50 protein-coding genes and 2 pseudogenes (1 of these 52 cut by a window edge) are annotated in these 56200 nt (G+C 71.5%); 34 read left to right on the forward strand and 18 right to left on the reverse strand.

Features of this window, described 5'->3' with window-relative positions:
• The 4 genes and pseudogenes from MTDSW087_RS10915 to MTDSW087_RS10930 form a co-directional block, all read left to right on the forward strand.
• Nucleotides 1-235 (forward strand): annotated as a pseudogene (locus tag MTDSW087_RS10915) (hypothetical protein); the annotation flags it as partial.
• A gap of 22 nt (nt 236-257) precedes the next feature.
• Nucleotides 258-911 carry an HAD-IA family hydrolase gene (locus MTDSW087_RS10920; protein ID WP_144763709.1) on the forward strand — a complete coding sequence of 218 codons (654 nt, stop codon included), beginning with the start codon at nt 258-260 and terminating at the stop codon, nt 909-911.
• A gap of 70 nt (nt 912-981) precedes the next feature.
• Nucleotides 982-1770, forward strand: a complete 789-nt coding sequence (locus MTDSW087_RS10925) for an ATP12 family chaperone protein (RefSeq protein WP_144763903.1) — start codon at nt 982-984, stop codon at nt 1768-1770.
• A gap of 166 nt (nt 1771-1936) precedes the next feature.
• Nucleotides 1937-3469 carry an acyl-CoA carboxylase subunit beta gene (locus MTDSW087_RS10930; RefSeq protein ID WP_144763712.1) on the forward strand — a complete coding sequence of 511 codons (1533 nt, stop codon included), beginning with the start codon at nt 1937-1939 and terminating at the stop codon, nt 3467-3469.
• A 45-nt stretch (nt 3470-3514) separates the two neighbouring features.
• Here MTDSW087_RS10930 and MTDSW087_RS10935 read toward each other — a convergent pair whose 3' ends face one another.
• On the reverse strand, nt 3515-4582 hold the full coding sequence (locus MTDSW087_RS10935) for a GSCFA domain-containing protein (RefSeq protein WP_144763714.1): 1068 nt from the start codon (nt 4580-4582) through the stop codon (nt 3515-3517).
• A 79-nt stretch (nt 4583-4661) separates the two neighbouring features.
• Between MTDSW087_RS10935 and MTDSW087_RS10940 the strand changes: the two genes are divergently transcribed.
• Nucleotides 4662-5690, forward strand: coding sequence for a WcbI family polysaccharide biosynthesis putative acetyltransferase (locus MTDSW087_RS10940; protein ID WP_144763716.1), 1029 nt, complete (start codon nt 4662-4664; stop codon nt 5688-5690).
• Between the two features lie 9 nt (nt 5691-5699).
• On the opposite strand, the pseudogene MTDSW087_RS10945 reads toward MTDSW087_RS10940, so the two are convergent.
• Nucleotides 5700-6094 (reverse strand): annotated as a pseudogene (locus MTDSW087_RS10945) (response regulator).
• Between the two features lie 408 nt (nt 6095-6502).
• Here MTDSW087_RS10945 and pal point away from each other — a divergent pair.
• The 5 genes from pal to glmM all read left to right on the forward strand — a co-directional run bounded on the left by pal (nt 6503) and on the right by glmM (nt 12700).
• On the forward strand, nt 6503-7012 hold the full coding sequence (gene pal / locus MTDSW087_RS10950) for a peptidoglycan-associated lipoprotein Pal (RefSeq protein ID WP_144763718.1): 510 nt from the start codon (nt 6503-6505) through the stop codon (nt 7010-7012).
• A 155-nt stretch (nt 7013-7167) separates the two neighbouring features.
• Nucleotides 7168-8139, forward strand: coding sequence for a tol-pal system protein YbgF (gene ybgF, locus MTDSW087_RS10955; protein ID WP_144763720.1), 972 nt, complete (start codon nt 7168-7170; stop codon nt 8137-8139).
• Nucleotides 8136-9164 carry a tRNA lysidine(34) synthetase TilS gene (gene tilS, locus MTDSW087_RS10960; RefSeq protein ID WP_144763722.1) on the forward strand — a complete coding sequence of 343 codons (1029 nt, stop codon included), beginning with the start codon at nt 8136-8138 and terminating at the stop codon, nt 9162-9164. The genes ybgF and tilS overlap by 4 nt, the downstream gene beginning before the upstream one ends.
• A gap of 81 nt (nt 9165-9245) precedes the next feature.
• Nucleotides 9246-11168 carry an ATP-dependent zinc metalloprotease FtsH gene (gene ftsH, locus MTDSW087_RS10965; protein WP_144763724.1) on the forward strand — a complete coding sequence of 641 codons (1923 nt, stop codon included), beginning with the start codon at nt 9246-9248 and terminating at the stop codon, nt 11166-11168.
• Nucleotides 11169-11359: 191 nt separating this feature from the next.
• On the forward strand, nt 11360-12700 hold the full coding sequence (gene glmM / locus MTDSW087_RS10970) for a phosphoglucosamine mutase (protein ID WP_144763726.1): 1341 nt from the start codon (nt 11360-11362) through the stop codon (nt 12698-12700).
• 10 nt (nt 12701-12710) lie between these two features.
• On the opposite strand, the gene MTDSW087_RS10975 is transcribed toward glmM, so the two are convergent.
• Nucleotides 12711-13961 carry a NupC/NupG family nucleoside CNT transporter gene (locus MTDSW087_RS10975; protein ID WP_144763728.1) on the reverse strand — a complete coding sequence of 417 codons (1251 nt, stop codon included), beginning with the start codon at nt 13959-13961 and terminating at the stop codon, nt 12711-12713.
• 312 nt (nt 13962-14273) lie between these two features.
• On the opposite strand from MTDSW087_RS10975, the gene MTDSW087_RS10980 reads away from it, so the two are divergent.
• From MTDSW087_RS10980 to MTDSW087_RS10990, 3 genes are read left to right on the forward strand one after another with little or no spacing between them, the layout of a single operon-like run.
• Nucleotides 14274-15125 carry an SDR family NAD(P)-dependent oxidoreductase gene (locus tag MTDSW087_RS10980; protein ID WP_144763732.1) on the forward strand — a complete coding sequence of 284 codons (852 nt, stop codon included), beginning with the start codon at nt 14274-14276 and terminating at the stop codon, nt 15123-15125.
• Nucleotides 15126-15128: 3 nt separating this feature from the next.
• Complete coding sequence (locus MTDSW087_RS10985) at nt 15129-16016, forward strand: alpha/beta hydrolase (protein WP_144763733.1); 888 nt, start codon at nt 15129-15131, stop codon at nt 16014-16016.
• Nucleotides 16013-17491, forward strand: coding sequence for a flavin-containing monooxygenase (locus MTDSW087_RS10990; RefSeq protein WP_144763735.1), 1479 nt, complete (start codon nt 16013-16015; stop codon nt 17489-17491). The genes MTDSW087_RS10985 and MTDSW087_RS10990 overlap by 4 nt, the downstream gene beginning before the upstream one ends.
• 10 nt (nt 17492-17501) lie before the next feature.
• On the opposite strand, the gene MTDSW087_RS10995 is transcribed toward MTDSW087_RS10990, so the two are convergent.
• From MTDSW087_RS10995 to MTDSW087_RS11010, 4 genes are all read right to left on the reverse strand, one after another.
• Nucleotides 17502-18371 (reverse strand): polysaccharide deacetylase family protein, encoded by an 870-nt coding sequence (locus tag MTDSW087_RS10995; RefSeq protein ID WP_144763905.1) that lies wholly within the window; start codon nt 18369-18371, stop codon nt 17502-17504.
• 22 nt (nt 18372-18393) lie between these two features.
• Nucleotides 18394-20862 carry a branched-chain amino acid ABC transporter ATP-binding protein/permease gene (locus MTDSW087_RS11000; protein WP_144763737.1) on the reverse strand — a complete coding sequence of 823 codons (2469 nt, stop codon included), beginning with the start codon at nt 20860-20862 and terminating at the stop codon, nt 18394-18396.
• Between the two features lie 5 nt (nt 20863-20867).
• Nucleotides 20868-21737 carry a branched-chain amino acid ABC transporter permease gene (locus tag MTDSW087_RS11005; protein WP_144763739.1) on the reverse strand — a complete coding sequence of 290 codons (870 nt, stop codon included), beginning with the start codon at nt 21735-21737 and terminating at the stop codon, nt 20868-20870.
• A gap of 61 nt (nt 21738-21798) precedes the next feature.
• The gene (locus MTDSW087_RS11010) at nt 21799-22974 is read right to left on the reverse strand and encodes an ABC transporter substrate-binding protein (RefSeq protein ID WP_144763740.1); all 1176 of its coding nucleotides are present in this window, start codon (nt 22972-22974) and stop codon (nt 21799-21801) included.
• 194 nt (nt 22975-23168) lie between these two features.
• Between MTDSW087_RS11010 and MTDSW087_RS11015 the strand changes: the two genes are divergently transcribed.
• On the forward strand, nt 23169-23582 hold the full coding sequence (locus MTDSW087_RS11015; protein WP_144763742.1) for a nuclear transport factor 2 family protein: 414 nt from the start codon (nt 23169-23171) through the stop codon (nt 23580-23582).
• Nucleotides 23583-23847: 265 nt separating this feature from the next.
• Here the strand turns inward: MTDSW087_RS11015 and MTDSW087_RS11020 are convergent, their stop codons facing one another.
• From MTDSW087_RS11020 to MTDSW087_RS11045, 6 genes are all read right to left on the reverse strand, one after another.
• The gene (locus MTDSW087_RS11020) at nt 23848-24567 is read right to left on the reverse strand and encodes a GntR family transcriptional regulator (protein ID WP_144763743.1); all 720 of its coding nucleotides are present in this window, start codon (nt 24565-24567) and stop codon (nt 23848-23850) included.
• Between the two features lie 83 nt (nt 24568-24650).
• Nucleotides 24651-25283 (reverse strand): TPM domain-containing protein, encoded by a 633-nt coding sequence (locus MTDSW087_RS11025; protein WP_144763745.1) that lies wholly within the window; start codon nt 25281-25283, stop codon nt 24651-24653.
• Nucleotides 25273-26052, reverse strand: a complete 780-nt coding sequence (locus tag MTDSW087_RS11030) for a TPM domain-containing protein (RefSeq protein WP_238178985.1) — start codon at nt 26050-26052, stop codon at nt 25273-25275. Before MTDSW087_RS11030 ends, MTDSW087_RS11025 begins: the two co-directional genes overlap by 11 nt.
• Before the next feature lie 13 nt (nt 26053-26065).
• On the reverse strand, nt 26066-26704 hold the full coding sequence (locus MTDSW087_RS11035) for a LemA family protein (RefSeq protein ID WP_144763748.1): 639 nt from the start codon (nt 26702-26704) through the stop codon (nt 26066-26068).
• A 200-nt stretch (nt 26705-26904) separates the two neighbouring features.
• Nucleotides 26905-27441, reverse strand: a complete 537-nt coding sequence (locus tag MTDSW087_RS11040) for a GcrA family cell cycle regulator (protein ID WP_144763750.1) — start codon at nt 27439-27441, stop codon at nt 26905-26907.
• 386 nt (nt 27442-27827) lie between these two features.
• Complete coding sequence (locus MTDSW087_RS11045) at nt 27828-28262, reverse strand: hypothetical protein (protein WP_238178988.1); 435 nt, start codon at nt 28260-28262, stop codon at nt 27828-27830.
• 261 nt (nt 28263-28523) lie between these two features.
• On the opposite strand from MTDSW087_RS11045, the gene MTDSW087_RS11050 reads away from it, so the two are divergent.
• The 3 genes from MTDSW087_RS11050 (at nt 28524) to MTDSW087_RS11060 (ending at nt 32697) form a co-directional block, all read left to right on the forward strand.
• A complete protein-coding gene (locus MTDSW087_RS11050) occupies nt 28524-29276 on the forward strand; it encodes a PRC-barrel domain-containing protein (protein WP_238178990.1) in 753 nt (250 codons plus the stop codon).
• Nucleotides 29273-30643: an MFS transporter gene (locus MTDSW087_RS11055; RefSeq protein ID WP_144763752.1), complete on the forward strand. Its 1371-nt coding sequence runs from the start codon at nt 29273-29275 to the stop codon at nt 30641-30643. Before MTDSW087_RS11050 ends, MTDSW087_RS11055 begins: the two co-directional genes overlap by 4 nt.
• Nucleotides 30644-30933: 290 nt before the next feature.
• The gene (locus MTDSW087_RS11060; protein WP_144763917.1) at nt 30934-32697 is read left to right on the forward strand and encodes an ABC transporter ATP-binding protein; all 1764 of its coding nucleotides are present in this window, start codon (nt 30934-30936) and stop codon (nt 32695-32697) included.
• 129 nt (nt 32698-32826) lie between these two features.
• On the opposite strand, the gene MTDSW087_RS11065 is transcribed toward MTDSW087_RS11060, so the two are convergent.
• Nucleotides 32827-33222, reverse strand: coding sequence for a response regulator (locus MTDSW087_RS11065; protein ID WP_144763754.1), 396 nt, complete (start codon nt 33220-33222; stop codon nt 32827-32829).
• 394 nt (nt 33223-33616) lie between these two features.
• Here MTDSW087_RS11065 and MTDSW087_RS11070 point away from each other — a divergent pair, with 394 nt between their 5' ends.
• From MTDSW087_RS11070 to MTDSW087_RS30100, 3 genes are all read left to right on the forward strand, one after another.
• The gene (locus tag MTDSW087_RS11070; protein ID WP_144763756.1) at nt 33617-34408 is read left to right on the forward strand and encodes a class II glutamine amidotransferase; all 792 of its coding nucleotides are present in this window, start codon (nt 33617-33619) and stop codon (nt 34406-34408) included.
• A gap of 245 nt (nt 34409-34653) precedes the next feature.
• Nucleotides 34654-36096: an NAD-dependent succinate-semialdehyde dehydrogenase gene (locus MTDSW087_RS11075; RefSeq protein WP_144763758.1), complete on the forward strand. Its 1443-nt coding sequence runs from the start codon at nt 34654-34656 to the stop codon at nt 36094-36096.
• Nucleotides 36097-36154: 58 nt separating this feature from the next.
• Complete coding sequence (locus MTDSW087_RS30100) at nt 36155-36319, forward strand: hypothetical protein (protein WP_186383816.1); 165 nt, start codon at nt 36155-36157, stop codon at nt 36317-36319.
• Nucleotides 36320-36453: 134 nt separating this feature from the next.
• On the opposite strand, the gene MTDSW087_RS11080 is transcribed toward MTDSW087_RS30100, so the two are convergent.
• The gene (locus tag MTDSW087_RS11080; protein WP_144763760.1) at nt 36454-37464 is read right to left on the reverse strand and encodes a 1-aminocyclopropane-1-carboxylate deaminase; all 1011 of its coding nucleotides are present in this window, start codon (nt 37462-37464) and stop codon (nt 36454-36456) included.
• A gap of 128 nt (nt 37465-37592) precedes the next feature.
• Between MTDSW087_RS11080 and MTDSW087_RS11085 the strand changes: the two genes are divergently transcribed.
• A complete protein-coding gene (locus MTDSW087_RS11085) occupies nt 37593-38081 on the forward strand; it encodes an Lrp/AsnC family transcriptional regulator (RefSeq protein WP_144763762.1) in 489 nt (162 codons plus the stop codon).
• 92 nt (nt 38082-38173) lie between these two features.
• On the opposite strand, the gene MTDSW087_RS11090 is transcribed toward MTDSW087_RS11085, so the two are convergent.
• Nucleotides 38174-39592, reverse strand: coding sequence for a DEAD/DEAH box helicase family protein (locus MTDSW087_RS11090; protein ID WP_144763764.1), 1419 nt, complete (start codon nt 39590-39592; stop codon nt 38174-38176).
• Between the two features lie 23 nt (nt 39593-39615).
• Complete coding sequence (locus MTDSW087_RS11095; protein ID WP_144763765.1) at nt 39616-40482, reverse strand: NAD(P)-dependent oxidoreductase; 867 nt, start codon at nt 40480-40482, stop codon at nt 39616-39618.
• A gap of 225 nt (nt 40483-40707) precedes the next feature.
• Here MTDSW087_RS11095 and MTDSW087_RS11100 point away from each other — a divergent pair, with 225 nt between their 5' ends.
• The 7 genes from MTDSW087_RS11100 to MTDSW087_RS11135 all read left to right on the forward strand — a co-directional run bounded on the left by MTDSW087_RS11100 (nt 40708) and on the right by MTDSW087_RS11135 (nt 49981).
• On the forward strand, nt 40708-42765 hold the full coding sequence (locus MTDSW087_RS11100; RefSeq protein WP_144763767.1) for a carbon starvation CstA family protein: 2058 nt from the start codon (nt 40708-40710) through the stop codon (nt 42763-42765).
• A gap of 5 nt (nt 42766-42770) precedes the next feature.
• Complete coding sequence (locus MTDSW087_RS11105) at nt 42771-42992, forward strand: YbdD/YjiX family protein (protein WP_144763769.1); 222 nt, start codon at nt 42771-42773, stop codon at nt 42990-42992.
• A gap of 98 nt (nt 42993-43090) precedes the next feature.
• Nucleotides 43091-43291, forward strand: coding sequence for a DUF3606 domain-containing protein (locus MTDSW087_RS11110; protein ID WP_144763770.1), 201 nt, complete (start codon nt 43091-43093; stop codon nt 43289-43291).
• Nucleotides 43292-43402: 111 nt separating this feature from the next.
• A complete protein-coding gene (locus MTDSW087_RS11115) occupies nt 43403-43837 on the forward strand; it encodes a tellurite resistance TerB family protein (RefSeq protein WP_144763772.1) in 435 nt (144 codons plus the stop codon).
• Nucleotides 43838-43863: 26 nt separating this feature from the next.
• Nucleotides 43864-45135 (forward strand): DUF898 family protein, encoded by a 1272-nt coding sequence (locus tag MTDSW087_RS11120; RefSeq protein WP_144763774.1) that lies wholly within the window; start codon nt 43864-43866, stop codon nt 45133-45135.
• Nucleotides 45135-46265 (forward strand): M48 family metallopeptidase, encoded by a 1131-nt coding sequence (locus MTDSW087_RS11125; protein WP_144763776.1) that lies wholly within the window; start codon nt 45135-45137, stop codon nt 46263-46265. The genes MTDSW087_RS11120 and MTDSW087_RS11125 overlap by 1 nt, the downstream gene beginning before the upstream one ends.
• Nucleotides 46266-46732: 467 nt before the next feature.
• On the forward strand, nt 46733-49981 hold the full coding sequence (locus MTDSW087_RS11135) for an efflux RND transporter permease subunit (protein WP_144763778.1): 3249 nt from the start codon (nt 46733-46735) through the stop codon (nt 49979-49981).
• A gap of 37 nt (nt 49982-50018) precedes the next feature.
• Here the strand turns inward: MTDSW087_RS11135 and MTDSW087_RS11140 are convergent, their stop codons facing one another.
• The gene (locus tag MTDSW087_RS11140) at nt 50019-50708 is read right to left on the reverse strand and encodes an HAD family hydrolase (protein ID WP_144763780.1); all 690 of its coding nucleotides are present in this window, start codon (nt 50706-50708) and stop codon (nt 50019-50021) included.
• 187 nt (nt 50709-50895) lie between these two features.
• Here MTDSW087_RS11140 and MTDSW087_RS11145 point away from each other — a divergent pair, with 187 nt between their 5' ends.
• The 6 genes from MTDSW087_RS11145 to gor form a co-directional block, all read left to right on the forward strand.
• On the forward strand, nt 50896-52851 hold the full coding sequence (locus tag MTDSW087_RS11145; protein WP_144763782.1) for a putative bifunctional diguanylate cyclase/phosphodiesterase: 1956 nt from the start codon (nt 50896-50898) through the stop codon (nt 52849-52851).
• Between the two features lie 74 nt (nt 52852-52925).
• Nucleotides 52926-53390, forward strand: a complete 465-nt coding sequence (locus MTDSW087_RS11150; protein ID WP_144763784.1) for a hypothetical protein — start codon at nt 52926-52928, stop codon at nt 53388-53390.
• Between the two features lie 169 nt (nt 53391-53559).
• On the forward strand, nt 53560-54288 hold the full coding sequence (gene rpiA / locus MTDSW087_RS11155; RefSeq protein ID WP_144763786.1) for a ribose-5-phosphate isomerase RpiA: 729 nt from the start codon (nt 53560-53562) through the stop codon (nt 54286-54288).
• 44 nt (nt 54289-54332) lie between these two features.
• Nucleotides 54333-54866, forward strand: coding sequence for a DUF2059 domain-containing protein (locus tag MTDSW087_RS11160; protein WP_144763787.1), 534 nt, complete (start codon nt 54333-54335; stop codon nt 54864-54866).
• 24 nt (nt 54867-54890) lie between these two features.
• Nucleotides 54891-56096: an O-antigen ligase family protein gene (locus MTDSW087_RS11165; protein ID WP_144763789.1), complete on the forward strand. Its 1206-nt coding sequence runs from the start codon at nt 54891-54893 to the stop codon at nt 56094-56096.
• Nucleotides 56093-56200, forward strand: the 5' end (the start) of a protein-coding gene (gene gor, locus MTDSW087_RS11170; RefSeq protein ID WP_144763791.1) for a glutathione-disulfide reductase. The gene runs 1278 nt beyond the window's last position; only the first 108 of its 1386 coding nucleotides appear in the window; the start codon lies at nt 56093-56095; its stop codon lies off the right edge, out of view. Before MTDSW087_RS11165 ends, gor begins: the two co-directional genes overlap by 4 nt.

Genomic DNA, 56200 nt, shown 5'->3' on the forward strand with positions numbered 1-56200 from the left:
GGCGCCCTCCGCCGCCGTCGGCCGCGCGGGCCAGGCCGGGACCCGGGCCGAGCGCCGCCGCCGCTCCTACGCCGCTTGCAACCGCGCCTCGCACCAGCGCGGCCTGAGCGGCGGGCGCCGCCGCCGCTTCCTGATCCGCTGCCGCCTCGGCTACGAGCGCCCGCGCCAGCCCCCGGCGACGCAGGCGGCGCCTCCGGCACCGGCGCAGCAGCCCGCCCAGGGAGCGCGGCCGTGAGGCGGCCCGCCCGCGCCCGGCCGTGAAGCTCGTCGTCTTCGACGTCGACGGCACCCTGGTCGACAGCCAGCACCTCATCGTCGCGGCGCAGGGGATGGCCTTCGCCGAGCACGGCATCCCGGCGCCCGGCCGCACCGAGGCGCTCTCCGTGGTCGGGCTCTCGCTGCCGCAGGCCTTCCGCCGCCTCGTGGGCGATGACGGGCCGATCATGGAGCTTGCCGAGAGCTACAAGCGCGCCTTCCAGGCCTTGCGCCTCGATCCAAACTACGAGGAGCCGCTGTTCCCCGGCATGGCCGAGCTCGTCGCCCGGCTCCATGCCCGCGCCGACGTGCAGCTCGGCATCGCCACCGGCAAGTCGCGCCGCGGGGTCGACCACCTGATCCGCGCGCATGGCTGGGACGGCTGGTTCGTCACCACGCAGACCGCGGACGACGCGCCCTCGAAGCCCGATCCAGCCATGCTGCAGATGGCGATGGCGGAGGCCGGCCTTGGGCCCGAATCGACGGTGATGGTCGGCGACACCACCTACGACATGGCGATGGCGGTGAATGCCGGCGCCGCGGCGGTGGGCGTGCGCTGGGGCTACCACGAGGCCGGCGCCCTCTACGCGGCCGGCGCGGTCACCGTGGTGGACGATGCCGCGGCCCTCGAGGCGCTCTTCGGCAAGGCCGATTGAGGCCCGATCATCGGCAATCCGGCGATCCGCGGCCCTCGCACCCGGGCCGGCGATGGCCTATCTGGCCCTCATGAGCGACGACACCAGGAGGGACCGGCCCGGCGACGGGCCGGAGGCAGCCCTCGACCCGCTGAAGGCGGTGCGCAACCAGACCCGGCCGGCCCTGCCGAAGCGCTTCTACAAGGAGGCCGGCTTCGCGGCGGGTGAGGGCGGCTACCGGCTGACCCCCGACGGCCGCCCGGCCAACACGCCGGCGCGCAGCCCGCTCAGCGTTCCGAGCGCGGATCTCGCCGCGCTGCTCGCTGCCGAATGGGGCGCGCAGGGCGAGGAGATCGACCCGGCCACGATGCCGGTCACCCGCCTCGTCAACACCACGCTCGACGGCGTCGCGCCGCGCCGGGACGCGGTGGTCGACGACCTCGCGGCCTATGCCGGCACCGATCTCCTCGCCTACCGGGCCGAGGGCCCCGACCGCCTCGTCTCGGCCCAGGCGGCGGCCTGGGACCCGGTGCTCGACTGGGCGCGCGAGGCGCTCGGCGCCCGCTCGATCCTCAGCGAGGGCGTGATGCACGTGACCCAGCCCGAGGAATCGGTGGCGGCCCTGCGCCGGGCGATCGAGGCCGTGGACAGCCCCTTCAAGCTCGCCGCGCTCCACACCATGACGACGCTCACGGGCTCGCTCATCCTCGCGCTCGCCGTGCTGCACGGCCACCTCGATCCCGCCGCGGCCTGGGCGGCGGCGCATGTGGACGAGACCTATCAGGCCGACGCCTGGGGCCGCGACGCGGAGGCCGAGGAGCGCCTCGCCAAGCGCCGTGCCGAGTTCGAGGCCGCGGCGCAGGTGGCGGCGCTGGCCTGAGGGCCCGGCCTCCTCGCTCGGCGGCCTTGGCGCACTTTGGTCCAAGGCCCGTTTTCGCCGGTGAAACCTTCGTGCTAAGGGGCCCCACAGCCCGACCGCCAAGCTCGCCGTGGAGAGCGGCTGCCGGCCGGGCCCACAACGCCAATCCAGCCCTGAGGCCCACCCCATGAAGGACATTCTCGAGAAGCTCGAGCAGCGCCGCTCCCAGGCCCGGCTCGGTGGCGGCGAGAAGCGGGTGGAAGCCCAGCACAAGCGCGGCAAGCTGACGGCGCGCGAGCGCATCGAACTCCTGCTCGACCACGGGTCGTTCGAGGAATTCGACATGTTCGTGCAGCACCGCTCCACCGATTTCGGGATGGAGAGCCAGAAGGTGCCGGGCGACGGCGTCATCACCGGCTGGGGCACGGTGAACGGCCGCACGGTCTTCCTGTTCTCGAAGGACTTCACGGTGTTCGGCGGCTCGCTCTCTGAGACGCACGCCGCCAAGATCGTGAAGGTGCAGGACATGGCGCTGAAGATGCGCGCCCCGATCATCGGCATCTTCGATGCCGGCGGCGCGCGCATCCAGGAGGGCGTGGCCGCGCTCGGCGGCTACGGCGAGGTCTTCCGCCGCAACGTCATGGCCTCGGGCGTCATCCCGCAGATCTCGGTGATCATGGGCCCCTGCGCGGGCGGCGACGTCTACTCGCCGGCCATGACCGACTTCATCTTCATGGTGCGCGACACGAGCTACATGTTCGTGACCGGCCCGGACGTGGTGAAGACGGTGACGAACGAGGTCGTCACGGCCGAGGAACTCGGCGGCGCCAAGATCCACACCTCGAAATCCTCGATCGCCGACGGCGCCTTCGAGAACGACGTCGAGGCGATCCTGCAGATCCGCCGCCTGCTCGACTTCCTGCCCGCCAACAACATCGACGGCGTGCCGCAGATCGAGAGCTTCGACGATCCGCTCCGCCTCGACACCGCCCTCGACACGCTGATCCCGGACAACCCGAACAAGCCCTACGACATGGGCGAGCTGATCCGCCGCGTGGTCGACGAGGGCGACTTCTTCGAGATCCAGGCGGCCTATGCCCGCAACATCATCACGGGCTTCGGGCGCATCGAGGGCCGCACGGTCGGCTTCGTGGCGAACCAGCCGCTGGTGCTCGCGGGCGTGCTCGATTCGGATGCCTCGCGGAAGGCCGCCCGCTTCGTGCGCTACTGCGACGCCTTCTCGATCCCGATCGTCACCTTCGTGGACGTGCCGGGCTTCCTGCCGGGCACGGCGCAGGAATACGGCGGCCTGATCAAGCACGGCGCCAAGCTGCTCTTCGCCTACAGCCAGGCGACGGTGCCGCTGGTCACGGTGATCACCCGGAAGGCCTTCGGCGGCGCCTACGACGTCATGGCCTCGAAGCATGTCGGCGCCGACGTGAACTACGCCTGGCCCACCGCCCAGATCGCGGTGATGGGCGCCAAGGGCGCGGTCGAGATCATCTTCCGCGCCGAGATCGGCGACGAGGCCAAGATCGCCGAGCGCACCAAGGAATACGAGGACCGCTTCCTCTCGCCCTTCGTCGCAGCCGAGCGCGGCTATATCGACGAGGTGATCATGCCCCACTCCACCCGCAAGCGGATCGCCCGGGCGCTCAGCATGCTGCGCACCAAGGAGATGGAGCAGCCCTGGAAGAAGCACGACAACATCCCGCTCTGAGCGGGTGCCATCCCTCCCCGCGGAAGCGGGGAGGGAGACGCAGCGTCACGCCACGCTGCGCTCGATCTGCTCCTCGTCGCAGATCACGCCGGCCGAGCCCTCGTACTCCGCCGTGATGTCCGCGGCCGCCGAGGCCGGGGCGGGCGTGGCGCGGTCCTTGGCGAAGGTGGAGAGGAACAGCCGCATCACGTGGCGCACGCCCGCATCGTTGATGGTGCGCTGGTCCTCGTTGTAGTAGCGGCCCGCATTCACGTTGCTGGTGACGATGTCGTAGGCCGGGAAGTACACGGCCCGCGGATCGCCCGAGGCGCAGACCTCGCCGGCCGCCACGCGCAGCACGGATTTGGAGTAGCTGTTCGACTCCATCACGTGCCGGTCCATGTAGGTCGCGATCATCGGCACGGGCGAGACCGTGAAGATCACCCGCGCCTTCGGGTTCACGCTCCAGAGCCGCTCCAGGAAGCCCTGCAGGTCGCCGAGCACCTCCGCGGCGCCCGCGTTCACGCACTCGTAGAGGTCCGGGTCGAAAGTGCCGCCGGCGACGCCCGGGGCCAGCGGCAGGGCCGCCCCGTCGGCGCGCCAGCGCCAGCCCTCGGTGAGCCCCAGCGTCAGCACGAACACGTCGAGGGTCTCGAAGAGGTGGCGCACGGCGGCGAGGTGCGCGTCGCGGGCGGCCACCACCTCGGCCTCGCTGGCGAAGCCCGCGGGCTCCACGGTCGGGCGGAACGGGTCGACATAGCGCCCGTCGTCGCGCAGCCACGCCGTCAGCTCGGGCTCGTAGCGGCCATAGGCCCGGTCGAAGAGCTGCACGAACTGGCGCGTGTAGTAGAGGTTGCCGTAGCGGGCGGAGAAGGTGCCGAACTGGCGCTCATAGGCCTCGGCCGCGCTCATGTTCCCGGGCGCCGATTCGGTCAGGTAGTAGTTGAAGCCGGCCTCGCGCAGGGCCTCGGCGACGCGCTGGGCGAAGCAGGAGCCGCCGGTGGCGACCCGGTCGCCGCGGCCGATGGCGAAGGTCTCCTTCGGGTGCGGGTTCACGGCGAAGGGGGGCACGTTGGTCACGACCTTGCGCCAGAATCGCTCGGCCGGTAGACCCGTATACGGATTTGCACCCATTCCCGATCCTCAGAGTTCGACACGTCCGGACGGTCGCGATAACCCGACCTCCCGGCTTTCGCGAGACCCGGCGCGCACCTTGGCCCTGCACGACCTGCCCCGACGCGCCCGCAGCGCGTTCACCTTGTCGGCACCATCCTGGGCAACACCGTGGCGCGCCAAGGCCGCCGAGGCGCCCCGCACCGGCCCGAGCGTGGCCGTGCTCGGCAATTGCCAGGCCCGCGGCGTGGCGCAGGCCCTGCGGCTCCTCGCGCCGGATGCCCGCGTCACCTACTTCTCGATGGGCACGCTGAAGCGCGACCACGGCGACATCGACGGGCTGGCGCGCACCTTCGCCGGCTTCGACCACGTCTTCTCGCAGGCCTTCCCCGGCGGCCTGCTGCCGGGCGGCGACATCGGCACGCTGCATGCGCGCGAGCCTCGGCTGAAGCAGTTCCCGACGATCGTGTTCTCGGCCTTCCACCCGGACATGGTCTATGCCGGGCGCACCCAGAGCCTCGCCGACCAAAAGCTCGCCCCGTCGCCGCTCGGCCAGTACCACTCGGCCATCGCGCTCTGCGCCCACCGCCTCGGCCTCGACGTGGCGCAGACGGCGAGCCTGTTCCGCGAGGACGTGTTCCAGCGCCTCGGCTATCTCGACCATTGGGACCCGGCGGTGCGGGAGCTCGTGGCGAACGCGGCCTCGATGAATTTCGGCCTGGAGCGCGAGGTCGCCCGCTGGAGCCGCCGCGGCGCCTTCATGCACGTGATCAACCACCCGAAGGCCTACGTGATCGGCGACATCGCCCGCAGGCTGCTGGTGGAGAGCGGGTTCACGCCCCAGCCCGTCGAGATGGAGGATTACCTCGGCGACGAGCTGGTCCGCGACGTGGTCTGGCCGGTCTATCCGCCGATTGCCGAGCTGTTCGGCCTGACGGGCTCCTACCTGTTCAAGCCGAAGCCCCAGGGCGAGGCCTTCCCCCACCTCTACGACCTGCACGGCTTCCTGGCGAAGAGCTTCGCGATCTACGACACGCTGAAGCCCGAGGAGCTGGCCTGCGCGCGCGTCGACACCTGGGCGGATGCGCCCTGGATCGCCGAGATCTTCCTCGCCGCGAAGACGCGGTGAGGCGGGGCCTCAGCTCGCCGCGCGCAGGTCCGTATCCGAGACGCCCTCGCTCATCATCCGGACCAGCGCGTTGACCTCGCGGATCTGGAAGGGCTTGCGCAGGTAGAGGCTGCCCGGCACGGCGCGCGGATTCGGGCCCTTGGCCGTCGAGGTGTAGACCACCGGGCGGTCGGGATGCAGCGCGCGGAAGGCCTCGGCCACGGTCCAGCCGTCGATCAGCCCCGGCAGGTTGATATCGGTGAACAGCCAGTCGATCTCCGGCCCGCGCTCGCGCAGCACGGTCAGCGCCGCCTCGCCGCTCGATGCCTCATCACCCGGGTCCCTTGCGAGGCGCAGAGCTGCGCGACGATGTCGAGCAGGATGTAGCTGTCCTCGACCACGAGGACGTTCTGTACGGGACGCATAGGCCGATCCGTTGTGCCGTTCGGTCTAGATCGGGGCCAAGGTGGTTGAAACACGGTTAATTCGATCGCGCACGATTGGTCGAGATCTCTATTGGCCGGCCCACCGCGCCCTGTTGCGCTGCCGCAACGCTTGAGATCCGCGTAGCCGGCGCTGCCGGGCCGCCCCCGCCGCGCCGCATTCCGCGCGCGTGTGGGGGCGGCCGGATCTCCGGCACGGACCCGTCCGAGGAGGTGCGCGGACGCACGGCACAGCGCCCGCGGGCCTGCTCGAAAGCGCCCGTCAAGGTTGACGGAACCTTCGCTTAACTCGGCCAGCCTATGACGGCCTCAGAGTGAAGCGGCACCGGTAACGGCTGCCCCCAGCATCCGGCGGACGGCCCGCGGTCCGCCTCGAGGAGCTTGAGAACCATGAGCCATCCCCCGCGTCTGCGCGCCGTCTCCATCGGCCTCGCGCTCTGCGCGGCCCTGAGCCTCGCCGCCTGCTCGAAGGATTCGGATCTCGCCGACGCCTCCGGCCTCGCCGGCGCCGGCGGCCGCGGCGGCGCCCCGGGCAGCGCGCAGGACTTCGTCGTGAATACCGGCGACCGCGTCTTCTTCGAATCGGATTCGACGGACCTGACGCCCACCGCCACCGCCACCCTCGACAAGCAGGCCGCCTGGCTGCAGCGCTACCCGCGCTACACCTTCCTCATCGAGGGCCATGCCGACGAGCGCGGCACCCGCGAGTACAACTTCTCCCTCGGCGCCCGCCGCGCCCAGGCGGTGAACGACTACCTCGCCTCTCGCGGCATCGCCTCGGGCCGCATGCGCACGGTCTCCTACGGCAAGGAGCGCCCGGTGGCGGTGTGCAACGACATCTCCTGCTGGTCGCAGAACCGCCGCGCCGTCACCGTGCTCGACGGCGGCGCCGGCTCCTGACCGCGAGCGGCGCCGCATTTTTGCCGCGGCGCCGCGCATCTGCTACCCGGGGCCGCCGCGGCGCAGCAGCGCCGCCGCCCCGGGGGCATTCTCCGCCGAAGCGGGTTCCGACCGGCGCGAGAGAGTGCCCCGTCCGCTTCGACGTGCCGCCAGCCATGCTCCGCGCAACCCTGCTCTCGACCTGCCTCGTCCTCACGGCCTGCCTGCCCGCCGGCGCCCAGGACGCGGCCGAATTCGTGGTGCGCCTCAACCGCCTGGAGAACCAGTCGCGGATGATGGCGGGCCAGATCGAGACCCTCCAGTACGAGAACCGGCAGCTCAAGGAGCAGCTGCGCAAGTTCCAGGAGGACGTCGAGTACCGCCTCCAGGAGGGCAAGGGCGGCGGCAAGCCGGCCCCCGCGCCCGCCAATCCCGGCAAGGTCGACGGCGGCAATCCCGGCTCCGGCAACCCGGCGGCCAAGCCGCACAAGCGCAGCGATGCCTTCGATCCGGAGCAGAATCCCGGCCAGCCCGGCGCGCCGCAGCAGTTCGGCTCGACCACGCCCTCCGTGCCGCTCGCCGCGGCGGCGCCCGCCCAGCCGCGGCCCCTGCCGCGCGGCGCCATCGAGCCGGCCGACGAGACCGAGACCGCGACGCCCGGCTACGACGAGCCCGTGGACCTGCGGCCGCCGTCGCGCGTCGGCACCACCGGCGCCCTGCCGGACCGGCCGAGCGGCAGCGTCGCCGCCACCGCGACGGGCGACGCCGTCTCCGACTACGAGACCGCGATAGGCCACATCCAGGCCCGCCGCTACGAGCAGGCCGAGATGGACCTGCGCCAGTTCATCCAGTCCCATCCCCGCGACGGGCGCGTGCCCGCCGCCACCTTCTGGCTCGGCGAGAGCTACCTTCAGCGCAACCGCAACCGCGAGGCGGCCGAGCAGTTCCTGAAGGTCTCCACCGACTATGCCCGCTCGGCCCAGGCCCCCGAGGCCATGCTGAAGCTCGGCGTCTCGCTCAACGCGCTCGGCGCCCGCGAGCAGGCCTGCGCGACCCTGGCCGAGCTCGAGCGCAAGTTCCCGAGCGCGGGCTCGAACGTCCGCCAGGGCGTGGTGCGGGAGCAGAAGCGCGCCCGCTGCGCCGCTTGAGCGGCGGCGACACCGCCGCACGCCCGGCCGCACCGACGGCCGAACGCCTGGAAGCCGCGCTCGCGCCCTATCTGCGAGCCGGCTGCCTGCTCGCCGTCTCGGGCGGGCCCGATTCGACCGCGCTGATGCATGCCGCCGCCGCCGCGCCGCATGCGGGTTTGGCCGTGGCGACCGTCGATCATGGCCTGCGCCCCGAGGCGCGGGCGGAGGCCGAGACGGTGGCGCGGCAGGCGGACACCCTCGGCTTGCCCCACCGCATCCTCGCCTGGGCGGGTCCGCATCCCCGATCGGGCATCCAGGCGGCGGCCCGCGCCGCGCGTTACCGCCTGCTGGCGGAGCACGCCGCGGAGATCGGCGCCGCCTTCCTCCTCACCGCGCATACCCTGGACGACCAGGCCGAGACGGTGCTGATGCGGCTCGCCCGCGGCAGCGGCCCAGCGGGGCTCGCCGGGATGCGGCCCGAGCGGAACCTCGGCCCCGGCCTCGTCCTCGCCCGTCCGCTCCTCGCCTTCCCGAAGGCCGATCTGGTGGCTTGGTGTGAGGGGCGGGGAATTGCCTATCTGCGCGACCCCTCCAACGCCGACGAGCGCTTCGCCCGCGCGCGTCTACGCAGGCTGCGCCCGCTCCTCGAAGGGGAGGGGCTCACCGCGGAGCGCCTCGCCCGCCTCGCCGAGCGCGCGGCGCGCGACGACGATGCCTTGCGGGAGATTGCGCAGGACGCGCTCGGGCGCCTCGCCGCGGAGGATGCGCGCCGCCTCGACGGCCGCGCCCTGGCGCGGCTCCCCGCGGCCGTCGCCCTGCGGGTGCTCGACCTCGCCCTTACGCAGGCTGGCGGCGGCGAGGGACGCCTGGAACGCCTGGAGCGGCTCCTCGCAGAGATCCTGCCGGCGCTCGCCGCGGGAGCGCGCCTGCGGCGCACCTTTCGCGGCCTTCTGGTCGCCGTGGATGCGGGCGGCACGATCCGCCTCGCGCCGGCGCCTCCGCGCCGCGCCGCAGGGCCGCCCGAATTACTTGGCAAGGGATAGGCCACTGCCTACATTGGGCAGGCGTGCAGGATCGACCGGCGGAGCCGGCCGAGGGGGGCGGCACGCCTCAAGGATCGGTAGATGAACCCGAATTTTCGCAATTTTGCCTTGTGGGTCGTCATCTTCCTGCTCGTGCTCGCCCTTGTGACCCTGTTCCAGAACCCGGGTCATCGCGGCAGCGGCAGCGAGATCGCTTACAGCCAGCTTCTGAACGACGCCGATGCCGGCAAGATCCAGTCGGTGGTGATCTCCGGGCAGGATGTCAGCGGCACCTATGTGGGCGGCGGCAACTTCACCAGCTACGCGCCGAACGACCCGAGCCTGGTCTCCAAGCTCCAGGGCAAGGGCGTCCAGATCACGGCGCGCCCGCCTTCGGACAACACCCCCTGGTTCATCCAGCTTCTCGTGAGCTGGCTCCCGATCCTCGTCTTCATCGGCGCCTGGATCTTCCTGTCGCGCCAGATGCAGTCCGGCGCCGGCCGCGCCATGGGCTTCGGCAAGTCGAAGGCCAAGCTCCTGAACGAGGCGCATGGCCGCGTCAGCTTCGACGACGTCGCCGGTGTCGAGGAGGCCAAGGAAGACCTTCAGGAGATCGTCGAGTTCCTGCGCGACCCGCAGAAGTTCCAGCGCCTCGGCGGCCGGATCCCGCGCGGCGTGCTGCTCGTCGGCCCGCCCGGCACCGGCAAGACCCTGATCGCCCGCGCCGTCGCGGGTGAAGCGAACGTGCCGTTCTTCACCATCTCGGGCTCCGACTTCGTCGAGATGTTCGTCGGCGTCGGCGCGAGCCGCGTGCGCGACATGTTCGAGCAGGCCAAGAAGAACGCGCCCTGCATCATCTTCATCGACGAGATCGACGCGGTCGGCCGTCACCGCGGCGCCGGCCTCGGCGGCGGCAACGACGAGCGCGAGCAGACCCTCAACCAGCTCCTCGTGGAGATGGACGGCTTCGAGGCCAACGAGGGCGTCATCATCATCGCGGCGACCAACCGCCCCGACGTGCTCGACCCGGCGCTGCTGCGTCCCGGCCGCTTCGACCGCCAGATCATGGTGCCGAACCCGGACGTGACCGGTCGCGAGCGCATCCTGCGCGTCCACGTGCGCAAGGTGCCGCTGGCCCCCGACGTCGACCTGAAGACCATCGCCCGCGGCACCCCCGGCTTCTCGGGCGCGGACCTGATGAACCTCGTCAACGAGTCGGCGCTTCTGGCGGCGCGGCGCGGCAAGCGCATCGTCACCATGCACGAGTTCGAGGACGCCAAGGACAAGGTGATGATGGGCGCCGAGCGGCGCACCCTCGTCATGACCGAGGACGAGAAGCGGCTCACCGCCTATCACGAGGGCGGCCACGCCATCGTCGCCCTCAACGTGCCGGCCACCGATCCCGTCCACAAGGCGACGATCATCCCGCGCGGCCGGGCGCTCGGCATGGTCATGCAGCTCCCTGAGCGCGACAAGCTCTCGATGAGCTACGAGCAGATGACCTCGCGCCTCGCCATCATGATGGGCGGCCGCATCGCCGAGGAGATGATCTTCGGTCCTGAGAAGGTCACCTCGGGCGCGCAGTCGGACATCGAGCAGGCGACGCGGCTCGCCAAGATGATGGTCACGCGCTGGGGCTTCTCACCCGAGCTCGGCACCGTCGCCTACGGCGACAACAACGACGAGGTCTTCCTCGGCATGTCGATGGGCCGGCAGCAATCGGTCTCGGAGGCGACGGCCCAGAAGATCGACGCCGAGGTCCGCCGCCTCGTCGAGGCCGGCCTGGAAGAGGCGCGCCGCATCCTCGGCCTGCACAAGGACGACCTGGAGGCGCTGGCCCAGGGGCTGCTCGAATACGAGACCCTGACCGGCGAGGAGATCCGAAACCTGATCAAGGGGCAGCCCCCGGTCCGCGACGGCGGCGACGTGCCGCCGACCCCGGCCCGCGGCTCCTCCGTCCCCACCGCCGGCCGCGGTCGGCCGAAGGAGAATGACGGCGGGCTGGAGCCGCAGCCGCAGGGCTGAGCCTCGACACTGGAGACGACGGAACGGCGGGGCATGCCCCCGCCGTTTCGCGTTTTTGCGCTCCGTCAGAAGTGCGGGCGCCTGACAGGTTAAGCCTGTCTCAAGCCGACACCATCGATTCGCCACGCTTCGATACCAGCGGGTGAGGCAGGTGCGGTATAAGTGCCCCGAGAGAACCGGGATCGACGGCAGTGAGAAAGTATTTCGGAACCGACGGCATCCGCGGCCGGGCGAACGGCGTCATCACGCCGGAGCTGGCGCTCAAGGTCGGCCAGGCGGCGGGCCTCGTCTTCCAGCGCGGCGAGCATCGCCACCGCGTCGTCATCGGCAAGGATACCCGGCTCTCGGGCTACATGATCGAGACGGCGCTGGTCGCGGGCTTCACCTCGGTCGGCATGGACGTGCTGCTGCTCGGCCCGGTGCCGACGCCGGCTGTGGCCATGCTGACGCGCTCCATGCGCGCCGATCTCGGCGTGATGATCTCCGCCTCGCACAACCCCTACGAGGATAACGGCATCAAGCTGTTCGGTCCCGACGGGTTCAAGCTCAACGACGCGATCGAGCGCGAGATCGAGGCGCTGATCGATGTCGAGCTGCACAAGCGGCTCGCCGGCTCGCACGATCTCGGCCGGGCCAAGCGCATCGAGAGCGTGCATGCCCGCTACGTGGAGTTCGCCAAGCGCACGCTCGGCCGCTCCGTCACCCTCGACGGCCTGCGGGTAGTGGTCGATTGCGCCAACGGCGCTGCCTACCGCGTCGCGCCGGAGACCCTGTGGGAGCTCGGCGCCGAGGTCATCGCCATCGGCACCGAGCCCGACGGCTTCAACATCAACCGTGACGTCGGCTCGACGGCGCCGGCCGCCCTCGTCGCCAAGGTGCGCGAGCGCCGCGCCGATATCGGCATCGCCCTCGACGGCGACGCCGACCGCGTGCTGATCGTCGACGAGAAGGGCCATGTGGTCGACGGCGACCAGCTCATGGCGGTGGTCGCCCGCTCCTGGAAGGAGGACGAGCGCCTCGCCCAGCCCGGCATCGTCGCCACCATCATGTCGAATCTCGGCCTGGAGCGCTTCCTCGGCGGGATCGGACTCGGCCTCGCCCGCACCGCGGTCGGCGACCGCTACGTGCTGGAGCACATGCGCGAGCACGGCTACAACCTCGGCGGCGAGCAGTCCGGCCACATCATCATGTCCGACTACACCACCACCGGCGACGGGCTGGTGGCCGCGCTCCAGCTCCTCAGCGTGGTGCAGCGGCAGAACCGGCCGGTGAGCGAGGTCTGCCACTGCTTCGATCCGCTGCCGCAGATCCTCAAGAACGTGCGCTACCGCTCGGGCGAGCCCCTGCGCCACGACAGCGTGGTGACCGCCATCGAGCAGGCCCGCGAGCGGCTCGGCGAGTCCGGCCGCCTCGTGATCCGGCCCTCCGGCACCGAGCCGGTCATCCGCGTGATGGCCGAGGGCGATGACCGCGGCCTCGTCACCGAGGTGGTGGACGAGGTGGTCGACGCCGTGACCCGCGCCGCGGCCTGAGCCGCGCGCCTTAGGCGCCGATGAACAGGCCGGCGATGGCCGCGCTCGTCAGGTTCGAGAGCGTGCCCGCCAGGATCGCGCGCAGGCCGTAGCGGGCGACCTCCGCCCGCCGCTCCGGCACGAGGCTCGCGAAGCTTGCGAGCTGGATCGCGATCGAGGCGAAGTTAGCGAAGCCGCACAGCGCGAAGCAGACGATGGCCGTGCTGCGCGGATCGAGGCTGCCGGCCTTCAGGGTCGGCGAGAGATTGGCGTAGGCCAGGAACTCGTTGAAGGCGATCTTCTGGCCGATCGCGCCGCCGACCAGCGTCGCCTGGTCCCAGGGCACCCCGAGGAGCCAGGCGAGCGGGCTCAGCGCGAGCCCGAGCACGCCCTCGATGGAGGCCTGCGGATAGCCGGCGAGCGCGCCAAGCGAGCCGAGCACGCCGTTGGCGAGCGCGATCAGGCCGACGAAGGCGATCAGCATGGCGCCCACCGCGACCGCCACCGCGAGGCCCTTCTGGGTGCCGTCGGCGGCCGCCTCGATCAGGTTCGCGGCCCGGGTCTCGCCGAAGGTCACCTTCGTGGTGAGGATGCGCGTCGGCTCGGTCGAGGGCATCAGGATCTTCGCGTAGAGGAGCCCGCCCGGGATCGCCATCACCGAGGCCGCGAGCAGGTAGGTCATCGGCACGCCGAGCGCGGCGTAGCCGGCCAGGATCGAGCCCGCGGTGGAGGACGCCCCGCTCGACATCACGGCGAAGAGCTCGGCCCCGGTCAGCAGCGGCAGGAAAGGGCGCAGCGCCACCGCGATCTCGCTCTGGCCGATGGCGATGGTGACGACCGCCGAGAAGGATTCGATCGGCGAGGTGCCGAGCAGCCTGCGCAGGCCCGTGCCGAGCCCCCGCGCCAGCACCTGCATGATGCCGAGATGGTAGAGTACGCCGATCAGGGCCGAGACGTAGAGGATCTGCGGCAGCACCCGCAGCGCCAGGATGAATCCCGAGCCGCCGAACAGCTCGAACATCTTCGGCTCGACGAGGCCGCCGAACAGGAAGGCGGTGCCGCGGTCGCCATAGGCGAGCACCGTCTGCACCACGTCGGCCGCGGCCCGCAGGCCGTCGCGCCCCGGATCCCAGAACAGGACGAGGGCGCCGAGCGCGACCTGCAGCGCCAGCGCCGGGAGCACCACCCGCGGACGGATCGCCCGCCGGTTCGTGGAGAACAGCACGGCGACCGCTAGGAGAAGCGCGATGCTGAGGGCGGCGTGGATCAGGCGGTCGGTCATGGTCTCGCGCGGGCGTGCGGGGTCTCTGGGGGCTCGGGTTCGATGGAAGCTTCGGGCCAGTCCGCTGCGGCGGCGGCGTTCGGGGCCCCGGGTGCGACTCCGGGGGCACACCGGGCCGGACCGGGATGGGGTAATGGCCCCGGAGCGCTCCCTGCCGGAGCGGATGCCGGTTCGGCCGGGGGGCACGTCGAACCAGGGACCTGGAGCCTTTGCCGATTGCAAGGCGATCGGGAATGCCTCTAGACGGTTGCGTCCGGCGTCGCTGTCGCGCCGGCGCCGCAGGTCGCTCGGGAACGGCGCTGGGAATTGGCCTTGGTTCAGAACTTTCGGTTTCGCGGGTCCGTGGCGCTGGTCACCGGCGCGGCCAGCGGCATCGGCGCCGCGCTCGTCATCGCGCTCACCGCCCGGGGCTGCGCCGTCGCGATGGTGGACCGCGACGCGGCCGGCCTCGACGCGGTGGCGGGGATCGTCGAGCCGCACGGCGTCCCCGTCTCGAAGCACGTCGCCGACCTCACCGACGCCGAGGCGATCCGCGCACTTCCGCGGGCAGTGGAGGCGGAGTTCGGCCGGCTCAACCTCCTCGTGAACAATGCGGGCGTGGCGCTGGGCGGGCGCTTCGCCGACGTCCATCCCGACGACGTGGACTGGCTCCTCGACATCAACCTGCGCGCCGTGATGCGGGTGACGCACGCCTTCCTGCCCATGCTGGCGCGCGAGCCCCTGGCCCATGTCGTCAACATGTCGAGCCTGTTCGGGCTGATCGCGCCGCCCGGCCAGGCGGCCTATGCGGCGAGCAAGTTCGCGGTCCGCGGCTTCTCCGAGGCGTTGCGCCACGAGTACGCCGGCACCGGCCTCGGCGTCACCGTGGTGCATCCGGGCGGCGTCGACACGCCGATCGCCCGCAGCGCGCGCGGTCCGCGGCCCGAGGGCGACGCGGCATTGGTGGAGGCGACGCGCCTCGCCTTCGAGAAAGCGCGATCCGACTTCCAGTCCTTCCTGAAGCTCTCGCCGGACTTCACGGCGCGCAAGGTCCTCGATGCCGTGGAGCAGCGGGAGGCCCGGGTGGTGATCGGCAAGGACGCGCGCTACGCCTCGCTCATCCAGCGCGTGCTGCCGGCCGATTACTGGAAGCTCATCCAGCGCCTGTCGCGGGCGGCGAACTGAGCCATGGCGAGCCTGCGCGCCTATATCGGAGCCTGGATGGTCAGACGGAACGTCCGCGCGCGCCTCGGCGCGATGGACGACATCGCGCAGGTGCGGCGGACCTTCAACGGCGCCACCTTCCCGGACCCGCCGGCCGCCACCTACGAGGCCGGCAGCCTCGGTGGCGTCGCAGGCGAGTGGGTTCGGCCCCGGTCGGAAGGGAATCTCCGCCTGTTCTACATCCATGGCGGCGGCTTCGTGGCCTGCTCGCCGAAGACCCATCGGCCGGTGACCGGGGGCTTCGCCACGCGCGGCTTCACCGTGTTCGCGCCGGACTACCGCCTCGCCCCCGAGCACCCGTTCCCCGCCGGCCGCGACGACGCGCTGGCGGCCTGGTGCGCCTTCGCGGAGGGTGGTCCCGCCTGCATCGCGGGCGATTCGGCGGGCGGCAACCTCGCCCTCGCGGTGATGCTCGCCGCCCGCGACCGCGGCCTGCCGATGCCGCAGGCCGCTGCCCTGTTCTCCCCGGTGACGGACCTCGCTGCCACCACCGGCTCACGGGTCTCGAATGCGCTTCGCGACGCGATGTTCAACCCGCAATCGCTCGCCAAACTCGGGCCGATGTATCTCGCCGGGCACGATGCGCGGGACCCGGAGGCCTCGCCGATCTACGCCGACCCGACCGGCTTGCCGCCGCTGCTGTTCCATGTTGGCGAGCGCGAGATCCTGCGCGATGATTCCGTGCGGATGGCGGAGAAGGCGCGGGCCCATGGCGTCGACGCCACCGCCGAGGTCTTCCCCGTGGTCAACCACGTCTGGCAATTCGCCGACCACCGCCTGCCGGAGGCGCGCCGCTCCCTCGACACCGCCGCCGCCTTCATGAAACGGCACGCCGGCGCGGGCCGGGCATGAGCGGCGAGCCGGCCCTGCCGCGGGAGGTGCTCGGCCTCCTCGTCGTCGGGGCGGGCTTCTCGGGGATCGCCATGGCGATCCGCGCCCGCGCGGCCGGGATCGGTCCGCTCCTCGTCATCGAGAAGGCCGAGGCCGTCGGCGGTACCTGGCGCGAGAACACCTATCCGGGCGCGGCCTGCGACGTGCCCTCGCATCTCTACTCGCTCTCCTTCGCGCCGAAGGCCGACTGGACGCGCTCTTATGCCCGCCAGCCCGAGATCGCCGCCTATATGCGCGACGTGGTCGCGCGGGAGGGGCTCGGGCCGTACCTGCATCTCTCGACCGCCTTCCTCGGCGCGGCCTGGGACGAGGCCGAGGGCCTGTGGCGGGTCGAGACCAGCCGCGGAATGCTGCGGGCCCGCGCCATCGCCTCGGGGATGGGCTTCCTGCACCATCCGGGCTTCCCGCCGATCCCGGGACGCGAGAGCTTCGCCGGCACGCAATTCCACTCCGCGACCTGGGACCATGGCTGCGACCTCAAGGCCAAGCGCATCGGGGTGATCGGCACGGGGGCGAGCGCCATCCAGTTCGTGCCGCAGATCGCGCCGCTCGCGAGCCATCTCACCCTGTTCCAGCGCAGCCCGCCCTGGATCGTGCCGCGCGGCGACCGGCCGGTGGCGGCCTGGCGGCGGGCGCTCTACCGGCACCTGCCCGCCGCGCGCCGCCTGGAGCGGGCGCGGCTGTTCTGGCTGAACGAGGTGCGGGCGCTCGCCGGCTTCACCCGCGTCTCGACGCTTACCGGCCTGGCGGAGAAGCTCGCCCGCCATCACCTGTTCAAGTCGGTGCCGGACCGGGCCCTGCGCACCAAGCTGCGGCCGAACTACCGCCTCGGCTGCAAGCGGGTACTGATCTCCGACGACTATTACCCGACCCTGCAGCGCGCGAACGTCGCGGTGGAGACGGTGCCCATCCGCGCCATCACGCCGACCGGCGTCGTGATGGAGGACGGCACCGGGCACGCCCTCGACGTGCTGATCTTCGCGACCGGCTTCGACGTGGCGGCGAGCCTGCCCCGCGCCGCCATCGTCGGGCGCGACGGTCTCTCACTTGCCGAGGCCTGGGCGGACGGGGCGGGAGCGCACCAGGGCATCAGCGTGGCGGGCTTCCCGAACCTGTTCCTGCTGCTCGGGCCGAACACCGCGCTCGGGCACAACTCGATGCTGCTGATGCTCGAGGCGCAGGTCCAGCACGTGCTCGATTGCCTGGCTGCCCTGGGCGCGGCCGGGGCGCGGGCGATCGAGGTCCGGCCGGAGGCGCAGGCGCGCTTCCTCGACGGGATCCGGGCGCGGCTCGATACCAGCATCTGGCAGCAGGGCGGCTGCACGAGCTGGTACCTCGACGCGGACGGGCGCAACAGCGTGAACTGGCCGGGCTCGGTGCTCGCCTATCTCCGCAGCGCCCGCCGGGCGCGGCCGGAGGATTACAGCCTGCGCTGAGCCGGTTCGATCACGCCTGCGCGGCCGCGTGCTCGGCGATGGCGCCGGCCGTGGTGATCCAGATGCCGTCCCGGTGCCGGGCGATGTGGGCGAGCGCCTGCCGCAGGGGGCGCAGGCGGTTCGGCTGGCCGACGATGTAGGGGTGGAGCGCGATTCCCATCACCAGGGGCGCTGCCTTGGACTGCTCCAGCATCTCGTCGAAGGCGTCGACGATCGCCTCCGCGAACTGGCGACCGGTATCCTTGCGGGCGACGATGGCCGGGATGTCGTTGAGCTCCTGCGGGTAGGGCACCGCGAGGATGCGCCCGCCGTCGCGGGTGGCGAACCAGGTCGGCTGGTCGTCGTGGCACCAGTCGAGCAGGTAGCGGTAGCCGGCCTCGGCCAGCAGGTCGGGCGTGACGCGCGACTGCGAGATCCAGGGGCCGAGCCAGCCGGCCGGCGCCTTGCCCTCCTCGCGGGTCAGGATCCCGGTCGCCTCGGCGATGAGCGCGCGCTCCTCCGTCTCGTCGAGGATGCCCTGGCGCTCGGAATTGCTACGGCCATGGCCGACGATCTCGTCGCCGCGGGCGCGGAAGGCCTCGATCAGGCCCGGGCAGTCCCGGTAGATCCGGCTGTTGACGAGGACGCTCGCGGGCATCTGCAGGGCGTCGAGCATGTCGCGGATGCGCCAGGCGCCGACCCGGTTGCCCCAGTCGCGCCAGGCATAGTTCAGCACGTCCGGCTGCGGGCCGCCGGGCGCCAGCTCGGCGCCGAGGCCGGCGCCGAAATCGAAGGTCTCGAGGTTCAGCGCGAGGTAGACCGCGAGACGCTTGGCGCCGGGCCAGTCGTAGACCGGGCGGCCGGGGAGCGGGCTGTAGGGGTAGCGGCCGTGGTCGGTCATGGTCATCGCGTCTCGAATCGTGTCACGCCGCACCGAGATAGGCCGCTTCGAGGCCCTTGTCCGCGGCGAGTTCCGCGGCGCTGCCGGCGGTGACCACGCGGCCCTGCTCCAGCACGTAGCCGCGGTCGGCCACCGTCAGGGCGAGCGCCGCCATCTGGTCGACGATCAGGATGGTGACGCCCTGGTCGCGCAACTCCGCCACCGTCGCGTAGAGGGCGTTGATCATCGCCGGCGCGAGGCCGAGGGAGGGCTCGTCGAGGAGGAGGATGCGCGGGCGCGCCATCAGCCCGCGGGCGATGGCGAGCATCTGCTGCTCGCCGCCGGAGAGCAGGCCGGCGCGGCTCTGGGCGCGCTCGCGCAAGCGCGGGAAGCGGTCGAGCAGCGCCTCGACCTCGGCCGGATCGATCCGGCCGCCGCGGCCATGGGCGCCGAGGCGGATGTTCTCGACCACGGTCAGCTCGGGGAAGACCTGGCGCCCCTCTGGCACCAGGGCGAGGCCAGCCCGCGCGATGCGGTGGGCGGGCAGTCCTGCGATCGGCCTGTCCTCGAGGATGACCGAGCCCTCGATCGGGCGCAGCAGGCCGGCGAGCGCCCGCATGGCGGTGGACTTGCCGGCGCCGTTGGCGCCGAGCAGGGCCACGGTCTCGCCGGGGCGTACGTCGAGGTCGAGCCCGTCCAGCACCGGCGCCGCGCCGTAGCCGGCGGTGAGCCGCAGCGCCGAGAGCACCGCGTCGGCGGGGCCCTGCCAGGGCGCGGCACGCGGGCGGGCCGGGGTGTCGGCGCCGCCGAGATAGGCGCGCAGCACGGCCGGATCGCGCCGCACCGTGGCCGGGCTGCCCGCTGCGATCGGGCGGCCGGCATCCATGACGAGGATGTGGTCGGACAGGCCCATGACGAGGGGCATGTCGTGCTCGACCAGCACCACGGCGACACCGCGGGCGGCGATCTTGCGCAGGAGTAGGCCGAGGCGGTCGGTGTCGGAACGGGTCAGGCCGGCGGCAGGCTCGTCGAGGAGGAGCACCCGCGGCCGGCCGGCGAGCGCCCGGGCGATCTCCACGAGGCGGCGGTCCACGTGCGGCAGCTCGGCGGCCGGGCGGTCGAGGCTGCCGGCATAGCCCGCGAAGGCGAGGAGCGCCGCCGTATCCTGTCGGTCGCGGGCGCGCACGCGGCGCAGGAGCCGGCCGGGCTCGATGGCGAGCGCCACGTTGTCGAGGACGCTCAAGGTGCCGAACAGGCGGGTCGTCTGGTAGGTGCGCGCGATCCCCGCCCGGGCGATGGCGTGGGCCGGGGCGCCCGCGAGCTCGCGCCCGTCCAGCCGGATCGAGCCCGCGCCCGGCCGGTAGAAGCCCGAGACCATGTTGAGCACGGTGGTCTTGCCGGCGCCGTTCGGGCCGATGATGCTGGTGACGGCCCCGGGCTCGGCGGTGACGGAGACGCCGTCCGCGGCGCGGATGCCGCCGAAGCTGATGCCGATCCCCGTGATCACCAGGGGCGCGCCCGCGGCGCCGCCGAGCAGCGCGGCCGGATCGCCTCCGGGCAGGGTCCGCCGCTCGGGCGGTCGCGGCAGCAGCCGCGCGAGGCTGCCGACGATGCCCGCCGGCACCAGCCAGAGCACCACGAGGGTCGCGACGCCGAAGAACAGCAGCCGGTATTCGGCGAGCCCGGCGAGGCTCTCCGGCAGCAGAACGGTGACGAGGGCGCCGAACAGGGGGCCGAGCACCGTGCCGGCGCCGCCCACCACGACGGAGAGGACGAACAGGATCGACTGCGTGAAGGGGAAGGAGCTCGGCGCGATGAACAGCATCAGCGGCGGCAGGACCGCGCCGGCAAGTCCCGTGAGCGCGGCCGAGATCGCGAAGGCGAGCGTCTTCACCCGCACCGGATCGAAACCGAGGGAGGCGGCGGCGACGTCCGCGTCCCGCACCGCCCGCATCGCCCGGCCGAGCCGGCTGAGGCGCAGGGCGTGGAAGGCGTAGAGGCTCGCGCCCGCCCCGAGCACGGCGAGCACCGCGAGGTCGCGCTCGGTGAGGACGTAGCCGAGCAGGGTCGGCCCGGCGGCGACGACGAGGCCGTTCTGCCCCCCGGTGAGCGCGCCGCCCTCGATCAGGGCATGCTCCACGATGAAACCGAAGGCGATGGTGAGCATCGCCAGATACGGGCCCTTCACCCGCATGGCCGGCACGGCGAGCAGGGTGCCGACGAGGCCGGAGGCGAGGGCGGCGACGGGGAGCGCCAGCCAGAAGCTGACGCCGTTCAGCGTGAGGATCGCGCTCGCGTAGGCGCCGATGGCGTAGAAGCCGGCATGGCCGAACGAGATCAGCCCCGTCAGGCCGAGGAGCACGTTGAGGCCCGTGCCGGCGATCGTGGTCAGCGCCACCAGCGCGATCACGAAATGGCTGTAGCCGCCGGTGCCCGCGACGAGGCCGAGGCCGCAGGCGGTGAGGGCGAGGATCGCGAGCGGCATCGCGGCGGGGGCGTGGAGCCGGTGCATCGCGGTCAGACCTTGTTGACGGCGGCGCGGCCGAGGAGCCCGTCCGGGCGCAGCGCCAGCGCCAGGATGATCACGGAGAAGACGACGAGCTGCGTGTAGGTGGAGCCGAGCGTCGCGGTGACCCCCGCCTCGACCATCCCGTAGAGGAGCCCCGCCAGCACCACGCCGGTGGCCGAGCCGATGCCGCCCAGGATCGCCACCGCGAAGGCCTTGAGGCCGAACAGGGTGCCCATCTCGGCCGAGACCGAGAAGAGCGGCGCGATCAGGAGCCCGGCCGCGCCCGCGAGCAGCGCCGAGAGGGCGAAGGCGGCGGCCACCGTGCGGCGCACGTCGATGCCCATCAGCCGCGCCGCGTCGGCGTTCTGCGCCACCGCGAGGAGGACGCGGCCGAGATCGGTGCCGCGGAACACTGCCCGGATCGCGAAGGCCGCCGAGATTCCGACCACGGGGATCACGAGCTGGAGCGGGTAGATGCCGGTCCCGAAGACCTCCACCGGGGCCACCGCCAGCGGGGAGGGGAGGCTGCGCGGCTCCTTGCCGAAGGTGAACAGGATCGCGTTGTCGAGGACGATGCCGCCGGCCACCGTGGCGAGCAGCCACGCGTCCGAGCGGCGCTCCACGAAGGGGCGCACCAGCGCCCGCTCCACCACGAGTCCGAGCAGGGCGCAGCCGGCGAGCGCGGCGGGCGCCGCGAGCCAGCCCGGCCAGCCGAGGGTGACGGCGAAGGTGTAGCCGAGCACGGCGCCGAGGGTGACGGCGCTGCCCTGCGCGAAGTTTACCGTGCCCGAGACGGCATAGGTGATGTGGAAGCCGAGCGCGATCAGCCCGTACATGCTGCCGAGCCCGAGGCCGGAGACGAGGGTGCCGGTGAGCATGTGCGATTCTCCATGCGCGCTGATTCCCTCCCCCGCGGAGGGGGGAGGGTGGAGCAGGGGCTCAGTTCATCACCGCGACGATCTCGCCGTTCTGGAAGCGGGTGAAGACGTAGTCCTGCGGCCCGAGCGCGTCGTGCTGGCCGGTGGCGAAGGGCTTGTCGTAGGTCTTGATCAGGCCCTCGTAGCGGCCGACCTTGTAGAAGCCGTCGCGGACCTTGGGTCCCTCGGTGGAGCCCGCCGCCTGGATGGCGAGTGCGAGGAGATGCGTCGCGTCGTAGGCGTTGGCGATGCCGACCGCCGGCGTCACGTCGGCCATCGACTTGATCGCCGGGTACTTCGCCTTCAGCGCGGCGAGCACGGCGGTGGCCTTCGGCGAATTGTTCCCGGCGAAGGTGAAGGTCTGGATGAAGTGGACCTTGGCGGCGCTCGGGCCGGCCAGCTCGTCGAAGCGCCCGCCCGCCGGGCCCCAATGCGAGACCACGGGCACGCTCCAGCCCATCCGGTCGAGGGACTTCACCACCTGCGCCGAGGGGCCGACATTGCCGACGAGGAACAGGGTGTCCGCGCCCGCCTCCTTCAGGCGGGTGAGCTGGGGCACCATGTCGACGTCGTTGGCCTCGTACTTCTCGATGCCGGCGGCGGGAAGGTTGGCCGCCTTCAGGGCCGCGGCGAGGCCCTGCTGGTTCGATTCGCCCCAGGCGTTGTTGACAAGGATCATCCCCGGCTTCTTCGCGCCGTAGGTCTTCACCGCGTAGGCGACGAGGGCCTCGTCCACCAGCGCGTCCACCGCCGAGACGCGGAAGGCGTAGTTGTCGGCCGCGCCGTTGCGGGTGATGCCGGTGCCCGCCGCCCAGGGCCCGAGGAAGGGCACCTTCATCTGGTTGGCGATCGGCACGACGGCCATCGAGACCGGGGTGTCGAGCCCGCCGACCAGCGCGACCACGCCGACCCGCTGGATCAGCTCGCGCGCTGCGAGCACGCCCTTCGAGGGGTTTGCCTCGTCGTCGCGCGCCACCAGCTCCAGCGGGCGCCCGAGCACGCCGCCCTTCGCGTTGATCTCGTCGATGGCGAGGCCGATCCCGCGCGAGATCGCCTCGCCGGACTTGGCCGACTGGCCGCTCAGCGCGGTGACGAGGCCGATCTTCACTGGCTCAGCCGCGCGGACGCCCGTGACGAGAGCGAGACCGATCAGGGCCGAGGCGCCGAGAAGCAGGCGGCGCGGGAGGGAGGCGGGCATGGCGGGATCTCCGGCTTGGTTGCGGAACTGTCCGCAACGCGCGTGCCAGTTGTCTAGCCTCTGAAAGATCTAGGCTTTTTGGTCTGTTGCGACGCCGATTGCCCAGCGCTTCGGCAAAGTGCATACAGTTTTTGCATGCACTTCGGGCCGATCGCGGGCATCGATAGGCGGAGAGAACCGCCGGAGACTCGCCCATGACCGACAGCCCGAAATCCCGCACGCAGAGCGACGCGGAGATCGTGACCGCCTATCTCGAAGCCTCGATGGTGCCCGATCCCGAGACGGCCGCGCGCTACATGGCGCCCGGCATCGAGATCGTGTTCACGGGCGCGCGCGTGTTCCGCCACCCGCGCGAGGTCACTGCCTTCAATGCCGGGCGCTACGCCTGGGTGAAGAAGCGCATGGAGCGGCTCGACGTGGTGCCGGGCGATGGCATCACCACGGTCTACAGCCTCGGCACGCTCTACGGCGCCTGGCCCGACGGCACCGCCTTCGAGGGCAACCGCTACGTGGACCGCTTCACCGTGCGCGACGGCCTGATCGTCACCATGGAGGTCTGGAACGACAGCGCTGAACGCCTGCTGACCAAGCACGGCATCACGGCGTGATCGGTTGCCGCTCGATCAGACCGGATCGCCGCGCATCCCCTCTCCCCGCGCGCGGGGAGAGGGCTCAGCCGACCTTGTCGTCGGCTGAGCGAGGCGGCAGCCGGGGGTGAGGGGGCTTGAACGGAGGAGTCTCTTCCGGAACCGCCCCCTCACCGCCGCTGCAGCTTCGCCTCCGCTTCCCGCAGGCACGACGAGGTGCCTGCGGGCCTCTCCCCGCCCGGCGGGGAGAGGGGGGCACCGGTGGTCAGCCGAAGCCCGCGACAGCTCAGCCTGCCACCTCGGCGGCGTAGGGGGCGAGCAGGCGGGCGAGGTCGCGCTCGCGGGGTGGGTCGGCGACGATGTGCGCCCGCGCCGCCACCGCGTCGAGATGGTGGTCCATCAGCGCGACGGCCTGCGCCGCGTCGCCCTCCGCCAGGGCCGCGGCGATGGCGCGGTGCTCGGCGATCCCGCAGGCCGCCGAGTGCGGCCGGCTGTAGAGGGACAGGACCAGGGCGCAGCGATAGGCCATCTCGCCCGTGTAGCGCACCAGGACGGGGCTTCCCGTCATCTCCGCGAGGAGCAGGTGGAACTCGGTGGCGAGACGGATCGAGGCCGCCTCCGGCCCGCCATGGGCCGCCTCCTCGCGGGCGATATGGGCGGCGAGCGCCCGGCCCTGCTCGGGGGTGAGCCGCCCCGCGAGGCGCTCGACCACGAGGCGTTCCAGGCCGAGGCGCACGTCGAAGGTGTCGCGCGCCTCCTCCCAGCTCGGCGTCGCCACCACGGCGATGCGGTTGCGCCGCAGCTCGACCAGACCTTCCGCGGCGAGCTGACCCAGCGCCGGCCGCGCGATGGTGCGGCTGACCCCGAAGCGCTCGCCGAGCGCGTCCTCGGGCAGGCGGTCCCCCGGGGCGAGCGCCCGCTCCACGATCGCCCGGCGCAGGGCCTGGCAGATCGCGCCGACGCGATCCTTGTCGAGTCGTGGCGCCGTCGGCGTGCCGGGGCTCATGGTCCGTCCATCCGTGTCGATCGGGTCTAGAGGCGATCCAGCAAAAGCGGGGCCGGTACGGCGGATGCGCGGCCCATGCCGGATCAATCGGTCAGGATCACCCGGTTCGGCAACTCGTCCGGATCGGCGGGGCCCGCGGGCAGCACCGAGGCGAGGCGCTCGCCGATCCGGCTCACGGCGGCGACGAGGCCGGACTCCGCCTCGCCGCGCCCGAGCGCGCCGGCAAGCTCCGACAGGATCGCCTGCCACGATTCAGGTGGAATCCGAGCGAGGATCCCGCGATCGGCGACGATCTCCGCATGGTGCTCGGCGAGGGCGATGTAGAGCAGCAGCCCGGTGCGGCCGCGCGTCCGGTCGAGGCCGCGGGCGCGGAAGGCGCGGAGGGCGGCGGCGCGGACCCGGGCTCGCCGCGCCCCGCGCGGCACCAAGGCGAGGCGTGCGCCTTCGTGCAGGCCGAGCGCGAGGACGAGGGCGGCGAGGCCCGCCTGGGCGAGCGCGATCGCCGCCGCGCTCCAATGCGTGAGCAGGATGAGCGGCCAGGGCAGGAGCAGCGCCGCGACGAGGGCGGCGACCAGCACGGCCGAGCGGTAGAGCCCCGAGCGGGCGCAGAGCATCACGACGATCTCGCCCGCCGTGCCGGCCTCGGCCCGCGCCACCGCGGCGGCGACGCGCTCCAGCGCATCGGGCGCGAGTCCCTGCCGAGGATCACCAGTCACCGGACGCCCCTCCGCCCCCCGACGAGCCGCCCCCACCGGAGAAGCCGCCGCCGAACCCGCCCGAGGAGCCGCCGGAATAGCCCCCGCTCCAGCCGCCGGAGCCCGGCCCCGGCAGGACGACGATGCCGCCGCGCCGGCCGCCCGCGCGGCTCATCCGCCACATCACGAACAGGATGACGAGAAACAGCACGACGAAGAGGGCGACCTGCGCCGGATCGACCTCGTCGCCGCGGACCTGCGGCTTGCGCTGCCATTCCTGCGCATCCCCTTCGAGGATCGAGAGGATGCCGTCGACACCGGCCCCGATCCCCCCGGCGAAGTCGCCCTGCTTGAAGCGCGGCGTGATGGCGCTCGCGATGATCACCTTGGAGAGGGCGTCGGTGAGCGCGCCCTCCAGGCCGTAGCCGACCTCGATCCGCACCTTGCGCTCGGTCGGCGCGACGAGGAGCAGCACGCCGTTATTGGTCTTGGCCTGGCCGAGCTTCCATTCCCGGAACAGCCGGTTGCCGAAATCCTCGATCGTGGTGCCCTGCAGGCCCGGCACCGTCGCGACGACGACCTGGTCCGAGGTCTTGTCCTCGTGCGCCTTCAGCTTCGCCTCGATCCCGGCGCGCTGCTCCGGCGTCAGGAGGTTCGCCGCATCGACCACGCGGCCGGTGAGCGCCGGGAATTGGAGCTCGGCCGCGAGCGCTGCGGCGGCGAGGCAGAGGAAGGCCGCCGCGCAGGCGAGGACGCGGCGCCCGAATGGGCCGGAGGCCGCCGGGGGCAAGATGGGGCGCCGCCTAGAACTTCACGTTCGGCGGCCGGTCGGCGTCGCGGGTCGCCGTGAAGGTCTCCATCGGCTTCGACTCCGGGTAGAACCAGCTCGCGATCCAGCGGCCGGGTATGGTGCGGATCTCGGTGTTGTAGGCCTGGACCGCGCCGATATAGTCGCGCCGCGCCACCGCGATGCGGTTCTCGGTACCCTCCAGCTGCGATTGCAGGGCGAGGAAGTTCTGGTTCGACTTGAGGTCGGGATAGCGCTCCACCGTGACGAGCAGGCGGCCCAGCGCGCCGCTGAGCTGGTTCTGCGCGTCCTGATATTCCTTGAACTTCTGCAGATCGCTCACCGTGCCGGCATCGACCTTGACGCTCGACGCCTTGGCCCGCGCCTCGGTGACGCCGATCAGCACGTCCTTCTCCTGCTGGGCGTAGCCCTTCACCGTCTCGACGAGGTTGGGGATCAGGTCGGCCCGGCGCTGGTACTGGTTCTGCACCTCGCTCCAGGAGGATTTCGCCTGCTCCTCCAGGGTCGGCACCCGGTTGATCGCGCCGCAGCCGGAGAGGCAGGTGGCGAGCACCAGCGCGAGGACGGCCGAGGCGATCCGCGCGAGCGGGGAGGCGTTTGCGCCCGATCCCCGCGACCAAGCCCGTGCCTGCATGACCCTGCGCCCCCGATGACACGCGGCAGCCCGCCGCACCCTGCCTAGATAGGAGCGGAAACGGCCGCATTCAGCCCCGTGATCCCGCTCGCAGGGCTGTTCTTCGAGCGGATCGGCCGGAATCCGCTCGCCCGAACGAGAAAAGCCCATCCGGATGCCGGATGGGCTTCATTCCTGAGGTCAGGGCCCGACCAGTCCGCTCAGCGGAAGCCGGCGACGCGCCGGTCACGCTTGCGCTCGGCGGCGGGTTGGTAGGCGATCTCGGCGTGATGCGTGCAATAGGGCAGGCCGGTGATGCTGCGCGCGCCGCAGAACCGGAATTCCGGCGTGGTCGGATCGCCGAGCGGCCAGCGGCACATGGATTCGCGCAGGTCCATGATGGTCACGCGCTGCGACACGGCGAGCGCCACCGGCTCCGCGGGTGCAGGGGGCGAGGCCGGGATCGGGAAGTCGGGCGCGGGGCGATGGGTGACGATCGCCACCGGCTCGGGCGCCTCGGCCTCGACCACGGCGATCGCGGCCTCGATCTCCTGGGCAGGCTGTGTGCGGGCCAGCGGCTGGCCGTCCTCGGCCGCCTTCGCCCGACCGCCAAGGCCCAGGCGATGCACCTTGCCGATCACGGCGTTGCGAGTGACGCCGCCGAGCTGCGCGGCGATCTTGCTCGCGCTCTGGCCGTCCTCCCACAGGCGCCGGAGAAGCGCCACGCGCTCGTCCGTCCAGCTCAGACCCGCTTCCATCGTCCCCCCTCCCAACCCTGCGCGCCTGCCGGCCGCCCTCTCGGTCGGCACGGGATCGGCGCGCGATCAGGGCGTCCGCACGGGCCGGCTGCCCGCACGAACGCTGTCAGCCGGTTCGAGCCCGGCCCCCACCACGCAATCGGTCTGGTCGCCTCGGAGGGGCTACCCCCGGCGACGCAATGGAACCTACAGGAGGGCTCGCGGCGCTTGCAAGGGTCGGGGAACCGGCGGCGCCGGACTGCGTAGGGGCTGTCCACCGGCAAAGCCGGGTACGCAGCGCGGGCGCCCGAAACGAAAGAAGCCGCGCCCGGCCGTCTCGCGGCCTGGCTCGGCTTCCAGGGTTCGAAGATCCTCCGCGGGGAGGATCGCGCGTTGGAAATCGCGCTTTAGAAGCGCCCGCCCACGCCCATGCCGCCGCTCGGCGTCAGGGCCGGGGCCATGCCGCCGGAGCTGGAGCCGCCGCCCGCCGAGCCTTCGAGCTCCTCGCGGCGGATGCGCCGCTCGGCGGGCGCCTCGGCGCGGGTCTCGCCGCGCACGTTCTTCGGCAGGTCGAGGCGGCGGGTCGGGGCGGTGGCGGGCGGACCCGCATCCGGGTCGACGTCGGCGCGCGCGGTCCGGGTGGGGACGCTGCCGCGCAGCGAGGGCGGCGGACCGACATCGCCGGCCGGCATCACGCCGCCGCCGCCGCCGAGGATCTGGCCGAGGCCGCCGCCCACCGACTGGCAGCCGCCGAGCGCCGCGAGGCAGACGGCGAGCAGCACCGCGCGCCGCGGTCGCGCGCCGAGCGCACGAAGCGCCGGGTTCAGGGGCGACAGGGGCATGGGGTCGATCCTCGCGCTTCTCGGAGCCGCTTGGTGCACGGCCCGCGTCGTTCAGGTGCCTCTCTACGCCGGAGATTGCGCGAAAACCAAGGCACAACCTGTGGCCGGCCTGCCGCGGCCCGGAACTTGCCGTGCTAGACGAGGCCGGATCCACAACTTCGCCTTGGTCGGCGTTCAAGGACCGCGCGCCCCCTGGCGGAACCTGCTCCCAAGGCCGCGGTTGTGCCGCCAGCCGAGACGCCCCAACGACAAGGACACACCGTGTTCAGACTCGACCGGATCCTCGCGACCGCGACGATCGCCCTGTGGGCCGCGTCCGCTTCGGCCGAACCGCCACAGGCCGGGGAGGGGGGCTCGCAACCGGGCACCACGCAGACCGCGCCGCCCGCGGCTCCGCCCGCCGCGCAGCCGCAGCCCGCCCTGCAGCCGGCTCCCCAGGCCGCCCCGCAGACGGTGCCGTCGCAGCCGACCGCGCCTCCGGTGGCCCAGCCCGTGCCCCAGCAGGGCACGCCAGCCACCGTGCTCGACACGCAGGATTACGAGAGCCTGCTCGGCAAGGGCGTGCGCAGCGCGAACGGCGACGAACTCGGCCGCGTCATCGACGTGATCATCGACAAGGATGGCCGCCCGCGCGCCGCGATCATCGATTTCGGCGGCTTCCTCGGCGTCGGCACGCGCAAGATCGCCGTGGACTGGCGGGCGCTCCGCTTCAACACGGACGGCAAGCCCGGCCGCCTCTCGCTGCAGCTCAGCCGCAACCAGGTCCGCGTCTCGCCCGAGTACAAGGCCGGCGAGCCGGTCGTCGTGCTCGGCCCCGCCAGCCCCTCCACCGAGGGCGAGCAGCCGGGAAGCACGCCGCAGGCCCAGGCTCAGCCGCCCGCACCGGCGCAGCCCCAGCCGGCCAATGTGCAGCCCGCCCAGGCCCAGCCCGCGGCGCAGCCCACCCCGCCAGCCACACCGCAAGCCGTCCTGCCCTCCGTCGAGAAGCCGCCGGAGAAGGCCCCGGATAAATGACGGTGGTTCGCCCGAAAGACCGACGTGCCATCCCGCACCGGGAACGCGAAGTGCCTCGTCATGAACTCCGTGCTCGCCCGCTCCGGTTGAAGGACGCATCCCCCGAGGCCCCGCGCGAGGCGGCTCCGGCGATGCCCGAGCCCGTTGCGGGGATCGGCGCGGAGGTCTCGCGCGGCAGCCGCCGGGGCCTCGACGCCTTCGCCTTCTTCGTCGCCAACCTGCAGACCGGTTTCGGGCCCTTCCTCGCCGTCTATTTCTCCCAGGCGAAGTGGACGCAGTCGGATATCGGCTTCGCGCTCACCGTGGGCAGCCTCGTCAGCCTGCTCGGGCAGGTGCCGGGCGGGGCCTTCGTGGACGCCGTGCGCTCGAAGCGCTTCGCGGCGGGCGTGGCGGTGATCGGGATCTCGGCGAGCGCCCTCGCCCTGGCCCTCTGGCCGAGCTTCCTCATCGTGCTGCTCGCCATGGCGGCGCATTCGGCGGCGAGCTGCGTGCTGACGCCGGCCATCGCGGCAATCAGCATCGGCCTCGTCGGCCATGCGCGCGCGGGCGAGCGGCTCGGCCGCAACGCGAGCTTCCAGGCGCTGGGCAACGCGCTCGCCGCCGCCGGCATGGGCGCCTGCGGCTACTACCTGACCAACGATGCCGTCTTCTACCTCACCGCCGCCCTGATGGTGCCGACGCTGATCGCGCTCTCCCGCATCCGCGCCGACGAGATCGACGCGAACGTGCGCATGCAGGAAGCCGCGTCCGCGCCCGCCCCCGCGGAGACGGGCGCCCTGCGCGCGCTCCTGCGCAATCGCGGGCTCCTCGTCTTCGCCGGCTGCATGACGCTGTTCTTCCTCGCCAACGCGGCGATGCTGCCGCTCGTCGGCAGCGCCCTGACCCTACGGGCGAGCGAGACCGCCACCGTCCTCGTCGCGGCCTGCATCATGGTTCCGCAGGCAGTGCTCGCCGTCTGCGCACCGGCCGTCGGCCGCGCCGCCGAGCGCTTCGGGCGCTGGCCTGTGCTGCTCGTCGGCTTCGCCGCCCTGCCGCTGCGGGGCCTGCTGCTCGCCTACACCACGAACCCCTATCTCCTGGTGGCGATCCAGGTGCTCGACGGCGTCTCCGCCTCGGTGCTCGGGGTGATGGTGCCGCTCGTCGTCTCCGATCTCACGCGAGGCACCGGCCGCTTCAACCTCGCCCTCGGCGCGGTCGGCACGGCGATGGGCATCGGCGCGGCGCTCTCGACCTCGCTCGCCGGCATCATGGCGGACCGGCTCGGCAGCCACCCCGCCTTCCTCGGGCTCGCGCTGGTCGGCCTCGCTGCCACCCTTCTCGTCGCCTTCGCGATGCCGGAGACGCGCCGGGACCCCGGCGCGCGCTGAGCGCGGCACCGAAATCGCTTACCGGTCAAGCGACGTTCAGATTGGACGCGTAAAAGGTTATCCCGTGACCTGATCGGCGCGGGATGCTGCAACATATGGCGACGCTCTCGCGTTGCCGCCCTGGAGCGCTCTCCGCTGCCGTGGAAGCCGGTTCGGCGTCGGAGAGCGCGACGAAACAATCGGGTGGATCCGGACCCGGCCGTGACGCGGCCGGGTCCGGATCCACGCCCTGTCCGCCCGTATCGCTCCGCCGCCCGTCAGCGTCGTTCGAATTCGAGATGGTCATCGCGATGGAAGACCTCTGCCAGTACGCCGAAAGGCCCTTCGCCTTCGTCGGGCGCTACCTCAAGCGGCGCGCCCTGCCGCACGCCGTCATCCTGGTCTCGGTGCTCGGCGCGGTCGCCTTCTCGGTGAGCACGGACTACGCCCTGAAGGGCGTCGTCGACGCCCTCGGCAAGGGCCCGGAATCCGGCCTCGTCTGGAGCGCGCTCACGCTCCTGATCATCTTCATCGCGGCCGACAACATGCTCTGGCGCGTGGCGGCGCTCGTCGGCGCCTTCACCTTCGTCGGCGTGACCGGGGATATCCGCCGCGACCTGTTCCGGCACATGACCGGTCACTCGCCGACCTTCTTCGCCGACCGGCAGCCCGGCACGCTGGCCTCGCGCATCACCGCGACCTCGAACGCGATCTTCACGGTCGAGAACATGTTCGTGTTCAACGTGATGCCGCCTTGCGTCGCGGCCGCCGGCTCGCTCGTCTACATCGCCACCGTCAACGTCACGATGGCGGCCGTGCTCGCCGCGGTCTTCGCCTCGGTCGTGATGCTGATGTTCAAGATGGCCTCGGCCGGCAAGCCGCTGCATCACGACTTCGCCGCCAAGGCCGCGAGCGTCGACGGCGAGATGGTCGACCTCGTCGGCAACATGCCGCTGGTGCGCGCCTTCTCGGCCTTCAAGCGCGAGGGCGTGCGCTTCGAGGGCACCATCGCCACCGAGATGAGCGCGCGCCGCGCCTCGCTCCTCTACCTCGAGAAGCTGCGCATCGTGCACGCGGTGCTCACCGTGCTCGCCATCTTCGGCCTGCTCTACTGGGCGATCTCCATGTGGCAGGTCGGCCAGGCCACCAACGGCCAGGTCGTGCTCGTCTGCACGCTGGGCATCCGCATCCTCGCCGCGACCCGCGACCTCGCCGTCGCCCTGGTGGACGCCACCCAGCACACCGCCCGCCTGTCGGAGGCCTTGCACACCCTGCTGCAGCCGCACGACCTCGTCGACCATCCGGAGGCGAAGGCGCTGACCGGCCACGGCGCGAAGATCGACTTCCAGCACGTCGCCTTCGACTATCCGGACGGCCGCGGCGTGTTCACCGATTTCGATCTCGCCATCGAGCCGGGCCAGAGGGTCGGCCTCGTCGGCAAGTCGGGCGGCGGCAAGTCGACCCTGTTCTCGCTGATCCAGCGCTTCTACGACGTGAAGAGCGGCCAGATCCTGATCAACGACCAGAGCATCGGCCTCATCACGCAGGAATCCTTACGCGAGGCGATCACCGTCGTGCCGCAGGACGTGTCGATGTTTCACCGCTCCCTGCGCGAGAACATCCGCTACGGCCGCCCCGACGCCACCGACGAGCAGGTCTGGAAGGCGGCCGAGGCCGCGCATTGCACGGACTTCATCAACGCCCTGCCGGAAGGTTTCGACACGATCGTGGGCGACCGCGGCGTGAAGCTCTCGGGCGGCCAGCGCCAGCGCATCGCCATCGCCCGGGCGATCCTGAAGGATTCGCCGATCCTGCTCCTCGACGAGGCCACCTCGGCCCTCGACGCGGAATCCGAGGAGGCGATCCGCCACGCGCTCGCCAACCTGATGAAGGGCCGCACCGTCATCGCCATCGCGCACCGGCTCTCGACCTTGAAGGATTTCGACCGGATCGTGGTGCTGGAGGGCGGCCGCATCGTGCAGGACGGCTCGCCCGAGAAGCTGACGCATCTCGACGGCTTCTACCGCGAGCTGATCAAGAAGGAATCGCTCTCGATGGCGCTGGCTGCGGCCTGAGAGCCTGTTTTGAGCCGGATCGACCGATCATCATCGGGATCCGGCCCGTCCCACCAAACCACCTCAGGATGAGGTCGTGGACTGGATGGATGGGGGCGAGCGGGATCTTCGATCCCGCTCGATCCGGCCTCAGGCCGCGGCGCGGGCCGCGAGCGTCGCGTGCTCGGCCTGGACCAGCACGTCGAGCACCCGCCAGGGCTTCTGCATGAAGACGGCCTGGCGCGGCAGGCGGTCGTCGGCGCGGGCGTCGTAGCCCGAGGTCACGATGACCCGCACGTCCGGCCAGCGGCGCTCCACCGTGCTGGCGAGGGCGAGGCCATCCATCGCGCCGGGCAGGCGGACATCGGCGAAGAGCAGGGCGACGTTCACGTCGGGTCGTTCGAGCACCGAGATTGCGGCTTCCGCGCTCTCGCATGCGATGACGTCCATGTCCGTCTCTTCGAGGACGGCGGCCGCGAGATCGCGGACCGCGGCGTCGTCCTCGACCACGAGTGCGACGGGACAGTCGGGCAGGGCGTGGCCCATGAGGTCTCCTTCACATCTGGATGCCGGTCTGATTCCTTCCCGGGCGCAGTCTCTGCCGGACCGCTGATTCCCCCCGAGTCGGCCATGCTGCGCCGTCTGGAACGCGCGAACAAGAGTCGGACGGCCGATGCCGAGGCCTTCGGCCCATCCGCAGCGCGCACTTGCAACACTGCGACGCCAACGCGCGCGCAGGCCTCGCGTTTCCCGCCCGTTAAGACATCGTTCACCACCCGGACCGGACAGTTACGGTTCCATGACGGGAACGGAACGCGTCTTGCGTAGCCGTTCCGGAACGCCCTCACGCCGAGACCTCGGTGGCGCCTTCTCCCCTCCTTGGCGAGGACGCAATCGCGGTGCTCATGCCCGGACCCCGAACAGGAGGTGTGCGTCTGCCATGTGCCGCTTTCTCGCCTACAGCGGTGAGCCGGTCTTCCTCTCCGATCTCGTCTGCTCCCCCGTGCACTCCCTGGTGCACCAGTCGCTCCACGCGGACGAGGGGAAGACCGAGACCAACGGCGACGGCTTCGGCATCGGCTGGTACGGCGAGCGACCCGAGCCCGGGATCTACCGGGACATCTCCCCGGCCTGGTCGGACGAGAACCTGGCCAACCTCTGCGGGCAGGTGCGGGCGCGGACCTTCTTCGCCCATGTGCGCGCCTCGACCGGCACCGCGACGGCGCGAGCGAACTGCCACCCCTTCGCGCATGGCCGCCACCTGTTCATGCATAACGGCCAGATCGGCGGCTATCACCGCATCAAGCGGCGTATCGAGGCGCTGATCCCGGACGAGTACTACGATGGGCGCCGCGGCAGCACCGATTCCGAGGCGATCTTCCTGCTGGCGCTGGCCAACGGCCTGAAGCAGGACCCGGTCGGCGCCATGGCCGAGACCATGGCGCAGGTGCGCGGGCTGATGCGGGGGGCGGGGATCGCCGAGCCGCTGCGCTTCACCGCCCTCCTCACCGACGGCGAGGAGCTGACCGCCTATCGCTGGGCCTGCGACGGGCGCCCGCCGAGCCTCTATTACCGCGAGGGCGAGACCGGTCTCGTCGTCGTCTCCGAGCCCATCGACGGCTGCCGCGAGGGCTGGACCGTGGTGCCGAAGGGCGGGACGCTGCGGGCGCGCCGCGGCGGCGCCGTCACGGTGGAGCGCCCGGCGGCCGAGGCCGCCCTCTGCGCTGCCTGATCCTGCCGCCGCGCGATCGAAGCGGAGATCGAATCGGCAAGCCCGCGCGACGGCGCGGCGGCGGCCGTCCGCCGGGCGCGTCGATCCCGGCCATGGGTCGGGATCGACGCACTTTGGTATGAGACGGCCGAGCCTCGCCCCCATCGGGTAGGAGCCATGCCGGAGCGCGCCTTGTCGCGGACCGGCCGGTGACAAACATGGCACCCGCCGGCCCGCGAGGCCGGGCACGAGCGACGGCTGCCCCGATGTCTTCCGAGTATCCCGACACCGAACTCCATATCGGCGGCGCCTGGACCGCCGGGTCCGACCGGCAGACCCTGCCCGTCCTCAACCCGGCCACCGGCGAGACCATCGGCCGTTGCGCCGTCGCCACCGAATCCGATCTCGACCGGGCCCTCGAGGCCGCCGCCCGCGGCTTCGCCGCCTGGCGCAAGGTTGCGCCCTTCGAGCGCGCCAAGGTGATGCGCAAGGCCGCCGACCTGCTGCGCGAGCGCGCCGACGCGATCGCCCGCATCATGACCCTGGAGCAGGGCAAGCCGCTGGTCGAGGCCCGCCTCGAGACCCTGGCGGCGGCCGACATCATCGACTGGTTCGCGGAGGAGGGGAAGCGCGCCTACGGACGCGTCATCCCGGCCCGCGCCGACGGCGTCCTGCAGATCGCGGTGAAGGAGCCGGTCGGGCCTGTCGCCTGCTTCACGCCCTGGAACTTCCCGATCAACCAGGCGGTGCGCAAGGTCTCCGCGGCGCTCTGCACGGGCTGCTCGGTGATCCTGAAGGGCCCCGAGGACACGCCGGCCTCCTGCGCCGCGATGATCCGCGCCTTCCTCGATGCGGGCGTGCCGGGCGACGTGCTCTCGCTCGTCTACGGCGACCCGGCTGCGATCTCGGGCTACCTCATCCCGCACCCGGTCATCCGCAAGATCTCGTTCACCGGCTCCACCGCGGTCGGCAAGGAGCTCGCCGCGCTCGCCGGGCGCCACATGAAGCGGGCGACGATGGAGCTCGGCGGCCACGCCCCGGCGATCGTGTTCGAGGATGCCGATGTCGAGAAGGCGGTGACGGTGCTCGGCGGCACCAAGTTCCGCAATGCCGGCCAGGTCTGCGTCGCGCCGACCCGCTTCCTCGTGCACGATTCCGTCTTCGACCGCTTCGTGGACGGCTTCACCGCCGTCGCCAAGGCGGTGAAGGTCGGCGACGGCCTCGATCCCAGCACGAAGATGGGACCGCTGATCCACAGCCGCCGCCTCGACGCGATGGAATCGCTCGTCGCCGACGCCACGGCGCAGGGGGCGACCCTGAAGACCGGCGGCAAGCGCATCGGCAATCGCGGCAACTTCTTCGAGCCGACCGTCTTCACCGAGGTGCCGCTCACCGCCCGCATCATGAACGAGGAGCCGTTCGGGCCGATCGCCGCGATCCAGCGCTTCTCCAGCGAGGAGGAGGTCCTGGAGGAGGCCAACCGCCTGCCCTACGGCCTGGCCGCCTACGCCTATACCCGCTCGACGGAGCGGGCGACCCGGGTGGCGCAGGGGGTCGAGAGCGGCATGATCTCGATCAACCACCACGGCCTCGCGCTGCCCGAGGTGCCCTTCGGCGGCGTGAAGGATTCGGGCTACGGCAGCGAGGGCGGCTCCGAGGCGCTGGAGGCCTATCTCGTCACGAAATTCGTCACCCAGGCGAATTTCTGAAACGTCTTGCCTGTCCCGCGCGTTCGCTCCCGATAACAAGTCATCAGGGAGCGAGCCCGTGAGCCAGATCTACACCGACGGCCGTCCGAACTCGGCGAATTCGCCCGAACACCGCCGCGGCCAGAGCGTCGATAGTATCGACCAAACCGGCAGCGTCACGATGCTGGGCCTCGCGGCGGCGGGCGCCGCCGCCGCGAGCCTCCTGCTCCTCGCCATCGTCTGAGGCCGAACGCGCTCTCCTCACCGTGCGGGGAGGAGCGGGAGGTGGGGGGCCAGGATGGATCGCAGCAGTGGCGCTTGCACCACCCCCACCCCTGACCTCTCCCCGCCAGAGGGAGGGGAATGGGCTGCGACGGCTCAGCCGTTGCGGAAGGTGTAGCTGTATCCGTTGATGGCCGGCGCGCCGCCGAGATGGGCGTAGAGCACCTTCGAGCCCGTCGGGAAGTAGCCCGTCTTCACGAGGTCGATCATGCCCTGCATCGACTTGCCCTCGTAGACCGGGTCCGTGATCATCCCCTCGAGCCGGGCGGAAAGGCGGATCGCCTCGACGGTCTCCTTCGAGGGCACGCCGTAGACCGGGTAGGCGTAGTCCTCCAAGAGCACCACGTCGTCGGCGACGATGTCGCCCGCGCCGACCAGGGCGGCGGTGTTCTGCGCGATGTCGAGCACCTGCGCCTTGGTCTGGGCCGGGGTGCAGGAGGCGTCGATGCCGATGACGTTGCGGGCGCGCCCGTCCGCCGAGAAGCCGACCAGCATGCCGGCATGGGTCGAGCCGGTGACGGTGCAGACGACCACGTAGTCGAACGTGATGCCCATCTCGGCTTCCTGGGCCCGCACCTCCTCGGCGAAGCCGACATAGCCGAGGCCGCCATACTTGTGCACCGAGGCGCCCGCCGGGATCGCGTAGGGCTTGCCGCCTTCCGCCTCGACCTCGGCGATGGCCCGCTTCCAGCTGTCGCGGATGCCGATGTCGAAGCCGTCATCGACGAGTTGCGCCTCGGCGCCCATCAGGCGCGAGAGGAGGATGTTGCCGACCCGGTCGTAGACCGCGTCCTCGTGCGGCACCCAGGCCTCTTGGATCAGCCGACATTTCATGCCGATCTTGGCCGCCACTGCGGCCACCATGCGGGTGTGGTTTGACTGCACGCCGCCGATCGAGACGAGGGTATCGGCGCCGCTCTTGATCGCGTCCGGCACGATGTATTCGAGCTTGCGCAGCTTGTTGCCGCCGAAGGCGAGGCCGGAATTGCAATCCTCGCGCTTGGCGTAGAGCTCGACGCCGCCGCCGAGATGGGCGCTGAGCCGCTTCAGGGGCTCGATCGGGGTCGGTCCGAAGGTGAGGGGATAGCGCTCGAAATTCGACAGCATGGGAGTCCTCGCGGAACGAAAGCCCCTGGACGCTAACAGACACTTCGCGGAAGGTGCTCCCGAAATGACGGCGTTGGCCGGAAGCAGGGCGGCTTAGCTGTCACAAATGCCGTTGAAGCCTTCCGAAAATGCCGTCCTTGGCGAAAGGATCTTCCGTGAGCGCCCTGGACCGGATGGACCTGCGGATCCTGCGCCTGCTGCAGCAGGACGGGCGCATGAACAACGCCGAGATCGCCAAGCGCGTGAATACCAGCCCGGCCACCTGCCACCGCCGCACGCAGCGGCTGTTCGAGGAGGGCTATGTGCGCGGCGTCCGCGCCGAGATCGCGCCGGACAAAGTCGAGCGCGGCTCGCTCGTGATGGTCGGCGTGGTGCTCGACCGCTCGACGCCGGAGAGCTTCGGCGCCTTCGAGGCGGCGGTGCGCAAGGTGCCGGCCGTGCTCGATTGCCACCTCGTGGCGGGCGATTTCGACTACTTCCTGAAGATCCGCGTGCGCGACATGGCCGATTTCAACCGGCTCCACAGCGAGACGCTGATCGCGCTGCCGGGCGTGCGGCAGACGCGGACCTTCTTCGTGATGAAGGAGGTCATCGACAACGCGCCGCTCGCCCTGTGAGGGCGTGTCTCACCATCCTAATCCTCGATCTCAGGATGAGGTGGTTGGATGGAATTGCCAGGGATCGCCGCCCTGGGGCTGGACAAGCCGCCTCATGCCGCCTGGTCGAGGCAGGCGGCGATGGCGTCGATCAGGCGGGTATCCTCGCCGGCCATCGCGTCCATGGCCGCCATGCGGCGCAGGACGGTGCGGGTGATCGCCTCCTCCACCGTGTCCTCGGCGAAGGCGTAGTGGATCACCGCTGCCTCGCCGTCGCGGTGGCAGCGGCCCTCGATCTGGGCCAGTTGGATCGCGCTGTGGCGCATGTCGTGGACGACGAGGGCCCGGCTCCGCTCGCCGCCCGGCATCTCGTTGCGGTGGAGCGAGATCGATTCCGTCACGGTGAAGACGATGGCGTCGAGCTGGCCCGTCTGGAAAGCGACGCGCTCGGCCTCGTTGACCTCGGCCGCCTGCGTGCCGTCGATATTGCCGACGCGCCAGCCGCGCCCGCGCAGGGTCTCGGCCAGAGCCGCCCCCGTCTCCAGGAAGGCCACCGAGAGCGCGACCTGCTCGTCGGCCTCCAGCAGCAGGTCCGCGAAATCGGCCGTGCCCGCCACCCGCAGCAGGCTCGCCTTCTGCCGGAAGCGCAGATCCGCCGCCCAGCCGGCCGGCCGCCGCGTGCTGCCGCCCGCCAGCCCCCATTCCCGGCGGAATTCCCGCCAGGTCGCGTCGTAGAGCCGGCGCTCCTCCGGCTTCAGGGCGGTGGGGCTGAGCTCGCGCTGCACCTCCGGCCAGCCGGCGATGTCGGTGGGGCGCCGCCGCAGGCCGATGGCGCCCGTGCCCGCATAGAGCAGGTCGGCCATCACCGCGCAGTCGCGGGCATTGGCCTGCCACGACCAGTTCACCCAGCGGCCCTTGGCGCGGCCGATGCCGAGACGCTGCATCAGCGCGCGGAACTCGGCCAGCGTGCCGGTCGGCTGCCCGACGGCCGCGCCGAGGAGGGCGCCGAGATAGCCGAGCTCGTGCGGGGCCTGGCCCGCAGTCGCGCTCATATAGACCGTGAAGGCGGCGGCCTCGGCGAGGTGGCGGCAGACCAGGGTCTGCTGCGCGTAGGGATTGCGCAGGCGGTGGCTCTCGTCGAACACCACCAGCGGCCAGGAGCGCTTGAGGCTGCCGTGCTTGGCCAGCGCGTTGTTGCGCGCCCGCGCCGAGCGCCGGGCGGGGGCGGCCTCTGAGGCCATCAGCGACTTGGTGCGCTCGTAGTTGATCAGCGTCACCGCCTTGGCCGGGAGGCCGGCGTCGCGGATGGTGCGCCGCCATTGCGGCATCGCGCCCTTCGGGCAGACGACGAGCACCTCCGCCTCCGGCATGGCCGCGAGCGCCGACCAGACCGAGAGGGTCTTGCCGAGGCCCGTCGCGTCGCCGAGCAGGAAGCCCGGGCGCCCGGAGGCCCGCGCCGCCAGGATCGCCCGCGCCGCCTCGGCCTGATGCGGCCGCGGGACGAGGGCGCGGGCCTGCGCGACGGCGGTCACCGGCGGACGGCCCGCGGGGTGGTTCAGCGCTCCAGCCGGGCGACGAGGCTCGACGTGTCCCAGCGCCCGCCGCCCATGGACTGGACTTCGGCGTAGAACTGATCGACCAGCGCGCTCACCGGCAGCTTAGCGCCGTTCCGGCGGGATTCCTCCAGCAGGATCGCGAGGTCCTTGCGCATCCAGTCGACCGCGAAGCCGAAATCGAACGTGCCGGCATTCATGGTCTTGCCGCGGTTCTCCATCTGCCAGGAGCCGGCGGCGCCCTTCGAGATCACCTCGAGCACCGCCTCCACGTCGAGGCCGGCGCGCTTGGCGAAGTGGACGCCCTCGGACAGGCCCTGGACGAGGCCGGCGATGCAGATCTGGTTGACCATCTTGGTGAGCTGGCCGGCACCCGCCGGGCCCATCAGGCGGCAGGCCCGGGCGAAGGCCATGATCGCGGGCTCGACCTTGGCGTAGGTCTCCGGCTCGCCGCCGCACATCACGGTGAGCACGCCGTTCTCGGCGCCCGCCTGCCCGCCGGAGACCGGCGCGTCGACGAAGCCGAGCTCGGCCTCGGCCGCGGCGGCCGCCAGCTCCCGCGCCACCTCGGCCGAGGCGGTGGTGTGGTCGACGAAGGTGGCTCCGCGCTCCATGCCGGCGAGCGCGCCGTCCGCACCCAGCACGACGCTGCGCAGGTCGGCGTCGTTGCCGACGCAGGCGAACACGATCTCGGCGCCGCGCGCCGCCTCGCGGGGCGTCGCAGCGGAGGCGCCGCCATGGGCCTTCACCCAGGCCTCCGCCTTGGCGGGCGTGCGGTTGTAGACCGTGACGTCGTGACCCTTCTTGGCGAGGTGCCCGGCCATCGGGCCGCCCATCACCCCGAGGCCCAGGAACGCAACCTTCGCCATCATGTCTCTCCGCCGCTCGCGGCCGGTCCGGCCCGCACGATGTGCGGTCTAGATTTCGCGGCAGATCCGGTCAAACGGCCCGGGCCGGCGGGATCGACCAATGTTGAGGGCCGCCGCGATGTGTTCCCAAAACGGAGGGTGCCCTATTCTCAGATGGAGCCGCCTGCGCCAAAAGGGCGGCTCTTGCCGGCCGCTGAAGAGCCGGACCTCTGGAGTGGGACGCCGATGGGCGCGATCAGCAAACACGGGCCATGGGCCCTCGTCGGGGCGCTCGGCGCCGCGGCACTCTCCATCGTGGCGATCGAGCGCGGGGAGGCGGTCAACGCCCTCTGGCTCGTGGTCGCAGCCGTCTGCGTCTACCTCATCGCCTACCGCTATTACGCGAAGTTCATCGCCGACAAGGTGATGCGCCTCGACGCCAAGCGCGAGACCCCCGCGGTCCGCCACAATGACGGCCTCGACTACGTCCCCACCAACAAGTCCGTGCTGTTCGGCCACCATTTCGCGGCCATCGCGGGTGCCGGCCCGCTGGTCGGTCCGGTGCTCGCCGCGCAGATGGGTTACCTGCCCGGCATGCTCTGGATCCTCGCCGGCGTCGTGCTCGCCGGCGCGGTGCAGGACTTCATGGTGCTGTTCATCTCGATGCGGCGCGACGGGCGCTCGCTCGGCGAGCTGATCCGCTCCGAGCTCGGCACCATCCCCGGCATCATCGCCCTGTTCGGCACCTTCCTGATCATGGTGATCCTGCTCGCGGTGCTGGCCCTCATCGTGGTCAAGGCGCTGGCCGAGAGCCCCTGGGGCACCTTCACCGTGATGATGACGATCCCGATCGCGATGCTGATGGGCGTCTACACGCGCTACATCCGCCCGGGTAAGATCGGCGAGGTCTCGATCATTGGCTTCCTCCTGCTGATGGCCGCCATCGTCGGCGGCGGCAGCGTCGCCGCCCACCCGGTCTGGGGCCCGGCCTTCACCTTCACCGGCACGCAGCTCTGCTGGCTGCTGATCGGCTACGGCTTCGTCGCCTCGATCCTGCCGGTCTGGCTGCTCCTCGCCCCGCGCGACTATCTCTCGACCTTCCTCAAGATCGGCACCATCGTGGGCCTCGCGCTCGGCATCGCCGTGGTCGCGCCGCACATGCAGATGCCGGCGATGACGAAGTTCGTGGACGGCACCGGCCCGGTCTGGTCCGGCCAGCTCTTCCCCTTCCTGTTCATCACCATCGCCTGCGGCTCGGTCTCGGGCTTCCACGCGCTGATCTCGTCGGGCACCACCCCGAAGCTGATCGCCAACGAGATGGATGCCCGCTTCATCGGCTACGGCGGCATGCTGATGGAATCCTTCGTGGCGATCATGGCGCTGGTCTCGGCCTGCGTGATCGATCCGGGCGTGTACTTCACCATGAACTCGCCCGCCGCCCTCCTCGGCACCACGCCGGAGACCGCCGCCGCGGCCGTGACCAAGCTCGGCTTCGCGATCTCGCCTGAGACGATCACCCAGACCGCACAGGATGTCGGCGAGCACACGATCATCTCGCGCGCCGGCGGCGCCCCGACCCTCGCGGTCGGCATGGCCCACATCATCTCCTCCGCCATCGGCGGCAAGGCGATGATGGCCTTCTGGTACCATTTCGCGATCCTGTTCGAGGCGCTGTTCATCCTCACCGCGGTGGATGCGGGCACCCGCGCCTGCCGCTTCATGGTGCAGGACCTCGTCGGCCTCGCGGTGCCGGCCTTCAAGGAAACGGCGTCCTGGGGCCCGAGCATCGTCGCCACGGCGATCGCGGTGGGCGCCTGGGGCTACTTCCTCTACCAGGGCGTCACCGACCCGCTCGGCGGCATCAACACCCTGTGGCCGCTCTTCGGCATCTCGAACCAGATGCTGGCCGCGGTGGCGCTGACCCTGTGCACGGTGGTGATCTTCAAGATGAAGCGCGAGCGCTACGCCTTCGTCACCATCATCCCGACGATCTGGCTCTGCATCTGCACCCTGACGGCGGGCTGGCAGAAGATCTTCTCGGCCGACCCGCGGATCGGCTTCCTGGCCCATGCCGACCGCTACGCGACGGCGCTCGCCGAGGGGAAGGTGCTGCCGCCGGCCAAGAACGCCGACCAGATGGCGCAGATCATCTTCAACGACCGCATCGACGCCGTCCTCGCGGCGATGTTCATCGGCCTCGTCCTGGCGATCGCCGCCTTCGGCATCCTCTCCTGCCTCAAGGCGCTGCGCGCCTCGAGCTGGACGGCGCTGGAGAGCGATCCGCGCGCCGTTCCCGCGGAGTAGAGCCGATGCAGGCCGGGCAGAACCTGATGGCGCGCTGGAAGACGCTCTCGAAATGCGTCTGCGACGGCGCCAAGCTGATGGTGGGGCAGGGAGATTACGCGGCCTATGCCGAGCATGTCCGCCGCACCCACCCGGACCGGCAACCGATGAGCGAGCTGGAGTTCTTCCGCAACCGGGAGAACGCCCGCTTCGGCGTCGGCAACACCAGCGGCTTCCGCTGCTGCTGACGGGACTCGGGGTCAGCCCCGGGGACCAAAAGCCGGCGCCCGCGCGTTTGCCCGACGCGCGGGCGTTTCGCGTCCGCAGGGAGGATCCGGAGCGGCGGATGGCGGAGGGGACGGGCGGCACGGCGCACGAGCCGAAGCGGGTGAACACGGCCGAGCCGTGGGAGCGCGCCTACTGGGCGCGGCGCTTCATGGTGCCGGTGGAGCAGGTGGTGGCGGCGGTGGAGGCGGTCGGCGACGAGCCCGAGCGCGTGGCCGCCCATCTCGGCCGCGAGTGGCCGGGCCACGAGCCGGTGACCTGAGGCATCCGGGCCGCGCCCGGGCGCGGACGCGCCTTCCGCCGTGCGCAACCGTGCCGAAGCGCTTGACTCGCCGGGGGCAATGCCTGCCATTCCTCGGGCGGGGAGAACGGCATGAGCATTCTTCAGGACGCTATCCTGCGCTTCGGCCGGACGATCATGTCCTATGCCGGCGACGCGGTCTTCTTGCAGGCTTCCGTCTCGGCCGCGGCCAACGTGATCGTGGCCGACGGCGACATCGACGAGGAGGAGGTCGAATCGGCGATCTCCGGCATGCGGGCCAACCCGATCCTCGAGAAATCCTACGACACCCTACGCATCGAGCAGGAGCTCTACGAGGCGATCGCCCGGGCCAAGACCCGGGCCGGGCGGCTGGAGAACCTGCGTCACGCCCAGGCCATCGCCGAACGCCCGATCGAGCAGCGCCAGGACGTATTCCTGATCGCCGCCGACGTCGCGGATTACGGCGGGATCAGCGAGATCGAGCACAAGGCCCTCGACGAGATCGGCGCGGCCCTGCAGGTGGACAAGTCGACGCTGCTGAGCTGACCGGCCCCGTGCCCGCGGAGGATCGCATGGATACGAGCCCCCGGGCTCCGGGCGGCAGGGGCACGGCCGTCGCCTTCGACGCGCGCCTCGACGGCCTGACCGGCATCGCGGTGAAGGGCTTCCTGCTCTCGCTCGTGACCTTCGGCATCTACCGATTCTGGTACATGACCAACCTGCGGCGCTTCTTCTGGAGCCGCACCCTCGTGGACGGCTCGCCGGCCGAGTACACGGGCAGCGGCAAGGAGCTGTTCCTCGGCTTCCTGGTGGCGCTGGCGATCCTGGTGCCGGTCTATGTCGGCCTGTTCGCCGTCTCGCTGCTGTCGCCGTCCCTGGCGCCGTTCTCGGCACCGATCTCCTTCCTCGTCCTGTTCCTGCTCGGGCAATACGCGCTCTATCGCGGGCGCCGCTACCGGGCGATGCGCACCCTGTGGCGCGGCATCCGCCTCGGCCAGGACGGCTCGGGCCTCGCCTATGCCGCGCGGGCGGCCGGCTGGTGGCTCCTCCCCCTGCTCCCCCTCGGGCTCGCCTTCCCCTTCATGCGGGCGGGCCTCGAGCGCTCCCGCATCCGCCACACCCTGATCGGGGTCGAGCGGATGGGATCGACGGCGCGGGGCCGCACGATCCTCGGGCCCTGGCTGCTGATCTACGCCGTCGCCCTGCTGCCGCCGCTGGCGCTCGGGCTCGCCTTCCTGGCCGCCGCGGATTTCGCGCCTCCGACGGATCTCTTCGTGTCGAAAGGCGGCAAGGGCGCCACGGGAATCAACCCGGACTATGACGGGACGACGCTCGGGCTGCTGCTCGTCGGCTTCTTCGGGGCGCTCGCCACCTGCCTGCCGCTCGCGCTGCTCCTCGTCCCCTTTTACCGGGCGCGGGAGACGCGCGCCTTCATGAACGCGGCGAGCCTGGGCGACGTCCGCCTCGTCTCGACCCTGCGCGCCCGGCAATTCTACTGGCCCTACCTCGTCTACGCCCTCTCGCTGATCGGGTTCGTCGCGCTGCTCGGCCTGATCGTGGCGCTCCTCGCCTTCGCCGTGCGCAGCGGCGCGGGGACGGGGGGCATGTCGATCCTGCATCTCGTGATCGTCCCGCTCTATCTCGGCGGCGCGCTGGTCTTCGCCGTGCTCTACGTGCGGGTGATCCAGGCGCGGCTCTGGGCGGCGGTGGCCAACACCACCACGGTGAGCGACGCCGAGGGGCTCGGCCGCATCCTCGCCGCGGCCCGCGGCCCCGGCAGCGGGCTGCAGGAGGGCCTCGCCGACGCGCTCGATGTCGGCGGCGCGCTCCAGATCGGCTTCTGATGGCGGCAGGCCTCACGGCGCAGGGCCGCTACTTCGACGGTGCCAGCGCCCGGCCGCACCCGGTCACGGTGAGCCTCACCGACCGGCTCGCGGTCTCCGGCCCCGGGATCAGCCGCGACTGGAACCTGCTGGACCTGCGCGCCACAGAGACCGTGCCGCCCCTGACCCGCGTCGGTGCGGCGGGGGAGGCGGCCCGGGTCGAATTCTCGGACGAGGCCCTGGCGGCTGCGCTCGCCGCCCGCTGCCCCGACCTCTACCGGCGCGAGAGCCGGGGCGGGACGCTGCGCCTCGTGCTCTGGTCCGTCGCGGCCGGACTCTCGGTGCTGCTGGTGGCGGTGTTCGGCGTGCCCGTCCTGGCCCGTCTCGCCGTGCCGCTGGTGCCCGACGCGGCGGAGACGCGGCTCGGCCGGGCGGTGGAGGAGCAGGTGGTCCGCCTCCTGAACGAGCCGCCGCTCTGCACCGACCCGGCGGGGCGCGCCGTGCTCGACGCCCTGGTGGCGCGGCTCGCGGGCGCTGCACCCGACCTGCCGCGCGACGTCGCGGTCTCGGTGCGCCGGAACGGGCTCGCCAACGCGCTGACCCTGCCGGGCGCCCGGATCGTGGTGCTCTCGGACCTGATCGCCAAGGCCCGCAGCGCCGACGAGTTCGCAGGCGTCCTCGCGCATGAATTCGGCCATGCCGCCCTGCGCGACCCGACCCGCTCCCTGATCCAGGCCTCGGCCACCTCGTTCCTGCTGAGCCTCGTGCTCGGCGATCTCACCGGCTCGACGGTGATCGTCGCGGTGGGGCAGGCCGCCCTCTCGGCGGGCTACAGCCGCGAGGCCGAGCGCGCCGCCGACGCCTATGCCGTGGCGCTGATGAACCGGGTGGGCGGCAATGGGGCGGCGCTCGCGGCCATTCTCGAGCGGATCGCCCGCGACGAGGGCGAGGACGATCTCGCCTTCCTGCGCAGCCATCCCTTCACCCGCGAGCGCGCCGCCGCGATCCGCGCGCAGGCCGGGCCGGAGGCCGAGGCCAAGCGGATCCTCTCCGAGGCCGAATGGGCGAGCCTGCGCGCCATCTGCGGGCCGGATGCCGCCAAGCCCGAGAAGTCCCGCCGCCGGCGCCCGGGCTCCGACGCGAGGCCCTGAGAAAGACCTGAGCGGATCGCCGTGGATCCCCTCTCCCCGCGCGCGGGGAGAGGGCTTCATGCCCCCTTGTCGGGGCATGAAGCGAGACGGCAGCCGGGGGTGAGGGGGCTTGAACGGACGAGTCACTTCCGGAATCGCCCCCTCACCCCCGCTCCGGCTTCGCCTTTCGCTTCCCACAGGGACGACGAGGTCCCTGTGGGCCTCTCCCCGCAAGCGGGGAGAGGGTGGATGCGCTGCTAGGCGAAGCGATCGACCGGTAGACGGCAGGAGGCGTCGGCCGGGCCTCGGAGGCCTGGCCCTACCCCCATGGTCCTTCGAGGATTCCGCGGTGCGAAAGCACTTCACGAAGAGGCTGCGAAAACCCGCGACACGGCCGCGCGCCGGCCATTTCGACATCCTCCCGAAACATTTACACCCCCGGTTGTACGACCGATCCCGCAGCGCCCCGGCTGGAGGGTGGAGACGGCATGGGCCTCGTTCAGTACGCGCTGAAGTTCCGCATCACGGTCTACGTGCTGGCCGTGCTGATGACGCTCGCGGGCGGCGCGGCGGTGATCGTCACGCCGAAGGACGTGCTGCCGGTCGTCGACATCCCCGTCGTCGTGGTGGTCTGGACCTATACCGGCCTCTCGACGCCGGAGATGGAGCGGCGGGTCACCACCTACGCGGAGTTCTCGCTCTCGAACAACGTCAACAACATCCGTCGGATGGAATCGACCACGCTGCAGGGCACGGCGGTCCAGAAGATCTATTTCGACGACGAGGTGAGCATCGACCTCGCCATCTCGCAGACGGTGTCGGCGATGAACTCGATCCGCGCCGCGATGCCGCCGGGCATCCAGCCGCCGATCGTGCTGCGCTTCTCCGCCTCCTCGGTGCCGGTGATTCAGCTCGCGCTCACCTCGACCAAGGAGAGCCTTACCAAGATCAACGACTACGCCCAGTACCGAATCCGCCAGCGCCTGGTTCAGGTGCCGGGCTCGACGCTGCCCTCGCCCTTCGGCGGCACGCCGCGCCAGATCATGGTCGATCTCGACCTGCACGCGCTCCAGGCGCTCGGCCTCACGGCGCTGGACGTGACGAATGCCGTCTCGGCCCAGAACCTCACCGTGCCCTCCGGCCTCGCCAAGATCGGCGAGCAGCAATTCCCGATCCAGCTCAACGCCACGCCCGAGGCGATCGAGGCGCTGAACCAGATCCCGATCCGCACGGTGGCCGGCCAGCCGATCCTGGTGCGCGACGTGGCCCAGGTGCGCGACGGCGGTCCGCCGCAGGTCAACATCGTACGCGCCGACGGCATCCAGTCGGTGCTGATGCGCGTGTTCAAGAACGGCACCGCCTCGACGCTCGACGTCGTCAACAACGTCAAGAAGGCGCTGCCGGACGTCCGCGCCGCCGCCCCCGAAGGGATGCAGATCAAGGAGCTGTTCGACCAGTCGGTCTTCGTCACCGCGGCGATCGAGGGGGTGCTGCACGAGGCGATGATCGCGGCGGGGCTCACCGGCCTCACCATCCTGCTCTTCCTCGGCTCCTGGCGCTCGACCCTCGTCGTCCTGATCTCGATCCCGCTCTCGATCCTGACATCGCTCGCCGCGCTCGCCGCACTCGGCGAGACCATCAACGTGATGACGCTGGGCGGCCTCGCGCTCGCGGTCGGCATCCTGGTCGACGACGCTACTGTGGCCATCGAGAACACCTACCGCCTGTTCGAGGAGGGCGAGCCCTTCCGCAAATCCGTGGTCGAGGGGGCGGCCAGCATCGCCAAGCCGACGCTGATCTCGACGCTCTCGATCTGCGCCGCCTTCACCTCGGTCTTCGCGCTCACCGACACGCCGAAATACCTGTTCACCCCGCAGGCGCTCGCGGTCGTGTTCGCGATGCTGACCTCCTACGTCCTGTCGCGCACCCTGGTGCCGGTGCTGATCGACGTGATGGTCGCCCGCGAATACGCCCAGCATCATGGCGGCGAGGTGCCGCGGCTGAGCCGGATCGGCCGGGCCTTCGGCCTGGTGTTCGGGCCGGTCTTCCGCGTGGCCGGCGCCTTCCGGCACGGCTTCGAGGCGCGCTTCGCCCGCTTCCATCGCGCCTATCTCGGCCTCCTGCACGTGGTGCTGGCCCGGCGCGTGGCGACGCTGGTCTTCGTCGGCCTCATCTTCGCCGGGACCGGGGTGCTCTTCACCTTCGTCGGACGCGACTACTTCCCGCAGGTCGCCTCCAGCCAGATCACCCTGCACCTGCGCACGCGGCCCGGCATGCGCATCGAGACCGCCGAGCAGACCTTCGCCGCCGTGCAGGCGACCGTGCGCGAGGTCATCCCCGAGAACGAGATCGAGCAGATCCTCGACAATATCGGCCTGCCGTCGAACAACTACAACTTCGCCTTCTCGGACGGCTCGTTCGTGGCCTACAACGACGGCCAGATGCTGATCAGCCTGAAGCAGGGTCACGGCTCGACGGCGCTCTACACCAAGCGCCTGCGCGAGGCCCTGCGCGAGCGCTTCCCCGACCTCGTGGTCTACACGCAGCCCTCGGACATCATCACGCAGATCCTGAATTTCGGCACGCTGGCGCAGATCGATATCCAGGTCTCGGGCCGCAACACCGAGAAGGACCTCGCCGCAGCGCAGCGGATCGTGCAGCGCCTCAAGGAGGTCCGCGGCGCCGTTGACGTGCATCTCCACCAGATCGTCGGCACGCCGCAATATTTCGTGGACGTCGACCGCCGCCTCGCCTCGGAGCTCGGGCTGACCCAGCAGCAGGTGGCGCAGGCGATGAACGTCTCGCTCGCCGGCTCCTTCCAGGTGACGCCGAACTTCTGGTCGGATCCGAAGACCGGCATCCCCTATCAGCTCTGGGTGCAGACGCCGGAATACCGCAACGACTCGCTGACGGCGCTTCGCAACACGCCGCTCCTCGTTCAGGGCGGCGGCGACCGGCCGGGCGTGCTGACGCTCCTGTCGAGCGTCGCCGATTTCCGGCGCCAGGGCATACAGACGGTGATCAACCACGTGAACACCGCGCCGACCTTCAACATCTACGCGGCGGTGCAGGATTCCGACCTCGGCTCGGTGGCGGCCGAGATCCGCACGATCGTGGACGAGGAGCAGAAGACACTGCCCGCACCGGACAAGATCACCGTCCGCGGGCAGATCGAGAACATGGATTCCGCCTTCTTCCGGCTCGGCATCGGCCTTTCGGTGGCTCTGGTCGCCGTCTACCTGCTGATGGCGGTGAACTACCAGAGCTGGGGCGACCCCTTCGTGGTGCTCCTCGCCCTCCCGCTCGCCTTCTGCGGCATCGTCGCGAGCCTGTTCGTCACGGGGACCACCTTCTCGATCCCCTCATTGTTCGGGGCGATCATGTCGGTGGGCATCGCTTCCGCCAACTCGATCCTGCTCGTCACCTTCGCCCGCGAGCACCGGGAGGCGACGGGCTGCTCGGCCCTCGAGGCCGCCCTGCTCGCCGGCGAGACGCGGCTGCGCCCGGTGCTGATGACGGCGGGCGCGATGTTCCTCGGCCTGATCCCGATGGCGCTCGGCACGGGGGAGGGCGGCGAGCAGAACGCGGCGCTGGCGCGCGCCGTGATGGGCGGCATCGCCTTCGGCACGCCCTCGACGCTGCTCTTCGTGCCCTTCCTCTACACGCTCCTGCGCAGCGCCCCGGTGAAGGCGCCTGCGGACTATCTCGGAGCGGAGCCGACGCCGTCCGCCTCTTGAGACGATGCCCCGGCGGATGACCTGCGACAGGGCCGCCTCAGGCGGCCTTGCGCGGCAGCAGCGCCTCGACGGCGCCGACGAGCTCGGAATAGTGCGAGATCACCCAGTCGGCGCCGAGCTCGCCCACGGGCGTGTCGGTGTAGCCGAAGGTCACGCCCACCACCGGGATGCCGGCGGCCTTGGCCGCGTCGATGTCGGCCCGGGAATCCCCGACCATCACCGCCCGGGCCGGGTCGCCGCCGGCGCGCTCGATCGTGTGCGTGATGTGGCGCGGGTCCGGCTTGAAGAACGGGAAGGTCTCGCGCCCGCAGATCGCAGCGAAGCGGTGGCCGATGCCGAGCCGGTCGAGCAGCTCGACCGCGTGCGGCTCGACCTTGTTCGTGCAGACGGCGAGGCGGAACCCGTCCGCCTCCAGCCGGTCGAGGGCCTCGACGAGGCCGGGATAGAGGTGCGACTTCTCGCAGAGATGCGCGCCGTAATGGTCGAGGAAGTCCAGGAACAGCTCCTCCTGCCGGCCCGGGCTCAGCGCCTCGCCCGCGGCGTCGAAGCCGCGGCGGATCAGCGCCTTGGCGCCGGCCCCGATCAGGTCGCGCGCCTCGTCGACGGGCAGCTCGGCGAGGCCCTCGTGGGTGAGCAGGAAGTTCAGCGTGCCGATCAGGTCGCCGGCCGTCTCGGCGAGCGTACCATCGAGGTCGAACACGGCGATCGGGGGCAGGGACATCGGCATTCTCGGCGCGGGAATGGTCCTCGCTAGCCGGAGCGGCGCCGCCGGGCAACCCGTGCCGCCCCGGCCCGACCGGCGCGGCGTGAGCGAATTTCGCTCAGGATGGCGGACGCAGCCCCGGCAAACCGTGCAATCGCCACTTAACCGATTATCCCTAGAACCGGATTCTCGAACGGCAGAATCCGACCCGATGTCCCTCCCGCACGTCGCCCGGCAATTCCTGTACGGTACCCGCGCCGACCCGGCCAACGACCGGATCGCCGTGCATCAGCTGGTGGAACTTCAGAAGCAGGTCCCCTCGCTCTACGCGCTGCTCTCGGTGAATGCCGGGGCGCTGGCCTGCACGCATTACGGCCTCGCGCCCGACTGGCTCACGGTCTGGCTGCCCGCCAGCCTCCTCGCCCTCTGCCTGATGCGCGCCGTCCAGTGGTGGCGCATGCGTCCCGGGGACACGAGCGAGGCGGACGCCCTGCGGCGGCTGCGGATGACCATCGGGCTCACCGCCGTCCTCGCCGTCGCCTTCGTGACCTGGGCGCTGGCGCTCGGCAGCTATGGCGGCCCGTTCGAGCAGGGCCACGCGGCGATCTTCGTGGCGATCACGGTGGTCGGCTGCATCTTCTGCCTGACGCATCTGCCGGTGGCGGCCTTCCTGGCCACGGCCCTGGTGATGGGCGTGTTCCTGACGCGCTGCCTGTCGAGCGGCAACACGGTCTTCGTGGCCATCGCGCTCAACACGGCCTTCGTGACCATCGTGATGGTGCGCATCCTGCTCGGCAATTTCCGCACCTTCATCAAGCTGATGGAGGCGCAGGACCGGGCGGAGCGCCTCGCGGAGGAGAATGCGCGGCTCGCCCATACCGACAGCCTCACCGGGCTGCCGAACCGGCGCTACTTCTTCCAGCGCCTCGACGCGCTGATCGAATCCTCGTCCGGGACCGGCGCGCCCTTCGTCCTGGCGATCTTCGACCTCGACCGCTTCAAGCCGATCAACGACACCTACGGCCACACCGTCGGTGACCGGGTGCTTGCCGAGACCGGGCGGCGCCTCGCCCGCTTCGCGGGCACCGAGGTCACGGTCACCCGGCTCGGCGGCGACGAGTTCGGCGTGCTGATCCGTGCGCCGGGCAGCCCTGAGGAGGCGGTGGCCTTCGCCGACCGGATCTGCGCGACCTTGCAGGAGCCGATCCGGCTCGGCGACATCCAGGTCGTGGCCGGCTGCTCCGGCGGCCTCGCCCTCTATCCCGATGCGGGCCGCGCCGCCGACGCCCTGTTCGACCGGGCCGACTACGCCCTCTACCACTCGAAGGAGGGGCCGCGCGGCGCCGCGACCCTGTTCTCGCAGAGCCACGAGGATGCGATCCGCGCCGAGCGCGCGGTGGAGACGGCGCTCCGCAGCGCCGACCTCGCCGCCGAGATGCAGGTCCACTACCAGCCGATCCTCGACACCGTCACCGATGAGGTGGTGATGGTGGAGGGCCTCGCCCGCTGGATCAGCCCGACCCTCGGTCGGGTGCCGCCGGACCGCTTCATTGCCGCGGCCGAGCGCGGCGGCATGATCCACGCGCTGACCATCCTGCTGTTCCGCAAGGCGCTGGCGGATGCCCGCCGCTTCCCGGCCCGGATCGGCCTGTCGTTCAACCTCTCCTCGCACGACCTCGCCTCGTCGGAGACCGTGATCGCGGTGATGGCCGCCGTGCGCGAGAGCGGGCTCGATCCGAAGCGCATCACCCTGGAGCTGACCGAGACCGCCCTGATGCGCGACTTCGAGCGGGCGCAGGAATCGATCACGGCCCTGCGCTTGCTCGGCATCAAGATCGCGCTCGACGATTTCGGCACCGGCTATTCGAGCCTCGGCTACGTCCACCGCCTGCCGCTCGACAAGATCAAGATCGACCGCAGCTTCATGGCCGATATCGAGACCGATCTCGGCCGCAGCGTGGTCTCGACCATCCTCGACCTCTGCCACAATCTCGGCTTCGAGGGCGTCGCGGAGGGCGTGGAGACGCCCGAGCAGCTCGCGGCCATGCGCCGGCACGGCTGCCGCTACGTCCAGGGCTACCTGATCGGCGCGCCGATGCCGCTGCCCGCGCTGCTGGAGAGCCTGGACGCCCGCGAGCGGGCCGTGGTGGGACGCCGCTCCGCGTAACGGCGCGCGCCCGGTGCCCTCAACTTGCCCGATTGGCCCTGAAGAGGGAGGGGGTCTCATCCGGACCGCTCCCCATGATGCCTCGCGCCGCACTCGTCTCGCTCTGCCTCGGCCTCTGGGCCACGGCCGCCTCCGCCGCCTCCTTCGAGTTCGTGCCCGCGCCCCAGGCCGACCTCAACCGGATGTACCGGGTCGACAAGGTCACCGGCGAGGTCGTCTCCTGCCAGTACGGGTTGCAGGAGAGCGGCGGCGGCATCGGCCTCACCGTCTGCTTCGGCCCCGGCGAGGGCGCCGGCCCGCAGCCGCCCTCCGAGTACGGGCTCGTGGCGACGCGCCACACCCGCGAGGCGGGAGTGTTCCGCGTCAACTACCGCACCGGCGAGATGAGCATCTGCTTCGTGCTGGTGAAGAAGGAGCAGGTGGTCTGCACCCAGCAGGCCAACCCCGCCGCCGACGGGGCGGCCGACGGCCCGCCCGCCGGCGCGGCCCAGGGCCGGGCGGGCGCCGGCGCGACCTCGACGCAGGGCGGCCGGCCCTGAGGGCGGGATGACAGCGGGCGGCCGGTGGTCAAGATCGGCGTTCCTGTCGCGCCGCGGCCATGCTAGGGGCGCCCGCATCCGCCGAGGACGCGGCCCGTCCGGGCCGGGCCTCCCGCTCCCTTACCCCGTGCCCGCCTGACCCGGGCCGGCATCCGCGATCGCGACCGACATGAGCGCAACCGACACGAGCGGGCCCGACCTGCGCCGCGCCGCGGCCGCCCGCGCCCTCGATCTCGTCAAGCCCGGCATGCGGCTCGGCCTCGGCACCGGCTCGACGGCCGCAGCCTTCGTGACGCTGCTGGGCGAGCGCGTCCGGGCCGGCCTCGACGTGGTCGGCGTCCCGACCTCCGAGGCGACCCGGGCCCAGGCCGAGCGCGAGGGCATCCGCCTCGCCACTCTGGACGAGATGCCGCAGCTCGACCTGACCATCGACGGGGCGGACGAGGTCGACAGCTCCCTGCGCCTCATCAAGGGCGGCGGCGCTGCGCTGCTGCGCGAGAAGATCGTCGCCTGTGCCAGCCGGCGGATGGTGGTGATCGCGGACGCGGCAAAGCGCGTCGACACGCTCGGCGCCTTCCCGCTGCCGATCGAGGTAAACCCCTTCGGCCTCGCCGCGACGCATCTGGCGGTCGCGGCGGCCATCGGGAAGGCCGGCTGCACCGGCGGAATCCGCCTGCGCGCCGCCGCTGACGGCACCCCGGTCGTCACGGATGGCGGGCACCGCATCATCGATGCCCATCTCGGCAGCATCCCCGATCCCGAGGCCCTCTCGACCGCGCTCTGGGCGGTGCCCGGCGTCGTCGAGCACGGCCTCTTCCTCGGTATCGCCTCCGCCGCGATCCTCGCCTCGGCGCGGGACGGCCAGGCGCACGTCACCGTCCTGGGCGATCTCGGCTGAGGCCTTCGCCGAGTTCCTCTCGTCTCGTCCTTGGGAATCCCGCCATGACCCGCCGTCTCCTCGCCGCCGCCGCGGTGCTCGCCATCGCCGCGCCCGGCATCGCCGCGGCGCAGGCCCAGAAGCCTGCGCCGGCGACCCAGGCTGCGGCGCCCGCCGGCCCGAGCGCCGCGCACATCGCCCTCGCCCGCGAGGTCGTCCTTTCCTCAGGCATCGCCCGCTCGTTCGATTCGGTGATCCCGGCCTTCGCCGAGCAGATCCGCCAGCAGGCGGTGACGCGGCCGGAGATCCAGAAGGATCTCGACGAGGTCCTGAAGAGCCTGGAGCCGGAGATGGAGCTGCAGAAGCAGCGCATGGTCACCATCACGGCCCGCATCTATGCGGAGAAGCTCACCGAGCCGGAGCTGAAGGAGATCGGCACCTTCTTCCGCTCTGGCCCCGGCAAGCGCTACGTCGAGACCCAGCCCATCGTGCTCGACCAGATGGTCCAGGCCATGCAGAACTGGACGCAGGAAGTCTCCGAATACGTGATGGTGCGGGTGCGCGCCGAGATGGGCAAGCGCGGCCACCAGTTGCAGTAGCCGTCCCCGGCGAGCCCGATGCCCATGGGTGCCGCGGCCGGCTTCTACGGCGCGGGCGCGGCGACGCTCGCGCTGATGCCGCTCGCGATGACGCTCGCCAATCGGTCGAGCCCCGTCGTCGCGGCCGTCGCGGCGCTCCTCTTCCTGGCCGGCCGTCTCGCCGAGGCGCCCCGCTGTACCGCCCGGATCCTCGCCGCGCCCCTGACGACGCCCCCCGGCATCGCCGCTCTCGCCTTCCTCGGCTGGTGTCTCGTCTCCTGCGCCTGGAGCCCCTTCCCGGAGGCCTCCGCCCGCGCGGCGCGGGAATTCGCGCCGACGCTGGTGGCGGCCTATCTCCTCGCCCGGCTCGCGCCCGGGCGGCTGCCGGGCTTCGTGGGGCCCCTCGCGCTGCTTGCTGTGGCGGCCTCCGGTCTCCTCATCGCGGTGGGGCTCGCCTACGACCTGCCGCTGCAGCGGCTGCTCGGCCAGCGCGCCATCGCCTTCGTCTACAATCGACCGGCCATGATCCTGGTGCTGATCATGGCGCCGCTGGCGCTGGTTCTGTGGCGGAGCGGGCGGCGGCTCGCCGCGCTCGCTCTGCTCGCCTTCGCCCTGCTCGGCATCCTGCGCTCGATCAGCGGGGCGGCCATGCTCGGGCTCGCGGCGGGCCTTGTCATGGCCCTCCTCGCCTGGCTGCTGCCGCGGCGGCTCGCCGTAGGCATCGCCGGCCTCGGCCTCGGCCTCGCCGTCGTGCTGGCGCCTGTCGAGGGCGACCTCCTCCTGCGCCTGATGCCGGAGGCGGCGCATGCGCGGCTGGAACATTCCTCCTCCCGCGCCCGGGTCGCGATCGCGCGCAGCTTCGGGGCGGCGGCCGCGGCCGATCCGTGGCGCGGGGCGGGGTTCGGCGTCGCGCCGCGTTTCGCCGAGACGCCGGTGGCGGCGCGGATCGAGCCGGAACTGCGCCCGATGCTCGCGGTCGGCCACCCGCATAACAGCTTTCTGCAGGTCTGGACCGAACTCGGCCTGCCCGGCGCCGTCCTGCTGACCCTCGTCCTGCTCCTCGCTCTGCGTGCGGCGGCGGGACTCGACCGGCCGGACCGGGTTGCGGCGCTCGCCCTCGTCACGGCGGCGGCGGCCGTCGCCTTCGTCGAGCACAACGCCTGGGCGGCGTGGTGGACGGCCGGGCTCGGTGCTGCCATCACGTGGCTGCGCGAGGCCGGTCTTCGCGCAGAGCGGAGCGGACAGGGATGAGCGAAGGCTTCGACGTCGACCTCTTCGTCATCGGCGGCGGCTCGGGCGGGGTCCGCGCGGCGCGGATCTCGGCGGGCTACGGCGCGAAGGTGATGCTCGCCGAG

The sequence above is a fragment of the Methylobacterium dankookense genome, assembly GCF_902141855.1.
GTDB lineage: Bacteria > Pseudomonadota > Alphaproteobacteria > Rhizobiales > Beijerinckiaceae > Methylobacterium > Methylobacterium dankookense.

Coding starts and splice junctions, on each gene's coding strand:
- MTDSW087_RS10925 (WP_144763903.1), top strand. CDS start 982: ATGAGCGACGACACCAGGAGGGACCGGCCCGGCGACGGGCCGGAGGCA.
- MTDSW087_RS10930 (WP_144763712.1), top strand. CDS start 1,937: ATGAAGGACATTCTCGAGAAGCTCGAGCAGCGCCGCTCCCAGGCCCGG.
- MTDSW087_RS10935 (WP_144763714.1), bottom strand. CDS start 4,582: ATGGGTGCAAATCCGTATACGGGTCTACCGGCCGAGCGATTCTGGCGC.
- pal (WP_144763718.1), top strand. CDS start 6,503: ATGAGCCATCCCCCGCGTCTGCGCGCCGTCTCCATCGGCCTCGCGCTC.
- ybgF (WP_144763720.1), top strand. CDS start 7,168: ATGCTCCGCGCAACCCTGCTCTCGACCTGCCTCGTCCTCACGGCCTGC.
- ftsH (WP_144763724.1), top strand. CDS start 9,246: ATGAACCCGAATTTTCGCAATTTTGCCTTGTGGGTCGTCATCTTCCTG.
- MTDSW087_RS10975 (WP_144763728.1), bottom strand. CDS start 13,961: ATGACCGACCGCCTGATCCACGCCGCCCTCAGCATCGCGCTTCTCCTA.
- MTDSW087_RS10985 (WP_144763733.1), top strand. CDS start 15,129: ATGGCGAGCCTGCGCGCCTATATCGGAGCCTGGATGGTCAGACGGAAC.
- MTDSW087_RS10990 (WP_144763735.1), top strand. CDS start 16,013: ATGAGCGGCGAGCCGGCCCTGCCGCGGGAGGTGCTCGGCCTCCTCGTC.
- MTDSW087_RS10995 (WP_144763905.1), bottom strand. CDS start 18,371: ATGACCGACCACGGCCGCTACCCCTACAGCCCGCTCCCCGGCCGCCCG.
- MTDSW087_RS11000 (WP_144763737.1), bottom strand. CDS start 20,862: ATGCACCGGCTCCACGCCCCCGCCGCGATGCCGCTCGCGATCCTCGCC.
- MTDSW087_RS11005 (WP_144763739.1), bottom strand. CDS start 21,737: ATGCTCACCGGCACCCTCGTCTCCGGCCTCGGGCTCGGCAGCATGTAC.
- MTDSW087_RS11010 (WP_144763740.1), bottom strand. CDS start 22,974: ATGCCCGCCTCCCTCCCGCGCCGCCTGCTTCTCGGCGCCTCGGCCCTG.
- MTDSW087_RS11015 (WP_144763742.1), top strand. CDS start 23,169: ATGACCGACAGCCCGAAATCCCGCACGCAGAGCGACGCGGAGATCGTG.
- MTDSW087_RS11020 (WP_144763743.1), bottom strand. CDS start 24,567: ATGAGCCCCGGCACGCCGACGGCGCCACGACTCGACAAGGATCGCGTC.
- MTDSW087_RS11035 (WP_144763748.1), bottom strand. CDS start 26,704: ATGCAGGCACGGGCTTGGTCGCGGGGATCGGGCGCAAACGCCTCCCCG.
- MTDSW087_RS11040 (WP_144763750.1), bottom strand. CDS start 27,441: ATGGAAGCGGGTCTGAGCTGGACGGACGAGCGCGTGGCGCTTCTCCGG.
- MTDSW087_RS11045 (WP_238178988.1), bottom strand. CDS start 28,262: ATGCCCCTGTCGCCCCTGAACCCGGCGCTTCGTGCGCTCGGCGCGCGA.
- MTDSW087_RS11055 (WP_144763752.1), top strand. CDS start 29,273: ATGACGGTGGTTCGCCCGAAAGACCGACGTGCCATCCCGCACCGGGAA.
- MTDSW087_RS11060 (WP_144763917.1), top strand. CDS start 30,934: ATGGAAGACCTCTGCCAGTACGCCGAAAGGCCCTTCGCCTTCGTCGGG.
- MTDSW087_RS11065 (WP_144763754.1), bottom strand. CDS start 33,222: ATGGGCCACGCCCTGCCCGACTGTCCCGTCGCACTCGTGGTCGAGGAC.
- MTDSW087_RS11070 (WP_144763756.1), top strand. CDS start 33,617: ATGTGCCGCTTTCTCGCCTACAGCGGTGAGCCGGTCTTCCTCTCCGAT.
- MTDSW087_RS11075 (WP_144763758.1), top strand. CDS start 34,654: ATGTCTTCCGAGTATCCCGACACCGAACTCCATATCGGCGGCGCCTGG.
- MTDSW087_RS11080 (WP_144763760.1), bottom strand. CDS start 37,464: ATGCTGTCGAATTTCGAGCGCTATCCCCTCACCTTCGGACCGACCCCG.
- MTDSW087_RS11085 (WP_144763762.1), top strand. CDS start 37,593: ATGCCGTCCTTGGCGAAAGGATCTTCCGTGAGCGCCCTGGACCGGATG.
- MTDSW087_RS11095 (WP_144763765.1), bottom strand. CDS start 40,482: ATGGCGAAGGTTGCGTTCCTGGGCCTCGGGGTGATGGGCGGCCCGATG.
- MTDSW087_RS11100 (WP_144763767.1), top strand. CDS start 40,708: ATGGGCGCGATCAGCAAACACGGGCCATGGGCCCTCGTCGGGGCGCTC.
- MTDSW087_RS11105 (WP_144763769.1), top strand. CDS start 42,771: ATGCAGGCCGGGCAGAACCTGATGGCGCGCTGGAAGACGCTCTCGAAA.
- MTDSW087_RS11110 (WP_144763770.1), top strand. CDS start 43,091: ATGGCGGAGGGGACGGGCGGCACGGCGCACGAGCCGAAGCGGGTGAAC.
- MTDSW087_RS11115 (WP_144763772.1), top strand. CDS start 43,403: ATGAGCATTCTTCAGGACGCTATCCTGCGCTTCGGCCGGACGATCATG.
- MTDSW087_RS11120 (WP_144763774.1), top strand. CDS start 43,864: ATGGATACGAGCCCCCGGGCTCCGGGCGGCAGGGGCACGGCCGTCGCC.
- MTDSW087_RS11125 (WP_144763776.1), top strand. CDS start 45,135: ATGGCGGCAGGCCTCACGGCGCAGGGCCGCTACTTCGACGGTGCCAGC.
- MTDSW087_RS11135 (WP_144763778.1), top strand. CDS start 46,733: ATGGGCCTCGTTCAGTACGCGCTGAAGTTCCGCATCACGGTCTACGTG.
- MTDSW087_RS11140 (WP_144763780.1), bottom strand. CDS start 50,708: ATGCCGATGTCCCTGCCCCCGATCGCCGTGTTCGACCTCGATGGTACG.
- MTDSW087_RS11145 (WP_144763782.1), top strand. CDS start 50,896: ATGTCCCTCCCGCACGTCGCCCGGCAATTCCTGTACGGTACCCGCGCC.
- MTDSW087_RS11150 (WP_144763784.1), top strand. CDS start 52,926: ATGATGCCTCGCGCCGCACTCGTCTCGCTCTGCCTCGGCCTCTGGGCC.
- rpiA (WP_144763786.1), top strand. CDS start 53,560: ATGAGCGCAACCGACACGAGCGGGCCCGACCTGCGCCGCGCCGCGGCC.
- MTDSW087_RS11160 (WP_144763787.1), top strand. CDS start 54,333: ATGACCCGCCGTCTCCTCGCCGCCGCCGCGGTGCTCGCCATCGCCGCG.
- MTDSW087_RS11165 (WP_144763789.1), top strand. CDS start 54,891: ATGGGTGCCGCGGCCGGCTTCTACGGCGCGGGCGCGGCGACGCTCGCG.